Annotated in this window: 56 protein-coding genes and 1 riboswitch (1 of these 57 cut by a window edge); of the genes, 36 read left to right on the forward strand and 20 right to left on the reverse strand. The window is 59.2% G+C overall.

The window, feature by feature from the left end:
• Positions 1–721 precede the first annotated feature (721 nt).
• The 4 genes from JAO82_RS11430 to JAO82_RS11445 form a co-directional block, all read right to left on the reverse strand.
• Positions 722–1345 (reverse strand): transposase, encoded by a 624-nt coding sequence (locus JAO82_RS11430; protein ID WP_198686517.1) that lies wholly within the window; start codon positions 1343–1345, stop codon positions 722–724.
• 57 nt (positions 1346–1402) lie between these two features.
• On the reverse strand, positions 1403–1915 hold the full coding sequence (nusG, locus tag JAO82_RS11435; protein ID WP_198686518.1) for a transcription termination/antitermination protein NusG: 513 nt from the start codon (positions 1913–1915) through the stop codon (positions 1403–1405).
• A 194-nt stretch (positions 1916–2109) separates the two neighbouring features.
• Complete coding sequence (locus JAO82_RS11440) at positions 2110–3615, reverse strand: NCS1 family transporter (RefSeq protein ID WP_198686519.1); 1506 nt, start codon at positions 3613–3615, stop codon at positions 2110–2112.
• A 256-nt stretch (positions 3616–3871) separates the two neighbouring features.
• Positions 3872–5038: a M24 family metallopeptidase gene (locus JAO82_RS11445; protein WP_269812828.1), complete on the reverse strand. Its 1167-nt coding sequence runs from the start codon at positions 5036–5038 to the stop codon at positions 3872–3874.
• A gap of 1077 nt (positions 5039–6115) precedes the next feature.
• On the opposite strand from JAO82_RS11445, the gene JAO82_RS11450 reads away from it, so the two are divergent.
• Positions 6116–6844, forward strand: a complete 729-nt coding sequence (locus tag JAO82_RS11450; protein ID WP_198686521.1) for a GntR family transcriptional regulator — start codon at positions 6116–6118, stop codon at positions 6842–6844.
• A 211-nt stretch (positions 6845–7055) separates the two neighbouring features.
• Here JAO82_RS11450 and JAO82_RS11455 read toward each other — a convergent pair whose 3' ends face one another.
• Positions 7056–7502, reverse strand: a complete 447-nt coding sequence (locus JAO82_RS11455; protein WP_198686522.1) for a DMT family transporter — start codon at positions 7500–7502, stop codon at positions 7056–7058.
• Between the two features lie 276 nt (positions 7503–7778).
• On the opposite strand from JAO82_RS11455, the gene rpsA reads away from it, so the two are divergent.
• The 5 genes from rpsA to trpB all read left to right on the forward strand — a co-directional run bounded on the left by rpsA (position 7779) and on the right by trpB (position 12343).
• The gene (gene rpsA / locus JAO82_RS11460; protein WP_198686523.1) at positions 7779–9458 is read left to right on the forward strand and encodes a 30S ribosomal protein S1; all 1680 of its coding nucleotides are present in this window, start codon (positions 7779–7781) and stop codon (positions 9456–9458) included.
• A 282-nt stretch (positions 9459–9740) separates the two neighbouring features.
• Positions 9741–10022, forward strand: a complete 282-nt coding sequence (ihfB, locus tag JAO82_RS11465; protein ID WP_198686524.1) for an integration host factor subunit beta — start codon at positions 9741–9743, stop codon at positions 10020–10022.
• A 4-nt stretch (positions 10023–10026) separates the two neighbouring features.
• Entirely contained in the window at positions 10027–10398 is a 372-nt protein-coding gene (locus JAO82_RS11470) for a lipopolysaccharide assembly protein LapA domain-containing protein (RefSeq protein ID WP_198686525.1), read from the forward strand.
• Entirely contained in the window at positions 10382–11044 is a 663-nt protein-coding gene (locus JAO82_RS11475; RefSeq protein WP_198686526.1) for a phosphoribosylanthranilate isomerase, read from the forward strand. The genes JAO82_RS11470 and JAO82_RS11475 overlap by 17 nt, the downstream gene beginning before the upstream one ends.
• A gap of 66 nt (positions 11045–11110) precedes the next feature.
• The gene (gene trpB, locus JAO82_RS11480) at positions 11111–12343 is read left to right on the forward strand and encodes a tryptophan synthase subunit beta (RefSeq protein ID WP_198686527.1); all 1233 of its coding nucleotides are present in this window, start codon (positions 11111–11113) and stop codon (positions 12341–12343) included.
• 9 nt (positions 12344–12352) lie between these two features.
• Here the strand turns inward: trpB and JAO82_RS11485 are convergent, their stop codons facing one another.
• From JAO82_RS11485 to pth, 3 genes are all read right to left on the reverse strand, one after another.
• Positions 12353–12724, reverse strand: a complete 372-nt coding sequence (locus tag JAO82_RS11485) for a DUF2237 family protein (protein WP_198686528.1) — start codon at positions 12722–12724, stop codon at positions 12353–12355.
• A 22-nt stretch (positions 12725–12746) separates the two neighbouring features.
• Positions 12747–13910, reverse strand: coding sequence for a serine hydrolase domain-containing protein (locus JAO82_RS11490; protein WP_198686529.1), 1164 nt, complete (start codon positions 13908–13910; stop codon positions 12747–12749).
• 84 nt (positions 13911–13994) lie between these two features.
• Complete coding sequence (gene pth / locus JAO82_RS11495; RefSeq protein ID WP_198686530.1) at positions 13995–14678, reverse strand: aminoacyl-tRNA hydrolase; 684 nt, start codon at positions 14676–14678, stop codon at positions 13995–13997.
• A gap of 74 nt (positions 14679–14752) precedes the next feature.
• On the opposite strand from pth, the gene JAO82_RS11500 reads away from it, so the two are divergent.
• Complete coding sequence (locus tag JAO82_RS11500; RefSeq protein ID WP_198686531.1) at positions 14753–15064, forward strand: antibiotic biosynthesis monooxygenase family protein; 312 nt, start codon at positions 14753–14755, stop codon at positions 15062–15064.
• Between the two features lie 49 nt (positions 15065–15113).
• Here the strand turns inward: JAO82_RS11500 and JAO82_RS11505 are convergent, their stop codons facing one another.
• Together JAO82_RS11505 and JAO82_RS11510 are read right to left on the reverse strand one after the other, a co-directional pair.
• Complete coding sequence (locus tag JAO82_RS11505) at positions 15114–15767, reverse strand: 50S ribosomal protein L25/general stress protein Ctc (RefSeq protein ID WP_198686532.1); 654 nt, start codon at positions 15765–15767, stop codon at positions 15114–15116.
• 123 nt (positions 15768–15890) lie between these two features.
• On the reverse strand, positions 15891–17057 hold the full coding sequence (locus JAO82_RS11510) for an alpha-hydroxy acid oxidase (RefSeq protein WP_198686533.1): 1167 nt from the start codon (positions 17055–17057) through the stop codon (positions 15891–15893).
• Positions 17058–17263: 206 nt separating this feature from the next.
• Between JAO82_RS11510 and JAO82_RS11515 the strand changes: the two genes are divergently transcribed.
• Entirely contained in the window at positions 17264–17770 is a 507-nt protein-coding gene (locus JAO82_RS11515; protein ID WP_198686534.1) for a VanZ family protein, read from the forward strand.
• 104 nt (positions 17771–17874) lie between these two features.
• Here JAO82_RS11515 and trpA read toward each other — a convergent pair whose 3' ends face one another.
• On the reverse strand, positions 17875–18666 hold the full coding sequence (trpA, locus tag JAO82_RS11520) for a tryptophan synthase subunit alpha (protein WP_198686535.1): 792 nt from the start codon (positions 18664–18666) through the stop codon (positions 17875–17877).
• Between the two features lie 42 nt (positions 18667–18708).
• Positions 18709–19194, reverse strand: coding sequence for an acyloxyacyl hydrolase (locus JAO82_RS11525; protein ID WP_198686536.1), 486 nt, complete (start codon positions 19192–19194; stop codon positions 18709–18711).
• 141 nt (positions 19195–19335) lie between these two features.
• Here JAO82_RS11525 and ychF point away from each other — a divergent pair, with 141 nt between their 5' ends.
• From ychF to JAO82_RS11560, 7 genes are all read left to right on the forward strand, one after another.
• Entirely contained in the window at positions 19336–20433 is a 1098-nt protein-coding gene (gene ychF / locus JAO82_RS11530) for a redox-regulated ATPase YchF (RefSeq protein WP_198686537.1), read from the forward strand.
• Between the two features lie 306 nt (positions 20434–20739).
• Positions 20740–22392 (forward strand): cytochrome-c oxidase, cbb3-type subunit I, encoded by a 1653-nt coding sequence (gene ccoN, locus JAO82_RS11535; protein WP_198686538.1) that lies wholly within the window; start codon positions 20740–20742, stop codon positions 22390–22392.
• A gap of 4 nt (positions 22393–22396) precedes the next feature.
• Positions 22397–23182, forward strand: a complete 786-nt coding sequence (ccoO, locus tag JAO82_RS11540; protein WP_198686539.1) for a cytochrome-c oxidase, cbb3-type subunit II — start codon at positions 22397–22399, stop codon at positions 23180–23182.
• Positions 23179–23367, forward strand: a complete 189-nt coding sequence (locus JAO82_RS11545) for a cbb3-type cytochrome c oxidase subunit 3 (RefSeq protein ID WP_198686540.1) — start codon at positions 23179–23181, stop codon at positions 23365–23367. The genes ccoO and JAO82_RS11545 overlap by 4 nt, the downstream gene beginning before the upstream one ends.
• Entirely contained in the window at positions 23364–24239 is an 876-nt protein-coding gene (gene ccoP, locus JAO82_RS11550) for a cytochrome-c oxidase, cbb3-type subunit III (protein WP_198686541.1), read from the forward strand. Before JAO82_RS11545 ends, ccoP begins: the two co-directional genes overlap by 4 nt.
• Complete coding sequence (locus tag JAO82_RS11555; RefSeq protein ID WP_198686542.1) at positions 24236–24439, forward strand: hypothetical protein; 204 nt, start codon at positions 24236–24238, stop codon at positions 24437–24439. Before ccoP ends, JAO82_RS11555 begins: the two co-directional genes overlap by 4 nt.
• On the forward strand, positions 24433–25302 hold the full coding sequence (locus tag JAO82_RS11560) for a DUF2189 domain-containing protein (protein WP_198686543.1): 870 nt from the start codon (positions 24433–24435) through the stop codon (positions 25300–25302). The genes JAO82_RS11555 and JAO82_RS11560 overlap by 7 nt, the downstream gene beginning before the upstream one ends.
• A gap of 3 nt (positions 25303–25305) precedes the next feature.
• Here JAO82_RS11560 and JAO82_RS11565 read toward each other — a convergent pair whose 3' ends face one another.
• Positions 25306–25581, reverse strand: coding sequence for a hypothetical protein (locus JAO82_RS11565; RefSeq protein ID WP_198686544.1), 276 nt, complete (start codon positions 25579–25581; stop codon positions 25306–25308).
• Positions 25582–25658: 77 nt separating this feature from the next.
• Between JAO82_RS11565 and JAO82_RS11570 the strand changes: the two genes are divergently transcribed.
• Positions 25659–25982, forward strand: coding sequence for a 2Fe-2S iron-sulfur cluster-binding protein (locus JAO82_RS11570; RefSeq protein WP_198686545.1), 324 nt, complete (start codon positions 25659–25661; stop codon positions 25980–25982).
• 236 nt (positions 25983–26218) lie between these two features.
• Here the strand turns inward: JAO82_RS11570 and purD are convergent, their stop codons facing one another.
• A complete protein-coding gene (gene purD / locus JAO82_RS11575) occupies positions 26219–27481 on the reverse strand; it encodes a phosphoribosylamine--glycine ligase (protein WP_198686546.1) in 1263 nt (420 codons plus the stop codon).
• A 75-nt stretch (positions 27482–27556) separates the two neighbouring features.
• Here purD and xseA point away from each other — a divergent pair, with 75 nt between their 5' ends.
• The gene (gene xseA / locus JAO82_RS11580) at positions 27557–29107 is read left to right on the forward strand and encodes an exodeoxyribonuclease VII large subunit (protein ID WP_198686547.1); all 1551 of its coding nucleotides are present in this window, start codon (positions 27557–27559) and stop codon (positions 29105–29107) included.
• 257 nt (positions 29108–29364) lie between these two features.
• Here the strand turns inward: xseA and JAO82_RS11585 are convergent, their stop codons facing one another.
• Entirely contained in the window at positions 29365–29760 is a 396-nt protein-coding gene (locus JAO82_RS11585) for a hypothetical protein (RefSeq protein WP_198686548.1), read from the reverse strand.
• Between the two features lie 155 nt (positions 29761–29915).
• Here JAO82_RS11585 and JAO82_RS11590 point away from each other — a divergent pair, with 155 nt between their 5' ends.
• The 7 genes from JAO82_RS11590 (at position 29916) to JAO82_RS11620 (ending at position 38403) form a co-directional block, all read left to right on the forward strand.
• Positions 29916–31601: an NAD(P)H-dependent oxidoreductase subunit E gene (locus JAO82_RS11590; protein WP_198686549.1), complete on the forward strand. Its 1686-nt coding sequence runs from the start codon at positions 29916–29918 to the stop codon at positions 31599–31601.
• Between the two features lie 128 nt (positions 31602–31729).
• The gene (gene ftsY, locus JAO82_RS11595; protein ID WP_198686550.1) at positions 31730–33001 is read left to right on the forward strand and encodes a signal recognition particle-docking protein FtsY; all 1272 of its coding nucleotides are present in this window, start codon (positions 31730–31732) and stop codon (positions 32999–33001) included.
• 195 nt (positions 33002–33196) lie between these two features.
• Positions 33197–33826, forward strand: coding sequence for an inner membrane-spanning protein YciB (locus tag JAO82_RS11600; protein ID WP_198686551.1), 630 nt, complete (start codon positions 33197–33199; stop codon positions 33824–33826).
• Between the two features lie 100 nt (positions 33827–33926).
• A riboswitch (SAM riboswitch) is annotated at positions 33927–34003 on the forward strand.
• Between the two features lie 64 nt (positions 34004–34067).
• The gene (metZ, locus tag JAO82_RS11605) at positions 34068–35264 is read left to right on the forward strand and encodes an O-succinylhomoserine sulfhydrylase (RefSeq protein WP_198686607.1); all 1197 of its coding nucleotides are present in this window, start codon (positions 34068–34070) and stop codon (positions 35262–35264) included.
• Positions 35265–35359: 95 nt separating this feature from the next.
• A complete protein-coding gene (gene folE2, locus JAO82_RS11610) occupies positions 35360–36463 on the forward strand; it encodes a GTP cyclohydrolase FolE2 (RefSeq protein ID WP_198686552.1) in 1104 nt (367 codons plus the stop codon).
• Positions 36464–36577: 114 nt separating this feature from the next.
• Positions 36578–36889, forward strand: a complete 312-nt coding sequence (locus JAO82_RS11615; protein ID WP_198686553.1) for an antifreeze protein — start codon at positions 36578–36580, stop codon at positions 36887–36889.
• A gap of 65 nt (positions 36890–36954) precedes the next feature.
• Positions 36955–38403 carry a TrkH family potassium uptake protein gene (locus JAO82_RS11620; RefSeq protein WP_198686554.1) on the forward strand — a complete coding sequence of 483 codons (1449 nt, stop codon included), beginning with the start codon at positions 36955–36957 and terminating at the stop codon, positions 38401–38403.
• Between the two features lie 18 nt (positions 38404–38421).
• Here the strand turns inward: JAO82_RS11620 and JAO82_RS11625 are convergent, their stop codons facing one another.
• Entirely contained in the window at positions 38422–40152 is a 1731-nt protein-coding gene (locus JAO82_RS11625) for a trypsin-like peptidase domain-containing protein (protein WP_198686555.1), read from the reverse strand.
• 195 nt (positions 40153–40347) lie between these two features.
• Between JAO82_RS11625 and JAO82_RS11630 the strand changes: the two genes are divergently transcribed.
• The 8 genes from JAO82_RS11630 (at position 40348) to glmM (ending at position 50840) form a co-directional block, all read left to right on the forward strand.
• Positions 40348–41277: a glycine--tRNA ligase subunit alpha gene (locus JAO82_RS11630; RefSeq protein WP_198686556.1), complete on the forward strand. Its 930-nt coding sequence runs from the start codon at positions 40348–40350 to the stop codon at positions 41275–41277.
• A complete protein-coding gene (locus tag JAO82_RS11635) occupies positions 41274–41810 on the forward strand; it encodes a DUF6446 family protein (RefSeq protein ID WP_332872522.1) in 537 nt (178 codons plus the stop codon). The genes JAO82_RS11630 and JAO82_RS11635 overlap by 4 nt, the downstream gene beginning before the upstream one ends.
• A gap of 47 nt (positions 41811–41857) precedes the next feature.
• Entirely contained in the window at positions 41858–43918 is a 2061-nt protein-coding gene (glyS, locus tag JAO82_RS11640; protein WP_408635542.1) for a glycine--tRNA ligase subunit beta, read from the forward strand.
• A gap of 117 nt (positions 43919–44035) precedes the next feature.
• Entirely contained in the window at positions 44036–46579 is a 2544-nt protein-coding gene (locus tag JAO82_RS11645; RefSeq protein ID WP_332872523.1) for a putative PEP-binding protein, read from the forward strand.
• A 181-nt stretch (positions 46580–46760) separates the two neighbouring features.
• Positions 46761–47420 (forward strand): cell wall hydrolase, encoded by a 660-nt coding sequence (locus JAO82_RS11650; RefSeq protein ID WP_198686560.1) that lies wholly within the window; start codon positions 46761–46763, stop codon positions 47418–47420.
• A 135-nt stretch (positions 47421–47555) separates the two neighbouring features.
• A complete protein-coding gene (locus tag JAO82_RS11655; RefSeq protein ID WP_198686561.1) occupies positions 47556–48476 on the forward strand; it encodes a dihydroneopterin aldolase in 921 nt (306 codons plus the stop codon).
• Complete coding sequence (folP, locus tag JAO82_RS11660) at positions 48473–49501, forward strand: dihydropteroate synthase (RefSeq protein ID WP_198686562.1); 1029 nt, start codon at positions 48473–48475, stop codon at positions 49499–49501. The genes JAO82_RS11655 and folP overlap by 4 nt, the downstream gene beginning before the upstream one ends.
• On the forward strand, positions 49494–50840 hold the full coding sequence (glmM, locus tag JAO82_RS11665) for a phosphoglucosamine mutase (protein ID WP_198686563.1): 1347 nt from the start codon (positions 49494–49496) through the stop codon (positions 50838–50840). The genes folP and glmM overlap by 8 nt, the downstream gene beginning before the upstream one ends.
• A gap of 56 nt (positions 50841–50896) precedes the next feature.
• On the opposite strand, the gene ilvC is transcribed toward glmM, so the two are convergent.
• Entirely contained in the window at positions 50897–51919 is a 1023-nt protein-coding gene (gene ilvC, locus JAO82_RS11670) for a ketol-acid reductoisomerase (protein ID WP_198686564.1), read from the reverse strand.
• Between the two features lie 132 nt (positions 51920–52051).
• Here ilvC and JAO82_RS11675 point away from each other — a divergent pair, with 132 nt between their 5' ends.
• Genes JAO82_RS11675 through JAO82_RS11685 form a run of 3 tightly spaced genes read left to right on the forward strand, consistent with a single transcriptional unit; the run spans position 52052 to position 54144 of the window.
• A complete protein-coding gene (locus JAO82_RS11675; protein ID WP_198686565.1) occupies positions 52052–52507 on the forward strand; it encodes an Lrp/AsnC family transcriptional regulator in 456 nt (151 codons plus the stop codon).
• Entirely contained in the window at positions 52504–52962 is a 459-nt protein-coding gene (locus JAO82_RS11680) for an Lrp/AsnC family transcriptional regulator (protein ID WP_198686566.1), read from the forward strand. Before JAO82_RS11675 ends, JAO82_RS11680 begins: the two co-directional genes overlap by 4 nt.
• A gap of 57 nt (positions 52963–53019) precedes the next feature.
• Complete coding sequence (locus JAO82_RS11685) at positions 53020–54144, forward strand: aminotransferase class V-fold PLP-dependent enzyme (RefSeq protein WP_198686567.1); 1125 nt, start codon at positions 53020–53022, stop codon at positions 54142–54144.
• Positions 54145–54162: 18 nt separating this feature from the next.
• Here the strand turns inward: JAO82_RS11685 and JAO82_RS11690 are convergent, their stop codons facing one another.
• From JAO82_RS11690 to JAO82_RS11700, 3 genes are all read right to left on the reverse strand, one after another.
• The gene (locus tag JAO82_RS11690; protein WP_198686568.1) at positions 54163–55356 is read right to left on the reverse strand and encodes a UbiH/UbiF family hydroxylase; all 1194 of its coding nucleotides are present in this window, start codon (positions 55354–55356) and stop codon (positions 54163–54165) included.
• Positions 55357–55428: 72 nt separating this feature from the next.
• Entirely contained in the window at positions 55429–55665 is a 237-nt protein-coding gene (locus tag JAO82_RS11695; RefSeq protein WP_232897365.1) for a hypothetical protein, read from the reverse strand.
• Positions 55666–55749: 84 nt separating this feature from the next.
• A complete protein-coding gene (locus JAO82_RS11700) occupies positions 55750–56394 on the reverse strand; it encodes a pyrimidine 5'-nucleotidase (RefSeq protein ID WP_198686569.1) in 645 nt (214 codons plus the stop codon).
• Positions 56395–56500: 106 nt separating this feature from the next.
• On the opposite strand from JAO82_RS11700, the gene JAO82_RS11705 reads away from it, so the two are divergent.
• Positions 56501–56569, forward strand: partial view of a GntR family transcriptional regulator gene (locus JAO82_RS11705; protein ID WP_232897366.1) — the 5' portion only. The gene runs 585 nt beyond the window's last position; 69 of the gene's 654 nt are visible here — the first part of the coding sequence; the start codon lies at positions 56501–56503; its stop codon lies beyond the right edge, outside the window.

Below are 56569 nucleotides of genomic sequence, written 5' to 3' on the forward strand. Positions count from 1 at the left end.
AGCTGTGCTCTACTGGCAGCGAATTGAAACATCCAACCCCGATCAGCAGGTGCAAAGAGTAGCTTAAATTATGCCAAATACTGCCCAACAAATGGGGAGTAGCTCAGGCTGAAGAATTCTTCAGCACATCCAACTACCTGATAACATAAACTCTCAACGTTCAAACGCCCGATAACGTTTACCATCGGCGCCCGGACAGCAAACCTTGCAAAACGCCGCTCCGGGCGCAAGCCGAGGCGCTGGTGCAATCGGCTCAGCCCGTCTCGCGATGGCGTCGGCACCGTTTCCATCACCGCCGAACGCATCCAGCAATCCGGCCATCGCTGCCGTGAGCGCCGCGTCTTTGCACTATATGCGTCGTAAAAACCGCTGGGTCGGTGCGGCCTAGACCGCGACCCCGTTGGGGTCGGTGCGGCCTAGACCGCGACCCCGTTGGGGTCGAGGCATCGGCGTACCGACGCTTGCCTTGCGCCGCGCTGAATTGGCCGCGCTTGACCCAGCCATTTGCGATTGGCGGGTTGGTGATTGACTGCGTGGCGCCGCCGCTGCGTTAACCTTGGATTGCCCTGCAGCAAGCGCACGAGTCAAAATCACACGGCTTCTTGACGGCGGGCGCGGGCGGTGACCATCGCAGACCCGGGCAGGCTACCGCACAAGGACTGCCTGCGTGGCGCCTTGTTTAAAAGGGGTTAGATCTGAAGCCATCGCGTGCCATGATGGGTCAATCGGCACCGATAGCAAAAGCCACACGGAATGCAAACAGCGAAAAAATTCCCGACAGGAGAGAGTGGTCCAAGACAGCGCTGTCTTGGACGCAGGCCCGGCAGCCCTGGGCCAAAGTGATTTCGCGGGTGCCGCACGCTTGCTGGTCGCCACGCTGGGATTTGACGGGAGAGAGGCAATGTTGTGATTGCGGATTTACACGCAGGCAGCTCATGCGAATGTTAGATCTTCTGTGAAACTGCGTTTTGACCCGCGCTTCCTGAGCGGAGCAAGGACGATGACGATTTCCAAGGAGCTGCAGGACGAACTTCTGAAGGGCTGCGAGCGCCCTGAAGATCTGCTGGGCGATTCCGTGCGGGTGAAAGCGCCCAAGATCAAGCCGATGAACGAGATTGACCGGGTCTTCACCAGATACCCGTTCTTTGGCAGTCGCCAAATCGCAGCTTACCTGCCACAGGCCGGGGGCCTTGCTGGGCAGCATCGCCGCTTTCTTCCAGCCATCAATCACCATTGGATGGATAGCGTGTTTCTTGGCCAGTTCGGCCATCATCAATCCTGCACCGATGGCCTCAAGCGCAACATTAGCCTTGAACTCAGCCGAATTGCGGTTCCGCGTCGCCATAGCTTGGCAACTGGTCCGAAATCCTGCGACCCCTCTGCAATCGTGGCAAGACCTTCCCTAAGCAGGATGAAGGTTTACCGGATCCGCCGCGACCCGGGTCGTCCGGCCCATGAATTCGAGGAGCACCCAGACCCGCCTGTCCGGGGCGACGGCTTCGATCTCGGTCACAAAACCCGCGAAGGGGCCAGAGGAAAAGCGGGCCCGATCTCCCGGGGCCAAGTCTGCCGCCGTCCGGAGTTTTCCCTCCGCATCACAACGCTGCATCAATTGCGAAACCAGATCCTGGGGAACGGCGACCGGCGCGCCGCCGACGCTGACCAGCCGTGTCACGCCACTGGTTGCGTTAACAGATCGCCAGCCGCCTTGGGCAGTGTCAAAGGCAACGAAGATATATCCGGGAAACAGCGGCTCCGGCGTGGTGCTGAACTTGCCATGCCGCGTCCGGGTGCGGTCCTGCATCGGCAGAAAGGTCGTGAAACCCTGACGGCGAAGATTGCGCTCGGCTATGCGGTGGCTCTTGGGCTTCAGCTGCGCCAAAAACCAAGTTGCGCTGTCATTCACGATCGTCATGCTGTCACCGCTTATTCAAAACCATCCATCCGTATACTTGATCGTTGCGCAACTTCAACTGCGGCCAGTCGGTGTTCCTGTCTTTAAGGCGATGGGCTCTGACAAACTCACCGCGTTTCAGGGAACTTCATCGATCCAAAAAATGCCCGCATTCCGGTGAGGAATGCGAGCAAGTTTGGAGGGTTGGGGATAGGTCAGAGATCCTCGCGCCCGATCATTTCTCCGAGCGCTTCTTCAGGGTTCATCCGGCGGAACTGGCCGTGGCCGAGATAAACCCAGCTGACGCCTTCGCTGGTGGCCAGATAGTTGTTCGAGTATCCTGAGGTAATCTCGGCCTGCGGGTTGTCGGGCAGCACCATCAGCTTCATCAGGAGCAGATAGATCACGAAGCCCAGTGGGAACCCGATGAGAAAGGCGTATTGCGCATACCACGCCGCCACCGCTCCCGCGATCAGCCAGGCCAGAAGGCCCGCCGGATTGAATCCGCCCGTATAGCGGAATTGACCATTGGCGTCATAAAGATCGGGGACGTTTATGCGCCGTTTGCGAAGCACGTAGTAATCTGCGACCATTATGCCGCCGATTGCCGATAGGAACGCGCCGTAATAGCCGAGAAAGACGAACAGGTTGTCGAGGAGCTCCCACGGAAAACAGAGTGTGCCGACGATGCCGGCCAATGCAACCGCCATCTTGTAGTTGATGATCTGCGGCGCGAAGTTGACGAAAGTCAACGCCGCGGGGATAAGGTTGGCCGAGTTGTTGGTCGACCACTGCGCCAATACCACAAGTGCCAAAAGCACCACGAGCGACAGGCCTTCGCTTTGTCCTTGGATCACCTCAATTGGGTTCCAGTTTCCGGTCGCGATAAAGGAGACGCCGCCGATCCCGGCAATCATGGCTTGGGTGACCGGCAGAGCGATGAGCTGCGCCAGAAAGATGTTGCGGTTACGCGCTACAAACCCCTTGGCCCCGGCCTGTGTTTTCACGAACCGGGTCAGGTTCGGGATGTCGATCGCAAGCGTCGACCAGAATCCCAAGTTGGCAATGAAGAGCACCAGAAGCGTCATTTCCCCGGTTCCCTTGAAATTCCAGATGTTGATGCCATTGGTTGAGGCCAAGCCTTCCAACGTGAAAAACATCCAGATCGAGATGGCGATAATCGCCGGCGCCGCCAGTGAGGCAAGCCGTTCGACCGACTTGATGCCCATAGCGGTATTTGCCACCTGCAGGACGCCGAAGGCCACGTACCAGACAAACCAGTTGTTGAATCCCAGGAAATACTCTCCGATCCCGTTAAGCGCGAGTGCGCCCAGATAGGTCTGGACGCCAAACCACATCGCCGCGACGATCCCGCGGGAGATCGATGGCAGGTGTGTGCCGTGAATTCCGAACGGCGCGCGCAGATAGACCGCAAAAGACAAGCCGTGTTCGGTGCCGATGTCGGCGGTCAGGACCATCAAGGCCCCGATTCCGACATTGGCGAGAACGATGATCAGGATCACGGAGGCTAACGGCACACCGCCGCCTACGCCCGCCGCACCGAGCGAATAGGTCGCGATGATGACCGCGATCCCCACCCATATCCCGGCATAGCCGATGAGGCCGATCGGCCGTTGGCCGAGCAGCGTGGGAAGGATTGATTCCTCGATCAGCGCGCTGCGCTCGTGTTCAGCTTCGCGTATTTGGTTTGTTAAGCTCATATTTTTGTATTCCCTGTTGTCAGTTGAGTCTGGCCGACGCGCGGCTCTGAAGCGGCCGGTGTGATGTCGGTCAATACGCCGTCATGCTCGAAATAATGGGTCCGGTTGTGCAGCCCCGACTGAGGGCGGCTGCACGAAATATTTTCAATACCGGACGGTCTGCCATTTCCTCTAAGCAAGGTCGTTGTCATACCAGACTGCCAGTAGCCTCTGGATCAATTGACTTTGGCTGGAAGCATCGCTGATGCGCACGGCGTTATGGCGCTCCCAATTTTGCACAATACCCAAATTTGGTCAGCACTTCATGGCCTGTTTCGGTGACCAGCACCATTTCCTCATTGCGGATGGGGCCGAGTTTGGGGTCGAAAAAACCAGGTTCGAACGCAATCACCATGCCTTCCTCAAGGGTTCGCATTGGTCCCAACGTTGATCCGATTAGCGGTTGCTCAAATGGGCCGATGCTCGCGCCGACACCATGCCCGGTGATGTAATCCGCCCAATGCTCTTGGAGCCCCGCGCTCATTACAACCTCTTTGACGGCGTCATGCACGTCTGCGATGTCAACGCCGGGCTTGACAGCGCCGATTGCGGCGTCGAGGCATGCAATCTGCGTGTGAAAGGCGTGTTTCTGCTCAGCATTTGGCCCGCCCACGCTATAGGTGCGGGCAAAGTCACCGACATAGCCATTGTAGGAAATGTTGATGTCGAGCAAAACCACCTGACCATGGCGCAGTCGAGCGTCCGACGCCATCCGACGATTTGCATCGGTTGAAACCTGAGGGAACGTGGCAATGGAATCAGCCCCCGCCTCGATCATGGAGGCCACCATGCGCGCCGCAAGAACGCTTTCTTTTACACCTTCACCGATTGCATCGCGCGCCGCCGCCATTCCGACCTCAGCAATCTCAACGGCGCTGCGAATGACCTGAATTTCTTCGGGGCTCTTGCGTGCCCGCGCCACACCGAAAGTGGCAGTCCAGTCAATAAGCTGCAGGTCTGGAAATATCTTCTGCAAAGCAAAGAGGACAGTTGGTGAAGTTACGTCATCAAATGCCAATTGGCCGGAAGATACACCATTCTCGGACAGCGCGTCGGATACGTTCTTGATGATCTCGTCATTGTCATACGGCCAGACCCGTATCTCATCGAGCCACGGCATTTTTGCTTTGGCATGAGCAAGGTCACCTGCTTCTGTCAGCAAACATACGCGGCCGTCATCAAACAGGATCGCAGCATATCGAGGATGATAGATGAGACTGGTAAACGGTCGGATGCAGGTCAGATAACGGACGTTCTCGTACCGTTGGACGAGGAGCGCCTTAACCCCTTCTTTCCTCATCGCAGCTGCGATGTTCGCAGTGCGAAAGGCGCGCAGTTTGGGCCAATCGATACGACCCTCCCAGTCAACTCCAGTCTCACCCATTTTGGCTTTGTCCTTCTGTTGCGATGTAATCGTTCAGTACGAGGGGGGCATTTGCTCCTATTTCGGACATTTATTTCTCCTTCGGTTCATTGAAAAAAGCGGTTTCTGCCCGAGCGAACCGCGCCCGAGTGTGGTTAGTTGCTGTCGTGTGGGTCGCGTTCCGGACCGACGGGGGGAGGGGCTGCACTCGCCGCTACGCCACAGTCGTAAGGCTCTGCACCGCTATCTAAGGCCAGGAACAGTCAGTACGGTGCTGCCATCCATCTAACAGAGTTAGCAAAGACCTAAGTCCGCGGGTGGGTTGCACCCGTGTCTTAGCGCTCGGTCTGTGTCCGCCTATCTGTTCAGCTCGAAACGCCCAGCTGCGGCGCCTCTATGCGGCGGAGAGTGGAGCGGAGGAGGCAACCTAAGTATCTGGAATGATTATAATGTTTGCCAATTTGTTTCCTCTGTTGGTTGTTTGTAACTATTTTTCGCAAGTTTGCTTGCTCACTGGCAGTGAATATTCTGCTGGCGATTCTGTCAATTATTAACTTTCGATTATGTGAGTTATTTGCTGTCAGTTTGTGGAGTTTCCGGTATAGTGTCAGGGTGGTTGACCTAAACACCTTGGCCAAATGGCCCTTAGCGCACCGAATCGGTGTTAACAGCCGGTTCTGCAGGGCGATCGGGGCTTCGCAGAGGCGGTGCAGGCGATGATTGAAGCAGTCTTGCCCTTCGGCTATCGAACCTTTGCCCGGCTGCACTGGTTCATTAAGTTCACGTCCTGCGCGGTCATCTCCAGATCAAGGGCTGGCAGGTCCGCAAACGCGCCGCGGGCATCGCGTTCGAATGCATCCAGTACGCGACGCGTTGCATCGGCGACTGGATCAGCTTCTACAACAACCGCCGCCCAAATCAGGAGCTTGCAAAGCGCACGCCAACCGAGGCATTCAGATTAGCAACTTAATCTGAGCAGATTCAGCGGGGTCAATACAAATGGGCAATATTTCATCCGGTTAGCTCACTATTTAAGCGAGTATCCAAAATAGGGATTGGGTGGGGCCCAACCAAACTACAAGACGGAGTGCTTTATCTATGTCAAAGGTCACAGGCGAGCGGAAACCAAAATCCAGAGCCAATAGAGATGCCGAACAATTATATCACATACTGACCCAAGCCATAGTCGAGCAGGCATTAGCCCCTGAAACAAGACTTATCGAAAGGGATATCTGCGAGCAGTTCAATATCAGCCGCCATGCTGTCAGGACTGCGTTTCAGATGTTAGCGAGCGATGACCTGGTCGAAATTCGTCAAAACAAGGGCGTCACGATTGCCAAGCCGAGCATGGAGCATGGTGTGGACGTTCTTCGTATCCGCATGGAGCTTGAGGATATCGTTGTCCGTTACCTTTCGGGCAACTTGACCGAGGCACAAGTCAAGGAGTTGCGTGCATCGGTTGAACATGAGCATGAGTTTGTCCATAAGGATCATACATTATACATGCGACATGCCTGCGAGTTTCATAGGAAGCTTGCTAAGATGACGAAGAGCAAGGTTCTTGCAGGCTATCTGAACCCATTGTTCCCCCAGAGCTCGCTCATCCTGTACTTATATGGGCGACCGAACTGGAATCAATGCAATATCGAAGAACATCTCGCGATAATTAACGCACTCGAAGCAGATGAGAAAGCCAGAGCTCGCGAGCTAATGAGGACGCATCTTGAAGCAATGTTTCAGCGCGCCTTCACTGATTCGATAAGAGAAGAGACCATTTCCCTGACAGATGTGTTGGCCTCGTATGCAAAGTTGGGCGGCCCAGCTTGAGGGGCCGGCGCGTCCGGTCCAGACTGCAGCGAACCGCTCAGCTCGACATTATGCGGCGAAGCGACAGGGACCTACGGCGCGCACACCTTCACCGACATGTTCAACGCAATCGCCGAAATCTGCGACCTATACTCACCCGATAATTGTTAGAATTATTTCACCGCTGCCGGTTATGTCTCAAGTCAAAGGCGGGATGCTTTAGCGCGTATGGCTAAAAGCGCGATAGCACCAGACCAGCCGCGACCAGCCCCGCCGCCGCAAGGCGGGGCAGGCTGATCTCGCGTACCGGCAGGCCGATCAGGCCGAAATGATCGATGGCCAGCGCCGCAATCATTTGCCCCAGAATCAACATCGAAGCAGTGGTGAGCGCGCCCAGAATCGGGATGCTCCATAAGGCTGCCCAGACATAGAACGCACCTAGAGCGCCACCAACCAGCATCCAACGCGGCGTCGCGGCAAGGCGCATGAAGGCACCCGCTTCGCCGCGCAGGAATGAAAGCGCAAGCAGCAGCGAAAAGCCGACGAAGAAAGACACCGAGGCCGCGCCCAGTGTGCTGCCGAGATTGCGTCCGAGCGCCGCGTTAATCGGCGCTTGCAGGGTAATGGCGAACCCAGCGGTGGCCACCGCGATCAGGGCTGCCAGCGTGATGGATGACATAATGATGCAGTCCTTTCAGGAAGGTGGTGTGCAGCTTGTCCTGCACAGATTTTTAGACACGGCGCGCACCGCACGCGGGGACTTGTCTGTTCTGTCAAACCGCGCTATATGCGACAGCGTCGAAAAGGTGAATAATACCGCAAGGCAACATCGAGCAGGGTCGGTAAAATCCGGCCCTATTTGTTTTGCGGCTCCAGTGACCAACGAACCTCCGAAAGACCGGCGGAGACAACCGCGCGGCCAGAAAAAATGCAATGAATAGGAAACAACTTTTACATGTCAGCTAACGCATCCATGCAGGAGTTCGAAGCGCTCCTGAACGAAAGCTTCGAAATGGACACACCCGTCGAAGGGTCTGTCGTTAAGGGCAAGGTCATCGCTGTTGAAGCAGGCCAGGCCATCATCGATGTCGGTTACAAGATGGAAGGCCGCGTCGATCTTAAAGAATTCGCGAACCCCGGCGAAGCGCCCGAAATCGAAGTCGGCGACGAAGTCGAGGTTTACCTGCGCTCTGCCGAAAACGCACGCGGCGAAGCCGTGATCAGCCATGAAATGGCCCGCCGCGAGGCCGCATGGGACCGCCTTGAATCCGCTTATGCCGACGAAGACCGTGTCGAAGGCGCGATCTTTGGCCGCGTCAAGGGTGGCTTTACCGTCGATCTGGGCGGCGCCGTGGCGTTCCTGCCAGGCAGCCAGGTCGATGTACGCCCCGTGCGCGATGCCGGTCCGCTGATGGGTCTGAAACAGCCGTTCCAGATTCTCAAGATGGACCGCCGCCGTGGCAATATCGTGGTTTCGCGCCGCGCCATTCTCGAAGAGTCCCGTGCCGAACAGCGCGCCGAAGTCATCGCCAATCTGCACGAAGGGCAGGCGGTCGATGGTGTGGTCAAGAACATCACCGAATACGGTGCCTTCGTTGATCTGGGTGGTGTTGACGGTCTGTTGCACGTCACCGACATGGCGTGGCGTCGCGTCAATCACCCCAGTGAAATCCTGTCGATCGGCGAGACCGTCAAGGTTCAGGTCATCAAGATCAATAAGGAAACCCACCGCATTTCGCTGGGCATGAAGCAACTTCAGGAAGATCCATGGGATCTGGTCGGCGCGAAATATCCGCTGTCCAGCGTCCATACGGGCCGCGTCACCAATATCACCGATTACGGCGCGTTCGTCGAGCTGGAGCCGGGCGTCGAAGGTCTGGTGCACGTCTCGGAGATGTCCTGGACCAAGAAGAACATCCATCCCGGCAAGATCGTGTCCACCTCGCAAGAGGTTGAAGTCATGGTTCTGGAAATCGACCCGACCAAGCGTCGTGTGTCGCTGGGCCTCAAGCAGACCATGCGCAACCCGTGGGAGGTGTTCGCAGAAACCCACCCCGAAGGCACGCAGGTCGAGGGCGAGGTCAAGAACATCACCGAATTCGGTCTGTTTGTCGGACTGGAAGGCGATATCGACGGCATGGTTCACCTCTCAGACCTCAGCTGGGACCAGCGTGGCGAAGAGGCCATGCAGGAATACCGCAAGGGCGATATCGTTCAGGCGGTTGTCTCTGAGGTCGATATCGAAAAAGAGCGTATCTCCCTGTCGATCAAGGCGCTGGGCGGTGACAAGTTCTCGGAGGCCGTTGACGGCGTCAAACGTGGTTCGGTCGTGACGGTGGCCGTCACCGCGATCGAGGAAGGCGGGATCGAGGTCGAGTATGAGGGGATGAAAGCCTTCATCCGTCGCAGCGACCTGTCGCGCGACCGCTCGGAGCAACGTCCCGAACGCTTTAACGTGGGCGACAAGGTTGATGTCCGGGTAACCAACGTGGACGCCAAGACTCGCCGTCTCGGCATGTCGATCAAGGCCCGCGAGATTGCCGAAGAAAAAGAAGCTGTCCAGCAATATGGCAGCTCGGATTCCGGTGCCAGCCTTGGCGATATTCTTGGGGCAGCACTTAAAGGCGACGAGTGATCGCTGTCAGATGCTAATCTGAAATTCAGACGGCCCCGCGCACAGGCGTGGGGCCGTTTCTTTTGCGCGAATCGGCTCTGCTATCTAAGCCTGATAAAAGCGGTCGACAGGGGTCCATGCACCGTTTTCGCGGTTAAATCGGACCACATATGGGGCGTTTTCTCCCGTCAATTTGAAAATATCGTGTAAACTCCAATAGTTCCGGTTTCGGTTTGAGAAATTTCTACTTATAGTTACCGCAAAGGAACGCGCCAACCTTGCTGCCCCTGGGAGACATTCACAATGATCCGGTCAGAGCTGATTCAGAAGATTGCCGATGAAAACCCGCACCTGTATCAGCGGGATGTCGAAAGGATCGTAAGTACGATCTTCGAAGAGGTCACTAATGCGATGGCGCGTGGCGACCGGGTTGAGTTGCGCGGGTTTGGTGCGTTTTCGGTGAAAAAGCGCGATGCGCGGATCGGCCGCAATCCCAGAACCGGCGAGACGGTGCATGTTGAGGAAAAGCATGTTCCGTTCTTTAAGACCGGCAAGCTGTTGCGGGATCGTTTAAACGGAAATTAAATCAATGCGTTACATCCGCTATGCCCTGCTGGCTCTTCTGGCCATCGTCCTCGTATCTATGGCCTTGGCGAATCGCGCCGTTGTCACAGTCAAATTGATGCCAGACGCGCTGGCCGGGCTGCTTGGGTTCAACCTGTCACTGGGCTTGCCGCTGTTTTTGGTGATTCTCGGAGGGATCATCGTCGGGCTGGTTATCGGCTTTGTCTGGGAGTGGCTGCGCGAATACAAACATCGCCGAAAAGCAGCGGTGAAAGACCGTGAGGTGCGCAAGCTTGAGCGCGAGGTTGACCACCTGAAGGAGCAGAAGCACCAGGGCAAGGACCAGGTTCTGGCGATTCTCGATGATGCGGTGCCGACCCATGCCGAGCGACGTTAAGGTCAAGATCTGCGGTCTGACCCAGAGTTCGGACGTTCCCGCCGCCATACTGGCCGGAGCGCATTATGTCGGCTTCGTGTTCTATCCTCGCTCACCGCGAAATGTGACCTTGCCAGACGCTGCTTTCATGGCTCAATCCGTGCCGGCCGGCATCTGTCGGGTCGCGCTGACCGTCGATGCGACGGACGCGGAACTGGACCGGCTGGTCGCGACCGTTCCGCTTGATATGTTGCAGCTTCACGGGCGCGAAAGCCCGGACCGCGTGGCCGCCATCCGTGCCCGTTTCGGCTTGCCTGTAATGAAAGCGGTCGGGGTAGCGGATGAGGGCGATCTGGCCGCGCTTAGCGATTATAGTCAGGTGGCCGACCAATTGCTGATAGATGCCAAGCCAACACAGCCCGATGATCTGCCGGGGGGCAATGGGCTGGCCTTTGACTGGCGGCTGATCGCCAATCGGCGCTGGTCGGTACCGTGGATGTTGGCCGGGGGGCTGAATGCGCGCAACGTGGCACAGGCCGTGCGCATGACCGGCGCGCAACAGGTCGATGTCTCCTCGGGGGTGGAAAGCGCGCCCGGCGAAAAGGATGGTCCCCTGATGCGGGCGTTCGTGCAGGCGGCACGGGCGACAGAACAAGCGCAAGGTTGAGTACGCCGCTTTACGCCGCTTACACAATGGCTATAAACGCCTTCTGACCCGAAGGCGGAGGACGCAATGGCGAACGAGTTTTTCAATTCCTTCATGACTGGCCCCGATGAAAAGGGCCGGTTCGGAGATTTCGGCGGGCGGTTCGTTTCCGAAACCTTGATGCCGCTGATCCTACGCCTTGAAAAGGAATACGAAAAGGCCAAGGACGATGACAGCTTCTGGGCCGAGATGCAGGATCTCTGGACCCATTACGTCGGTCGTCCCAGCCCGCTGTATCATGCGGAGCGGCTGAGTCAGCATCTGGGCGGCGCAAAAATCTACCTCAAGCGGGATGAGCTGAACCATACCGGGGCGCACAAGATCAATAACGTGCTGGGCCAAATCATTCTGGCACGCCGTATGGGCAAGACCCGCATCATCGCCGAAACAGGGGCCGGCCAGCACGGGGTCGCCACCGCCACCGTCTGCGCCAAATTTGGGCTGAAATGTGTTGTCTATATGGGGGCACACGACGTCAAGCGGCAGGCCCCCAATGTGTTCCGGATGCGCTTGTTAGGGGCCGAGGTCGTGCCTGTAACGTCGGGCCGTGGCACGCTCAAGGACGCGATGAACGACGCCCTGCGCGATTGGGTGACCAATGTGAACGACACATTCTATTGCATTGGTACGGTGGCCGGACCGCATCCTTATCCGGCGATGGTGCGTGATTTTCAGAGCATCATCGGCAAGGAAGTGCGCGAACAGATGCAGGCGGCCGAAGGGCGTCTGCCCGATACATTGATCGCCGCTGTCGGCGGGGGATCGAACGCGATGGGGCTGTTTTATCCGTTCCTCGACGACAAATCGGTGAACATCATCGGGGTTGAGGCCGGCGGCAAGGGCGTCGACGAGAAGATGGAGCATTGCTCGAGCCTGACCGGCGGACGGCCCGGTGTGCTGCACGGCAACCGTACCTATCTATTGCAGGATGATGACGGGCAGATTCTCGAAGGCTATTCGATTTCGGCCGGGCTGGATTATCCCGGTATCGGGCCGGAACATTCGTGGCTGCATGAAATCGGGCGCGCAAAATATGTCGCGATCACCGATGTGGAGGCGCTGGAAGCGTTCCAGTTGAGCTGTAGCATGGAGGGTATCATCCCCGCGCTGGAGCCCAGCCATGCGCTCGCCCATGTGATGAAGATTGCCCCCAAGCTGCCGTCGGACCATATAATCTGCATGAACATGTGCGGCCGCGGCGACAAGGATATCTTCACCGTCGCACGCGCACTGGGTTTCGATATGAGCGACGCCATCTAGGCGCCTATCTCAGTCGATGGCGTGGCTTTCCAGCACGTCCAGCGGCACGATGTCCAGAGCCCGGGCATGGGTTGCGCTCAGCCGCACACGCGGCGCGCAGTCTTCTTGATAGGCTTGTAAAAAACGCGCCGCGCACAGGCACCACTGATCGCCTGCCTTCAAACCGGGAAACTGAAATTCTGGGCGCGGCGTCGAAAGATCATTGCCGAGATATTTTGAGAACGCCAGAAACTCGTCGGTCATCACCGCGCACACGGTATGGCTGCCGCGATCCTCGGCGCAGGTGTTGCAATGGCCATCGCGAAAGAACCCAGTCACTGGGGTATGCGAGCAGGGGGCAAGTGCATCGCCAAGAACATTGATACTATCGTCTGGGGTCATGATCATACCTCATTATAGGCCATTATAGGCTGGCTGCGATCTTGCGCAGCATTGCGATGTTTTCTTCATGTGTGCCGGGGGATTGAAACTGCCGGTCGGAGCCGGTGACAACGATCACCACATCCCGTTCCTGATCTATATAGAGATACTGACCATAAATGCCCCGCGCGAAAAACTCACCTTTTTCGGCTCGGACCGGCACCCACCACTGATACCCATATTGCATTTCCCCCGGTGGCGTCGGCGCACTGGAGGCCGTCGCGGCGGCGATCCAGTCGGCAGGCACGATCTGCTGGCCATTGAAATGACCGTTCTGTTCGATCATCAGCCCGAAACGGGCGTGATCCCGAGTGGTCAGGTTTAGCCCGCCCAACACGAATGCGGCGCCAGAACCGTCGGTGATGTAATAGCCGTCCTGTTCCTGCCCCAGCGGTGCGATGATCTTTTCCGACAACAGGGCGGCGATCGATCGCCCGGTCGCGCCCCGGATGACCATGCCGATCACATGGGTGTCGATCGAGACATAGGCCCATTCTTCACCCGGCTCAGCGGAGCGATCGACAAATGAGGCGGTGAAGTCGTCCAGCGTGCCACCCAGCGCGACGATCCGGCCCATTCGGTTGATGTCCGATCCAAATTTCAGATAATCCTCATCAAACCGCACGCCGCTCGACATGTTCAGCACGTTTCGGATGCTCACCCCGTCATAGGCGCTGCCCGCCAGCTCTGGCGCGTATTTTGTTACCGGGTCATCGATGGAATCAATCGCCCCCTCGTCCAGCATCACGCCGAACAGGGCCGACAAATAGCTCTTGGCAAGGGACCAAGAAATACGAAGGTCATCAGGGCCGGTGCCAAGGAAATATTCCTCGTACCTGATTTCGCCGTCCTTAAGCACCAGCAGCGATGTCACGCTGCGCTGTGCAATCCAATTCTGCGCGCCATCGGGTAGGTTGGTTTCCGGGCCATAAAACAGTTCACTGGTCGCCCCGTGACCCCGGTCCAGAGGCACCGTAGGGAACACTTGATTCATATGGCTGAAATTCTGGACAATCTTGCCTTGGTCAAACAGCGCGTTCACCGTCAGCAGGCGCGAAATATCGTCCCGGTTCCAGAATCCCACGGTGGCCACCGCCAGTATCAGCATCAGCAAGATACGACCCAGCCATTTCCCGAATCTGCGCATGTCGTGTTCCCTGTTCAATCCGGGTTCCAAAGGGCGCAGGGCGCTATCAGACCCGGCGATCACATAGGCAAAGCAAAAGCCGCGTCAGCGGAACCGATCCACCAGCTTTTGCAGGGGATTGCGCGGGTCCGGTTCGGCCTCCGGGGCAGGGGCCGCCGATGGATTTTCCGATGGTTTTTCGGGGCGGTTCGAGGAGCGCGGCGGAGCTGTGCGCAGGGCTACGGCATTCATAAACCGTCCGCTGTCGCCTGTTGCCAGATGCGGGGCCCCATCGGAAATGCCGCGCAACAAGTCGTCGAGCCACTCCTCGTCGGAGCGGGCGAAATCATGCAGCACATATGCCGCTACCCGATCCTTGTGGCCGGGATGCCCGATGCCGAGACGGACACGGGCGTAAGTTTCGCCGATGTGGGCATGCAGCGAGCGCAACCCATTATGCCCGGCATGACCGCCGCCCTGTTTTACCCGCATTTTGCCGGGAGCAAGGTCGAGTTCGTCATGAAAGACGGTCACGTCACCGGGCTCAAGCTTGTAAAACCGCATCGCCTCGCCCACGGATTGCCCCGAGCGGTTCATAAAGGTGGTGGGTTTCAGAAGCAGCACTTTTGCGCCGTCAAGCATTCCCTCGCTGATCTGGCCCTGAAACTTGGATTTCCAAGGTCCGAAGCCATGATCCGAGGCGATTCGATCGACCACCATAAAGCCGATATTGTGGCGGTTGCGCGCGTATTTGCCGCCCGGATTGCCAAGCCCGACAAAGAGCTGCATGGCACACCTCGTCAGTTAACCGATTTTCGTCTACATGCCCTGAAAGTAGAGAGAATGAAAGCCAGGAGCGCACAATGTATCTGACGATGAACCGGTTCAAGGTCAAAGCGGACAAGGTGGAAGCCTTTGAGGAGCTTTGGATGAAGCGCGACAGTCATTTGGACACGGTGCCGGGCTTCACCTCGTTCCGCCTGATGCGCGGCTCCGAAGGCGTCGATCACGTACTTTATGTCAGCCACACCACATGGGAAAGTCGTGCGGCGTTTGAGGGCTGGTCCCGCTCCGAGGCATTTCGGGAGGCGCACAAGAATGTCGGGGAAAGCCGTGATCTGTATCTTGAACCACCGCATCTGGAAGTCTTTGAAACGGTGCAAGAAGCGAAATGAAAACAGGGCCCGTTAAGGGGCCCTGTTCCAGTGTTCAGATACGCAATAATTACGCGTCGTCAGAGGCATCCATCTCGGTGGTCGGAACCTCACCCGCTTCGGGCTGATCCTCGTCATCGTCTTCGGCGCGCAGACCGGAAGGAGCCGAGAGCGTCGCGATTACGAAATCACGGTCAATGGTCGGTTTTGCACCCTGTGGCAGCTTGACGTCAGAGATCGTGATACTGTCGCCGATCTGCAGTTCCGACACATCAATGTTGATCTGTTCTGGAATGTCGCCGGCAGTCACCAGCAATTCGACCTCGGGGCGGATCAGGGTCAGCACCCCGCCCTTTTTCAGGCCCGGCGATTCTTCTTCGCCTTCGACATTCACGTGGATGAACAGGTTGATCTTGGTCGCGCGGCGCAGACGCATCAGGTCAAGATGCGTTGGCAAGTCCTTGACCACATCGCGCTGCACATCACGACAGATCACCCGCACATCGTCATGGCCGTCGATCTTGAGAGTGAAGAGGGTGGATCTGAACCGCCCTGCCTTCAGCCGCTTAATCAGTTCGTTGAAGGGGATGTTGATGGGCAACGGGTCAACGTCGCCACCGAATACGATCCCCGGAACCATGCCATTGCGGCGTGCCTGACGAGCGGCGCCCTTGCCCGTCCCCGTCCGTTCCTGGGCGTGAAGAACTGCGTTCTCTCCGGCCATGATAATTCTCCAATATATAAGGGCGGGGTTCCTCCAAGGCTGTAACCCCGCGTGAAGCCGCGCGTATAGACCAGCTTGACGGCCTTGAAAAGAGGGTTTGCGGCTTCGAAAGCACGCTTTTGATCAGGCTTTCCAGCGACCTTCGAAATCTTCCGGGATCAAAAGATTTTGGCGGCCCAGATCGGCCAGTTCACGCTGCCCGCACAACGCCATGGTCACATCCAGTTCGCGCTGAATCACCTCAAGCGCGCGGGTCACGCCTTGCTGCCCCATTGCGCCCAGTCCATAGATATAGGCGCGTCCGATAAAGGTGCCCTTAGCCCCCATCGCCACCGCCTTGAGCACGTCTTGCCCCGAGCGGATGCCGCCATCCATATGGACCTCGACCCGGTCGCCCACCGCATCCAGAATCGAGGGCAGCATTCGAAGGGCGCTGAGCGCACCATCCAGTTGCCGCCCACCGTGATTTGAAACGACAATCGCATCGGCCCCCAGATCGGCGGCCATTTTCGCGTCCTCGGCGTCAAGAATACCCTTGAGGATCACCTTACCGTCCCACAACTCCATCAGTTTTGCGATCTTGTTCCAGTCTAGTGTCAGGTCGAATTGTTCGCTGGTCCAAGCGATCAGTTGCGACGCGTCCGCCACGCCCGACACGTGTCCGACGACATTGCCGAAATTGCGCCGTTTCGCGCCCAGCATGCCGATCCCCCAACGCCATTTCGTCGCCAGATTGGCAATGGTTTTCGGAGTCAGTTTCGGCGGGGCCGACAGCCCGTTCTTCAGGTCCTTGTGGCGTTGGCCCAGCAGTTGTAGATCCAGCGTGATGACCAGCGCCGAACACCCTGCGTCCTTGGCCCGCTGGATCAGGCGGCGCACGTAATCCTGATCTTTCATGACATAAAGTTGAAACCAGAACGGTTTGGTCGTGACTTCGGCGACCTCTTCGATCGAGTTGATCGACATGGTCGAAAGTGTAAAGGGGACGCCGAACTCTTCGGCTGCCTTGGCCGCCTTGCGCTCGCCGTCGGCGTGCTGCATCCCGGTCATTCCGACCGGAGCCAGAGCCACAGGCATCGCGACCTCCTGTCCGATCATGGTGCTGGCAGTGGTGCGATTGCTCATGTCCACGGCCACCCGCTGACGCAGGCGGATCAGGTCGAAATCACTGCTGTTTTCGCGGAAGGTCTGTTCGGTCCAACTGCCGCTTTCGGCGTAATCATAGAACATCTTTGGCACACGGCGACGATAGATGCGCTTGAGATCCTCGATTTCGGTGATGACGGGCATGGCGCGGCCTTTTCGTGCTGGGACATCACCTGATTAGCAATCTAACTCACTGCGATCAATTGCGTACAACGTTCCGTATCACATTGCGGGAGTTAGGCTGAGATCAGCCTTGCTCCGACTCTTGAGTGATGTCGCGCAAATGTGAGGCGTGATATTGCCGATATCATCCAAATGGAGAGCGAAAGCCCAAGCGTGCTGCTACTGATATGCTTGCAACCACCGCGAAAAACAGCAACACATTTTCCATGACCATCCTCCGGCATAACGGCAATCAATTGAAACGTCGCAGAGCGTCGGCTTTTGCGCTGACGGTCATTGTTGCTGTCACGATTGGTATTTTAACCTTGGTCCCAGAGGGGCCTAAGTCCGGCGTGCCGGGCAGCGATAAGGTGCATCACTTTCTGGCTTTCGCGGCACTGATTTTGCCTTGTGCTGCCCTATACCCTCAGGCCCTTTTTAAGGGAGTATTGGCTGCGACATTCTATGGTGGCCTTATCGAAATCATCCAGCCCTATTTCGGGCGCTCTGGTGAGCTTGCCGATTTCGTCGCGGATGTGAGTGGTATCGGCGCCGGAGCGGCGCTGGGGCTCATTGTGCACTCGGTTCTGAATAGGGCCCTCCCAGAATCCGGCCAACGAAGAACGCACCACATGGTGAAGTCCTACGCGAATGGAAGGCCGGAAAATCTGCCCGTAGCCAATAGCGACCCGTAAGCACGGCCGCGCGTCAGGCACCAACGGAGCCGGGGCTTTCAACAGATTGGCCTGCAGCCGTTTGCCGAGCGCTGGTTCCCAACCCCTGTGGTGCGAGCATGATATCAGGCCGAATGGGCCCCTTCGGCCAATCCGCGTACGAATTCCAGCACGTCACTGACCGACGCTCCTTCGGCGATCTGTGAAACGATAGCCGAGCCGACAACCGCGCCATCCGCAACCCCGGCGATGGCGCGGGCGGTTTCGGGTGATCTGATGCCAAAGCCCACAACAACCGGTAGATCGGTCTTGGCCTTGATGCGCGCCACTTCGGGGGCAACATCCTTTGCCTGTGCCTGAGCTGCACCGGTAATACCGGTGATTGAGACATAATAAACAAAGCCCGATGTGTTTTGCAGCACTTTGGGCAGGCGTTCGTCATCGGTGGTGGGCGTTGCCAGACGGATGAAGTTCAACCCCGCCGCCTGCGCTGGGATGCAAAGTTCATCGTCCTCTTCCGGGGGCAAATCGACGACAATCAACCCGTCGATTCCGGCCTCTTTCGCGTCTTCCAGAAATTTATCCACGCCGCGGCTGTAGATCGGATTGTAATAGCCCATCAGCACAAGCGGTGTTGTGTCGTCCTGTTCGCGAAACGCGCGCGCCATGTCCAAAGTGCGCTGCAAGCTCATGCCTTTGGCAAGAGCGCGCTGGCCGGCCGCCTGAATCGTGGGGCCATCGGCCATCGGGTCAGTAAAGGGCAGGCCTAATTCGATGATGTCGACCCCCGCCGCCGGCAGGCCGCGCACGATCTCGAGCGAGCGATCGTAGTCGGGATCGCCCGCCATAATATAGGACACGAATGCTTTTTTTCCGCGGGATTTCAGGTCGGCGAATTTGGCGTCGATACGGGACATGGGCAATGGCCTTCGTTGTTTGTCAGGGCAGGATGTAAAGGATCAGAGCTTTTTATGCCAGCGCAGGGTCAGCGCGTTGACGCCCGGATTTTTATCTCCGGTCGATGCGTTGGATTTATGGCTGATCGCCAGCGACAGGCTGCTGCTGTCACTCAGTTCATATCCTATGCCCAACAGGCTGCGGATTTGGAAGGTACTGCCTAGATCGTTGCTGAGCCTTGCGCTGAAATACGCGCCTGGCATGACGCTGGCGTTCACGAACCAGCGCTCGGCAAAGCCGTACCGCGCGACCAGACCAAGCCCAGCAAAGGCGTCAGCCTCGGCGTCGATCTCGAGTGCGCCGCCAAGGCCGAGATCGAAGCGACCGTTCGAAAGAAACGGTCTGTGGTGGTAATCCAGACTGATCACCGCTGTGTCCTGTGCTTCATCAGCGGAAAAGTCGGTAAAACCCGCGCCCAAAATCACTTCTTGCGCCGGTGCGGCAAGGGGGGCGGCGATCATCGCGGCACAAAGCGGGATGTGTTTCATATCATGGTCCTGCGCAAGGGGTTCTACCCACTTTCATAGCCTCGGCATATCGTGGCGGCAATGCGAACGTGCGCCGGCTGTGTCTTGCGACTGGGTCCGTGGCCCTTTAGAAGCAGCCGCGACATCACAGCGGAGATCGAGATGGGTTTTAAAATGGGAATCGTGGGCATGCCGAATGTCGGTAAGTCCACGCTGTTCAACGCACTGACCCGGACTGCCTCCGCGCAGGCGGCAAATTTTCCGTTTTGCACCATCGAGCCTAATGTGGGCGAGGTCGCGGTGCCCGACAGCCGCCTTGATAAACTGGCTGCAATCGCGGGCAGTAAGCAGATCATCCCGACCCGCATGACCTTTGTGGACATTGCCGGATTGGTTAAAGGGGCCAGCAAGGGCGAGGGGTTGGGCAACCAGTTTCTGGCCAATATCCGCGAGGTCGACGCCATTGCCCATGTGCTGCGCTGTTTCGAAGATGGCGACATCACCCATGTCGATGGTCGTATCGATCCCGTGGCCGACGCCGAAACCATCGAAACCGAACTGATGCTGGCTGATCTCGAATCCATTGAACGACGCCGCACCAATCTGGTGCGTAAGTTGAAAGGCAATGATAAGGAGGCCCAGCAACAGGATCGTTTGTTGGCCGCCGCGCAACAGGCGCTTGAACAGGGTCAGCCCGCCCGCACGGTTCAAGTCGCCGACGACGACAGCAAGGCTTGGAAAATGCTGCAATTGCTGACCACCAAGCCGGTGCTGTATGTGTGCAACGTCGCCGAAGAGGACGCCGCCGAGGGCAACGAGCTTTCGGCTCGAGTGGCTCAGATGGCGACGGCGCAGGGCAATGCCCATGTCGTGATCAGTGCCCGGATCGAAGAAGAGATCAGCCAGCTGGATGAAGATGAAGCCAACATGTTCCTGGAGGAAATGGGTCTGCATGAGGCCGGGTTAGACCGACTCATTCGCGCCGGGTACGATTTGCTGCACTTGGAAACCTATTTCACCATCGGCCCGAAAGAGGCGCGCGCCTGGACGGTTCCCGCAGGCACCTTGGCGCCACAGGCCGCCGGGGTCATCCATGGGGATTTCGAAAAGGGGTTCATCCGCGCCGAAACCATTGCCTATGATGACTTCGTGTCGCTGGGCGGCGAACAGCCCGCCAAAGAGGCGGGCAAGATGCGCGCTGAGGGCAAGAATTATGTCGTCAAAGATGGCGACGTCCTGCATTTCCTGTTCAATAAATAGCGAAAGCGCGCGCCTGAATGCCCCTGCACCTGAGGCAGGGTAGGGGCGCGCAGGTACGACCTTAATGTCGCATTTACAATACCACTAAGGTGGCCTAAGTAAGAACTGCTTTGCGATAATTGTAGCGAAAGCAGGGGGTTGCGTTTTTTATGCAACCCAGGATGCGGTTGGCGCACGGACAGGGCCGCGATCGAATGTGGTCGATGCCGGGCGAGATGGGCATCAGAAAATGTCTTAGGGCGGGGATCCTGTGCTATGATCCGCAATTGATCGATGTCGAATCGCAATCGGGGGTCTGTTAGAACCATGGTAGCAAAACTGACATTCGTCGAGCGGCAGATCGCGCTGCTGATCCTTGGAATAATCACGATACTTGGGCTGGTCATGGCGTCGCTAGGGGCGGGCGACGCTTTGGGCGTGCATGGCTTTATCGTTCTGTTTGCCGGACTGGGATTGATCTTTGCTGTTGGTGGGTCGCTCTATGCGCCCGAGCCGATTGAGGACCGCAGCCGCGAATATTACGACGATCCGATCAAGATCGGGATCGTGCTGGCGATGATCTGGGCAATGATTGGCATGGGCGTGGGCGATTGGGTGGCATGGATGCTGGCCTTTCCGGATCTGCGCTTTGATGCGGCCTGGTCCAGTTTCGGCCGGCTCCGTCCGGTACATACCACCGGAATCATCTTCGGATTCGGCGGTAACGCGCTGATCGCCACCTCGATGCATGTGATGCAGCGTACCAGCCGCGCGCGGCTCGCAGGGCAGATCTCGCCGTGGTTTGTGCTTCTTGGCTACAACCTGTTCGTGATCTTGGCAACGACGGGATACGTGATGGGCGTCACCCAGTCCAAGGAATATGCCGAAGCCGAATGGTATGCTGACATTTGGCTGGTCGTCGTCTGGGTGGTCTATTTCGTGCTGTATATCCGCACTCTGGCGCGCCGGAACGAGCCGCATATCTATGTCGCCAATTGGTATTATCTGGCCTTCATTCTGGTTGTCGCGATGTTGCATATTGTCAACAATCTTGCGGTCCCGGCCTCGTTCACGGCGGCAAAAAGTTACTCGCTGTTTTCTGGCGTGCAGGATGCGATGACGCAATGGTGGTACGGCCACAACGCGGTGGCATTTTTCCTGACAGCCGGTTTTTTGGGCATGCTCTATTACTATCTACCGAAACGGGCGCAGCGACCGATCTATTCCTATCGCCTTTCGATCCTGTCGTTTTGGGGGATCGTGTTCTTTTACATCTGGGTCGGTTCGCACCATCTGCATTACACGGCGCTGCCGCATTGGGTGCAGACCTTGGGGGTGACGTTCTCGGTGATGCTTCTGGTGCCTAGTTGGGCGTCGGCAGGCAATGCGCTGATGACGCTTAACGGGGCGTGGCACAAGGTGCGCGACGATGCGACGCTGCGCTTCATGTTCGTGGCGGCGGTATTCTATGGCCTTTCCACCTTTGAGGGGTCTTTCATGGCCATAAGGCCTGTTAACTCGCTATCGCATTACACGGACTGGACCGTGGGCCATGTTCACGCAGGGTCGATGGGCTGGGTGGCGCTGATCACCTTTGGCGCGATCTACGCGGCGGTGCCGCTTATTTGGCGGCGCGACGACATGTATTCTTGGCGGTTGGTTGAGTGGCATTTCTGGCTCGCACTCGCGGGGACGGTAATCTACATTTTTGCAATGTGGAATTCGGGCATCGTGCAGGGCCTGATGTGGCGGACTTATAACGATGTCGGCACGTTGCAATATTCCTTTATGGATACGGTCGTCGCGATGCATCCCTATTATATCGCGCGTGCGATCGGCGGGCTGTTATTCCTGATCGGAGCCGTGATCGGGTTCTACAACATATTGATGACCATCCGCGCGGCGCGTTCCGAGGATCGCCTGCTTGACCATCCAACCGACTCTGAAGCGTGCGAGCCCGCGGTTCCAGTGGCGGAGTGATGGCATGATCCGGTGGCTGAAAAAACTCTATTATCCGATCCAGGCCGGGCATTACCGTCTGGAAAGGCATTCGATGGGCTTGGCACTGGGCATTGTCGCCGCGGCGTCGGTCGGAGGGTTGGTCGAGATTGCCCCGCTGTTCACCATCGATGAGACGGTCGAAAGCGCCCCGGAGATGCGGGTTTATACGCCGCTGGAACAGGCTGGGCGCGACATCTATGTGCGCGAAGGATGCTACCTGTGCCACAGCCAGATGATCCGCACATTGGCCGACGAGGTGGATCGTTACGGGCCCTATTCGCTGGCGGTGGAATCGCAATACGACCACCCGATGCTCTGGGGATCAAAGCGCACCGGGCCGGATCTGGCCCGGCTTGGCGGCAAATATTCCGACGACTGGCATGTGGCTCATCTTATTGACCCGCGCGCAGTGGTGCCAGACTCGGTGATGCCGCATTATGCGTTCTTGGCCGACGCACAGCTTGAAATTGCGAGCCTGCCCGCCCGACTGGCCGCCCTGCGTAAGGTCGGCGTGCCCTATACGGACGCGATGATTGAGGCGGCCGAGCAGGATGCATTGGGGCAGGCGCGCCCGGACACCGACCGCGCCGATGCGGTGATGGAGCGTTACGGCGAGGACACTCAGGTGCGTAATTTTGACGGCGATTCCGGTCGGTTGACCGAGATGGATGCGCTGGTGGCTTATCTGCAAATCCTCGGCAGGCTGACCGATGTCGCGCATGCGACTGACCCCGCTACGATAAAGGCGGGGTTGGAGGCCGCGCAATGATGGGATTGTCGCATGATATGGTGGTCGGCATCGCCAAGTCATTCGGGCTGTTTTACCTGATCGCGCTGTCAATCGGGATCTGTCTCTACGCGTTCTGGCCGCGCAACCGCAGCCGGTTCAACCGGGCCAAATATTCGATCCTTGATGACGAAAATGGCCCGCTGACCGGGGAGGAGCCGCGATGACCGTGAATAAGCGCGATCCATTGACCGGCCACCATACCACTGGCCACGAGTGGGACGGGATAACCGAGTTGAACACGCGGGTGCCCCTTACGATCTGGTGGTTCATTCTGGTCAGCCATCTCTATGCTTTGATTGCTTGGGTATTGTTGCCCGCATGGCCGGGTATCACCGATTACACCAAGGGGATTCTAGGGGTCGATCAGCGCCAGCAGGTAGAGCGGCAGGTCGCGATGATGCGCGAGTTGCGTGCTGACTGGCGCGATCAGATGGTTGCTCTGCCGGTCGATGAAATTCGCGCCAATCCGGCACTGGCTGCCATCATCGCCGGGACCGGGCCGGCATTATACGGCGATAATTGCGCTGCCTGCCATGGCCCCAGCGGGCAGGGCGGGCCGGGCTATCCCAGCCTGGTGGATGAGGCCTGGCTCTGGGGCGGAGACCCCGACGCCATCATGGAGACGCTGCGGGTCGGGATCAATGCCGACCATCCTGAGACGCGTTTTGCCCAGATGCCGGCGTTTGACGGAGTGCTGGAGCGAAACCAAATCAGGACCGTTGCGCTTTATGTCCAGTCGCTAAGCGGAATTGAAACCAATCCCGATCCGGACCAGCTTGCCGCTGGCAAGGAACTGTTCATGGACAATTGCGCCAGCTGCCACGGCGAGGATGCCACCGGCAACACCGATTTGGGCGCGCCGAATTTAACAGACGATAGCTGGATTTACGGGGGTGACAGCAGCAGTTTATTCGCCACGATCCTGCACGGGCGCGCGGGTTGGATGCCATCATGGGAGGCCCGTCTGGACGAGGCTGACCGCAAGATTTTGACCGTCTACCTGATGGACCTGAAAGACAGGGAGTCAGTGCAATGACCCGCCCGGTAAGCCCCCGCTTCTGGACCAGGGGCCGGCTGATCGGAATCGGGCTGGCGCTGACGGTTGTCGCCGTGTTTGCCGCAGCGAATGCACACCTGATCTCAGTCGCGTTCAGCAGCCAGCCCGATTGTGTGCCACATCTGAAAACCGCAACCGAAGGCGCCGCGAGCTATCGCGCGGCGAAACCGTCATGTTGAGCGATACCCCAGCACCGCCTGACCCACTGCCCAATGCACCCGAAGGGCTGCCAAAAATCGTGCCGCCAGCGCCGCGTGACAGCCCGCGCCGGCGCAATCTGCCGCCGGGCGCGGCGCTTGGCTGGCTGTGGGCGGGCTGGCGCGATCTTTGGACCAACCCGCTGCCCAGCCTGCTTTACGGCCTCGTGATAACGCTGATTTCATTGACCATTGTGCTGGGCCTGTCTCAGACCGATCTTGACCACTTCATATTCCCGGCGCTGGCGGGGTTCATGGTGGTGGGGCCCTTCTTTGCCTCCGGACTTTACGTCAAGAGCAGTCGCCTGGAACGCGGCGAGCACACAGGCTATCTGGATATGATCTTTCCACGCCCCCGCTCGGGATATCAGGGGTTGTTTCTCGGGGTGCTGTTGTTGTCGCTGTTCATGTTGTGGATTCGGTCTGCAGTGCTGATCTATGCGCTGTTTTTCGGGGTGAACCCGTTTCCGGGCTTGGATGATCTGGTGCCGATGCTGCTGTTTTCGCCGACTGGCTGGGCACTCCTTCTGGTTGGCACGGTTGTCGGAGCGCTATTCGCTGCCTTCGCTTTCGCGGTCAGTGTGTTCGCCGTGCCTATGCTGTTGAAAGAGGAAACCGACGCCTTGTCAGCTATGGGCATCAGCATCGCACTGACTTGGGACAACCTGCGCGTCATGCTGGTCTGGGGCACCATCGTCGCGGGGTTGATCACCGTGTCGGTCCTGACCGGATTTCTGGCGCTAATCGTGATCTTCCCGTTACTCGGCCACGGGACATGGCATGTCTATCGCGCGATTCGTGTGCCGCCGGAAGGATTAGAGCGGGTGTTTGTGCAACCGGCCTGACACTTATGTCTCTGGCGGATAAATCAACAACCCGTCGCCGGAATCGGTAGCAGCGGGAGTTGGTGCGCCCTGAAACGGCACGCATAGCGCGTAATCGGCGTAACTGTGAAAGCTCGAGTTCTGCGACCATGCATTGCGTGGGTCGCGAACCCGGCCATGGTTGTCTCCTGTTTCCACATCTCTGGAGGCAGCAGTCGAAATGCCCGACAGTTCCATTTTGGACATTTGCCAGATGGCACTCAGCCGGACGAGCGCGACGCGTAGATACGGCTTGGCCAAGCTGAACACCAAGAATCGGGTGGCACCTTTGTTCCAGCTTGGCTAGAGAGTCGGGCAGCATCAGTAAGGGGGCCGCAATGGCAAAGATCACCTATATCGAACATAACGGCACCGAACATGTGGTCGATGTCCCCACCGGTCTGACCGTGATGGAAGGTGCGCGTGACAACAGCATTCCGGGCATCGAGGCCGATTGTGGCGGAGCCTGTGCCTGTTCGACCTGCCACGTCTATGTTGATGCGGCCTGGGTCGACAAGTTGCCGCCCAAGGATGACATGGAAGAAGACATGCTGGATTTCGCGTTCGAGCCCGACCCAGCGCGCTCGCGCCTGACCTGCCAGCTCAAGGTTTCGGATGCGCTGGACGGCCTGATCGTCACGATGCCCGAAAAACAGATCTGATCTTCACTTAACAGGATATCCCAGGCTCCGGCGGCGGCAAAGGTTGCTGCTCCGGGTCGGCTGCCATCTTGATCAGGACGCGGCGACACAGGCGATCCAGTGGCAGCCAACTGGTCGTCGCCGCGCAAATAATAGATTGTCAAACTGCGCTAGAGCGTGTTGCGATGGATAGCATTCAGCCGGCGCTGCGAACGCGATTGCCGCACAAGTTCTGCCTCACGGTATCCAAGGGGTGGTTATAGCGCCCGCCAGCCGATGTCGCGGCGGTAGAAGCCTTCCGGCCAATTCACGGCTTCAGCCATCTCGTAGGCGCGCGCGTGCGCTTGCTCTAGGGTTGAGCCACGCGCGGTCAGGTTAAGGACCCGCCCGCCATTGGCCTCGAACTTGCCGTCGCGCCGCAGGGTTCCGGCGTGAAAGCACATCTGATCACCGGTTTCGGGCAAATCTTCCAATCCATTGATCACGCTGCCTTTAACATAGTCACCGGGATAGCCATTTGCCGCCATCACCACCGTCAACGCGTGATCGTCGGCCCAGTTCACCCGCATATCCGCCAGACGTCCCTCGGCGGCGGCATGTATCAAGTCCAGCGCCTGCGCCCCGAGCCGCATCATCAACACCTGTGCCTCTGGGTCGCCGAAGCGAGCATTGTATTCCACCAGGCGCGGTTCTCCATCCTTGATCATCAGCCCGACGTACAAAACCCCTTGATAAGGAGTGCCGCGCCGCGCCATTTCGACCACGGTTGGCTTTACGATCCGTTCCAGCACACGCTGTTCGATTGCCGATGTAAATACCGGCGCGGGCGAATAGGCACCCATGCCGCCGGTATTCGGGCCGGTATCGCCTTCGCCGACGCGTTTATGATCTTGCGCGCTTCCGATTGGCAGCACAGTTTCCCCGTCGCAAAGCACGAAGAACGAAGCCTCTTCGCCCTCCATGAATTCTTCGATCACCACATCGGCGCCAGCGGCACCGAATTCGCCGGTGAACATATCGTCAATAGCGGCAAGCGCCTGCGCCTCATTCATGGCTACGATCACGCCTTTTCCCGCCGCCAGCCCGTCGGCCTTGATCACGATGGGCGCGCCCTCGGTGCGGATGTGCGCCTTGGCAGCATCGGCGTCAGTGAAATGTGCGTAACCTGCGGTGGGCGCGCCGCATGCGTCACAAATCTCCTTGGTGAAGCGCTTTGACGCCTCAAGCTGCGCCGCCGCCGCCGAAGGTCCGAAAACCGCGATGCCCGCTGCGCGCAACCGGTCGGCAACCCCCGCAGCAAGCGGTGCCTCGGGGCCGATGATAACAAGATCAATGGCGTTTTGCTCGGCGAAGACCACCACGGCACCGCCGTCCTCGATATCGAGTTGGGCACAGGTGGCGATCTGGGCGATTCCGGCATTGCCGGGCGCAACGATCAGACGGTCGCATTTTGGGTTCTGCATCACTGCCCAGGCCAGCGCATGTTCGCGCCCGCCGCTGCCAAGGATGAGGATATTCATAGGTTGCGCTCCGATCTGCTTGGCCTCGCCTGCGCAGCGTTCTAGGCTGGCGGGAAAAGCAAGACAAGGTGCCTCATGTCCGACCTGATCGATGATCCCGCGCCGGGCCAGAACATGCCCGAATATACCGTCTCCGAGATTTCCGGGGCGGTGAAGCGCACGCTTGAGGGCGAATTCGGCCGCATCCGCGTACGTGGCGAGGTTGGGCGCGTGTTCCGCGCGCGTTCGGGGCATCTATATTACGACGTCAAAGATGACCGTAACGTTTTGGCCTGCACCACTTGGAAGGGCCAGATTGCGCGGCTGTCGGTCGAGCCCGAAGAGGGGCTAGAGGTCGTGGTGACCGGTCGCTTGACCGCTTTCGGCGCACAGTCGAAATACAACATGAATGTGGAGGAAGTCGCCGTCGCGGGTCAGGGCGCGCTGATGGCGTTGCTGGAAAAGCGCAAAAAGGCGCTGGCCGCTGAAGGCTTGTTCGACAAAGAGCGCAAGCGACCACTGCCGTTCCTGCCCGAGGTGATCGGCGTCGTCACGTCGCCTTCGGGCGCGGTGATTCGCGACATTTTGCATCGGTTGCGCGAACGTTTCCCGCGCAAGGTATTGATCTGGCCGGTCGCCGTACAGGGCACCGCCTGCGCCCCCGAGGTCGCCCGCGCGATCAACGGCTTCAACGCCCTGACTCCCGGCGGCGCGCTGCCCCGGCCCGATCTGCTGATCGTGGCGCGCGGCGGCGGCTCGGTCGAGGATCTGTGGGGGTTCAACGAGGAAATTGTCGCCCGCGCCGCCGCTGCCAGTGCGATCCCGCTGATCTCGGCGGTGGGGCACGAGACCGACACAACGTTGATCGATTTTACATCGGATCACCGAGCACCGACACCAACCGCTGCCGCTGAATTGGCCGTGCCGGTGCGCCTTGATCTGCTGACACAGATCGAATCACAAGGTGGGCGCATTCGCACCGCAGCGCGCAATGGGATTGCGCGGCGGCAACAACGTCTGGCCGATCTGGCGCGCGGTTTGCCGCGGCATGACACGCTGCTTTCGGGCCCGCGTCAGCGGCTCGACATCGCCAGCGATCGCCTGCCTGCGGCGCTGATTCGCGGGGTCCAGCATCGCCGCCTACGTCTGTCAGAGCTTTCGGGCAGCTTGCGTCCGGTCACATTGGCGCGTTTGCTGGCGGCTAACCGGACCGAGTTGCAGCGACTCTCGCTGCGGCTGTCCCCTGCGCTTGAACGCGGCTTGCGCACCCGCCGGGAACTGTATGAAAACCAGTCCGCGCGCCTGCTGCCACGGACGCTGGAGGCGCAAATTACCCGCGAACGTGTCCGGCTCGATACGCTGTCCCGGCGCCTATCGCGCTGTGGCACTACTTGGATTGAAGCGCTGCGCGGGCGTATCGAAGCGCATGATCGCCTTCTTGCCACGCTGGGATACGAGGCCACTTTGCGCCGAGGCTATGTGGTTGTGCGCGAACGCGGTAATCTGGTTACAACATGTACCGCCGCCGCACAGGCCGCGCTTTTGGAAATACAATTCGCCGACGGACGTCTTAACGTCGGGCCCCAGTCCTCACCCGCGCCCAGACCGCGTAAGACGCCGTCCCCAGAGCAGGGTTCGCTTTTTTGATCAGCCGGTTTTGACTGAACGCCAGCAGAGCCGATTGAATCAGGAGCCTACTAGTATCCGACACCTTTGCCCCGCGCCATTCTGATCTGGGCAATGACCTCAACCTCAGCGTCGAAATATAGCCCAGGCGCATTGAGAGTTTGTTTCACGCGCGTGTGAATTGGCCAATTGATCACACTTTCAACGATAATCACCGATTACGACACTATATTCTATGTTAGGGAGGGGTGACGCGGATTTGACTACAGTCATCGGCTTCAGACCCCCACCTTAGGCCCATGACATAGCATTTCCTGTCCGGTATCCTCGGCTTCATAAAGCTCAAGATCGGTCGGGTCGTTCTTGAACCGCGCGATCAGTCCGCTGGAGCCTTTTGAGAAGGTCCAGCATTGAGGCGTGGGACGGTCTTCATAAACAAAACAGATTTGGCCGTTTTCCGCATACCAGAACCCTTCCTTGCAGTCGCCATCTAGGAAGGACCAGATCACCCGCTGCCCGTCCAGATAACGTTCGGCACCATAGTTCGTGCCGTGGAGCCCGTAAAAAAGCGTTTTTCCGCGGGTGTAGCTGTCGAAGCTCTCGGCGCTCATCGCGGTTTGCGCCGCCGCGGGGGCCGCGAGGAGGAAAAGTGGAATCAGGGCGACTTTCAACATGTACCGATCCTTGCAGAATAAGGCCTCACGAGCCATAGAGCCGAGGGGGGTGGGCTGAAATAGAGGAGACAATTCCAGAAATCCTTCGTTTTCAGCCTGACGCCGCCGTTTATTGAAGCTATAAGCCGAGGCGAAGCAAATAAGGGGGCAACCAAATGGGTGCGCTGACAGAGCAAGGGGTTTGGAAATCTGGTCGCGGGAAAGGGCGGCATACGCCAAAGGGGAGGCAGCTTGAAGATGCGGCACTGAGCGAGGTTCGCACGCTTTTAGGCGATGCGCCACGGCGCCGCGATCTGCTGATCGAGTATCTGCATTTAATTCAGGACAAGTATAATCATTTGTCGGCTGCGCATATGCGTGCGCTGGCGGAAGAAATGCGCCTTCCGATGGTCGAGGTCTGGGAAGTCGCCAGTTTCTACGCCCATTTCGACCTGGTGAAAGAGGATGAAACGCCGCCGCCCGCATTGACCATTCGGGTCTGCGATTCGCTGGCTTGCGAACTGGCGGGTGCGCAGGAATTGCAAGCGGCGCTGGAGCAAGGGCTGGATGCGGATCAGGTCCGGGTGCTGCGCGCGCCCTGCATGGGCCGCTGCGATACCGCGCCGGTATTGGAATTGGGCCACAACCACATTGACTATGCGACGCCGGAAAAGGTGCGCGAAGCGATCGCGGCGAACGACACGCATGCAGATATTCCCGATTACGAGACACTGGAGGCCTACAGGGCTGAAGGTGGCTACGAGGCGCTGAAGCGCCTGCGTAAAGATGGCGATTGGGAGCAGGTGCAGCAGTCGATGCTGGATGCAGGCTTGCGCGGCCTTGGCGGCGCCGGCTTCCCTTCGGGGCGGAAATGGGGCTTCGTGCGCGCCGAAGAAGGCCCACGCTATCTGGCCGTGAATGGAGATGAGGGCGAACCGGGCACGTTCAAGGATCGTTACTATCTTGAGCGGACGCCGCATCTGTTCCTCGAAGGTATGCTGATTGCTGCTTGGGCGGTCGAAGCCGAGACCTGTTTCATCTACATGCGCGACGAATATCCGGCGGTGCTGGAAATCCTGCGCCGCGAAATTGCCGGGCTGGAAGCCGCCGGAATCGTCGAGCCCGGATATATCGACATGCGCCGGGGCGCCGGTGCCTATATCTGCGGCGAAGAAAGCGCGATGATCGAAAGCATCGAAGGCAAGCGCGGTCTGCCGCGTCACCGCCCGCCCTATGTTGCCCAGGTCGGTGTGTTCGACCGGCCAACGCTGGTACACAATATCGAGACGCTGCATTGGGTTGCGCGTATTTGCCGCGAAGGTCCCGAGATTCTGAGCTCGGTCGAAAAGAACGGGCGCAAGGGGCTGCGCAGCTTCTCGGTGTCTGGCCGGGTGGCTAAGCCGGGCGTCTATCTGTTGCCTGCAGGCAGCACGATGAACGACATCATCGAGGCCGCCGGCGGCATGCTCGAAGGCCACGCGTTCAAGGCGTATCAGCCGGGCGGTCCCTCGGCCGGTCTTCTGCCTGCGTCGATGGGCGACATCCCGATGGACTTCGACGTGCTTCAAGAACATGGCTCGTTTATCGGATCTGCGGCCATCGTGGTGTTGTCGGATAAAGACAGCGCGCGCGACGCTGCCCTTAACATGCTGCGGTTCTTCGAGGACGAAAGCTGCGGCCAGTGCACACCCTGTCGGGTTGGCTGCGAAAAGGCGGTCAAGCTGATGCAGGCGGACCGGTGGGACGAGACCCTTCTGGAAGAGATGTGCCAGGTTATGGTCGATGCCAGCATCTGCGGTCTGGGTCAGGCCGCCCCCAACCCGATCCGGTTGGTGATGAAGCACTTCCCTGAAGAAGTTTAAGCATCGTCGATGCGTTCTCTGCGTCCGCCTTTACCGGCGGGCGCAGGGCAATCAGTGCAATAGCGGCCCGGCTCTTCCAAAACTGGCCGTTCCGCACTAGGTCATGAGGAGCAATTGCGAGGATCCACATGACGTTTTTCAGTAAACTCAAGGATAGGCTGTTCAAATCTTCTTCCCGTCTGGAAGAGGGGCTGGACGCCATCGTGCAGGAAGGCGCGCAGGACGAGCCGCAAGAGGTGCCGCCAGGTCCGGACACGGCGCCGCAGCCCGAACCGATACCGCTTCCTGAAACGCCGCAAGAGGTGCCGTCACCGGAGCCGACACCGTTGCCGGATCCCGAGCCGATGCCGCAACCGGTGCCCGACCCCGATCCTCTGCCCGATCCCGAGACAATACCCGCGCCCGGTCCCGATCATATGCCGGCACCCGAACCGGAGCAGGTGCCTGATCCGGACCTTCCCGGGTCTAGCCCCGAACCTCTGCCGATTCCGCCCGGACCATCCGAAGTCCCGCAACCGGGCGGGCTGCTCAATCGTCTGCTGCGCCGCGGCGCCAAGCCGGTTGCACGCCGGACATTAGACGACGCGATGCTGGAACAGCTGGAGGAGTTGCTGATCACAGCGGATATGGGGGTTGATACGGCGCTGCGCGTTACCGCCAATATGGCCGAAGGGCGGCTGGGCAACAAGCTGTCGACCGATGAGATCAAAACCCTCTTGGCCGACGAGATCACCCGTATCATGGAGCCTGTGGCCCGCCCCATGCCGCTTTATCCCAAGCGACCGCAGGTCGTTCTGGTGGTCGGGGTGAACGGCTCGGGCAAGACCACGACCATCGGCAAGCTGGCCAGCCAGTTCAAGGCAGCCGGCAAATCGGTGGTGATCGCGGCCGGCGACACATTCCGGGCAGCGGCGGTCGAGCAGCTACAGGTGTGGGGAGACCGCGCCGGCGTGCCGGTGCTGACCGCGCCCGAAGGATCGGACCCGGCCAGCCTTGCCTTTGACGCGATGGCAAAGGCCGAGGCGGACGGGGCCGACCTGCTGATGATCGACACCGCGGGCCGGTTGCAAAATCGCGCCGACCTGATGGAAGAACTGGCCAAGATCGTGCGTGTGATCCGCAAGAAGGACGAGACCGCACCCCATAACACGTTGCTGGTGCTGGATGCCACAACCGGGCAAAATGCGTTGAACCAGGTGGAGATCTTCCGCAAGATTTCCGATGTTTCGGGTTTGGTCATGACCAAGCTGGACGGGACCGCCCGCGGTGGAGTCCTTGTGGCGCTTGCCGACAAGTTCGGCCTGCCGATTCATGCCATCGGTGTGGGCGAGCAGATCGACGATCTGGCCCCTTTCGAGCCCGCCGAATTCGCCGCCGCCCTGACCGGAAAAGAGCCATAGTGCTTTCTTATAATCATTTAGCCCTTCGCTGTGGCCTGAGGGGCTTGCCGGCGGACCCAAGCGCCGCCGTCGAAAGCTCGGCGGCCTTTACAGCGTTGATCTACTGGCCGACACTCAAGGAAATCGCCAAATTGCGGCGATGGCCGTGATCGCCGCAGTGGCGATGATAGTGAAACTGGGCGAATAGGAGCATCAATGACACAACAAGACAGCCCCACTCCCGAGCGGCGCAAGGTCAACCCGATCTTGAAACAGCTTCTGGAACTGGGCCCACCGCTGGTTTTCTTTCTGATCTATCTCACGATTCGTGACGAGACTTATACCCTGTGGGGCAGGGATTATTCCGGCTTTATCGTGGCTACGGTGGCCTTCATTCCGATTCTGCTGGGGGCGATGGTGATATTGTGGGCGCTGACGGGGCGGCTGAGCCGGATGCAGATCCTGACTGCGTTTTTGGTGATCTTTTTCGGAGGGTTGACCGCCTGGTTCAACGACGAGCGGTTCTTCAAAATGAAAACCACCATCGTTTATGGGCTGTTCGCTGGTGTATTGGGGCTGGGATTGCTGCGCCGGCAATCGTGGCTGGCCTATGTCATGGACGAGATGATGCCGATGCAGCACGAGGGCTGGATGATCCTGACGCGGCGGTTGTGTCTGGGCTTTGCGCTGCTCGCTGTCGGGAATGAGTTGGTGTGGCGGACCATGTCCACGGACCTTTGGGTGAAGGTCGAAACTTTCGGCTTTCCGGTGGCGCTGTTTGCCTTCCTGTGGTGGCAGATCATCGCTTTGCAGCCTTATATGATCGAGCCAAACGACGATTTGTGAGGCCAAGAGCGGTGGCCAGCCCCCGTACCCCCGGGGTACTTCCTACCAGAAAGAAGCAGGGGCGTGGCGCTTGACCGGCGCGCACCATGTGCGGTAAAAAGCACAGCATCGTGGCGATTTGTTACCGGATTGCGGGCCACGTAAAACGAACCGCTAAAAGGTCAGGATGAAAGACCCCTTTCGCTTGGCCGCGTTCGGGGTTTTTTTGTTGCGCCGGTGCAGTCCGGTGCGGAGGATCATGATGAATGACGACTGGAAGGCCCGCACACGGGCGGTGCATGGCGGTATTCGCCGCAGCCAATATGGCGAGCTGAGCGAGGCGATCTTTCTCACGCAGGGATTTGCCTATGACAGCGCCGAAGCCGCCGAAGCGCGGTTCATTTCGGCAGGCGAAGATGAATTCATTTATGCCCGTTACGGTAACCCCACCGTGCGCGTATTCGAGGACCGGATTGCGGCGATCGAGGGGGCTGAAGATGCCTTTGCCACAGCCAGCGGCATGGCTGCGGTCAGCGGTGCGCTGCTGGCTATGCTGAAAACCGGCGATCACGTGGTGGCTTCACGGGCGTTGTTCGGCTCTTGTCTTTATGTGCTGGAGGAAGTGCTTGCCCGTTACGGCGTCGAAGTCACTTTTGTCGATGGCACCGATCTGGCGCAATGGCGCGCGGCGCTGCGCCCGGAGACCGCGGCTGTGTTTTTCGAATCGGTTTCGAATCCGACATTAGAGGTGATCGATATTGCCGCCGTATCCGATTTGGCGCATGCGGTTGGTGCCACGGTGGTGGTGGATAATGTCTTTGCCACGCCGGTATTTTCCAATGCTATCGCGCTGGGGGCGGATGTGGTGATCTATTCCGCCACCAAACATATCGATGGCCAAGGACGTACGCTGGGTGGTGTCGTTCTGGGGCAGCGCGATTTCATCCGAAAGACCGTTGAACCCTTTATGAAGCACACGGGTGGTGCGATGAGCCCGTTTACCGCATGGGTCATGCTCAAGGGGTTGGAAACAATGGATCTACGGGTGCGGGCACAGGCGGCCAGTGCGCTGGCCATCGCCGAAGCCCTTCAGGGCAAGGCGGGGCTGGCGCGGATAATCTATCCGGGTCTCGCGGACCATGCCCAGTACGGGCTATGCATGGCCCAGATGGGGCAGGGCGGCACCGTGCTGGCACTGGATCTTGAAGGGGGCAGGCAAGCGGCATTCGCCTTTATCAACGCGCTACAAATTCCGACGATCTCGAATAACCTGGGTGATGCCAAGTCCATCATTACGCATCCCGCGACTACCACGCATCAGCGCCTTTCCGACGCTGACAAGCAGCATCTCGGGATCACTCCGGGCCTCGTGCGCCTATCGGTCGGGATCGAAGATCTGGCGGATCTAATGGCGGATATAAGTCAAGCGCTTGAAGTTGCCCGGGACAGTGTTTCGTGAGCCAGCAGAGGCTTGACAGCTGATGAAAGGAAAGTCGTGGCAATATGCGCCGCGATTTACTACATAGCGTGTTAAATACGACAAGGGGATTTTCGATGAACGTCCATAATCCAGTTTTGGACCGCACGCCGGCCCAGGATGAAGCCGAAGAAGCACTGCATCTGCTGCGCACATGGGCAAAGACTGCGACGCCGGAAGATATCACCGGACTTGATCCAGCGCTCGCGCGCCTGATTCAGGATGACAACAAGATCGGCTACCCGTCGTTTTCGCGGGATTATCCGGCCGATTTTACCGTCGATCCCGATTATCGCCGGGGGTTGCCTGATTTGCAAAACGGCCCGTCCAGCCTGATTCTTGGGGCGCGCCAGCAGATCCAGCACGTGGGGATTTCCAATTTTCGCCTGCCAATCCGGTTTCACCGGCGCGATAGCGATGACCTGACGCTGGAAACTTCGGTAACCGGCACCGTCAGCCTAGAGGCTGAAAAGAAGGGCATCAATATGTCCCGTATTATGCGCAGCTTCTATGTGCATAGCGAACGCACCTTCAGCTTTGAAGTGATTGAGGCGGTGCTAGACGACTACAAGGCCGATCTTGAAAGTCTGGATGCCCGTATTCAGATGCGGTTTTCGTTCCCGGTGAAGCTGGACAGCCTTCGCTCGGGGCTGTCGGGTTATCAGTACTATGATATCGCGCTGGAACTGATCGAAAGTGGCGGTGTCCGGCAGAAAATCATGCATTTGGATTACGTCTATTCCTCGACCTGTCCATGTTCACTGGAGTTGTCGGAACATGCCCGTGAAACGCGGGGCCAGTTGGCTACGCCGCATTCGCAGCGATCAGTTGCGCGGGTCTCCGTCGCGCTGGAGCCGGGGGGAACTTGCCTTTGGTTCGAGGATTTGATCGAAGCCTGCCGCCGGGCGGTGCCCACCGAAACACAGGTGATGGTCAAACGAGAGGACGAGCAGGCCTTCGCCGAACTGAATGCCGCCCATCCGATCTTTGTCGAGGATGCAGCGCGCCTGTTTTGTGAACAGTTGCAGAAAGACCCCCGTATTGGCGATTTTCGCATCATCGCCAGCCATCAGGAAAGCCTGCATAGCCATGACGCGGTCAGCATGCTGGTCCATGGCGAGACCTTCGATTCTGGGAGTATCGATCCCAAGCTGTTCTCGACATTATTCCACGTCGGCTAGCGCGTCAGCCAAGGCCGGTAACAAAAGGTGATGCTGCGGCGCAGCATTGTTCTGGCGATGTCATAGTTCCGTGCTAAGATATAGGAAACCGGATGGCCCGGCAGGAACTAGATGATGTTTGATATGGTCGCACGGTCGCATGATATGATCCGTCTGTGTTGGAACATGACATTGTTGGCGCAGGATGCCCAATATGTCATGAGCATGCGTATTATGGGCCTGTCGGGAGGCTGGTCGGTGCCGCGCAGTGAAAACCGCAAGATGGTGGAGGAAAAACTGCCCGCCTTTACCGAAGGCATGATCGCCGGCACGGTTGCGACGATGACTGGAACCGGACCGGAAAAGGCGCTGCAAGCGGCGATCGCGCCCATGTCGAAAAAGGCCCGCGCGAACCGCAAACGTCTGGCCAAACGCGGACCCCGCTGACCGAGGGTGCGTTTCGCGTGGCTCTGTCTTGACACAGGCGCGTGGGCGCGCCAACGCTGCGCCTTATGCTGGATCTGCGCCCTGTAGGATATGTCATCGGCCTGTTGGTCGCCATGTTGGGAGCGACCATGGTGCTGCCCCTGCTGGTTGATCTGGCGCAGGGGCAGGGCCATTGGCGCATCTTTTTGCAAAGCGGTGTGATTACGGTGCTGAGCGGCGGGCTGGTCGCGCTGTCTTGCTCGAACGGGGTCAAGGAGGGGCTGACGATTCAGCAGACCTTTCTTCTGACCACCGGTGTCTGGCTGGCCTTGCCTCTGTTTGGCGCCTTGCCGCTGATGATGGGCGCGACCGAGTTGCGCTTTGTCGATGCGTTTTTCGAGGCGATGTCGGGGCTGACCACCACTGGATCGACGGTGATTACCGGGCTTGACGAATTGCCGCGCGGGATCCTGCTGTGGCGGGGCATCCTGCAATGGCTGGGTGGCATCGGTATCGTGGTTGTTGCGATGGTGTTTCTGCCCGAGCTGCGCGTCGGCGGCATGCAAATCTTCCGCGCCGAAGCCTTTGACACGATGGGCAAGATCCTGCCGCGCGCGACGCAGATCGCCGCGCAGATCTCCGTCATCTACGTATTCTTTACCTTTGCCTGCGTGTTGTCTTACCTAGCTGTCGGTATGTCGTTTTTTGATGCATCAGTGCATGCTTTCACCACCGTATCGACCGGCGGCTTTGCCAATTATGATGCCTCGTTCGCTACCTTTACCGGGCCTGCGGAATATATCGCTTCGTTTTTCATGATTCTGGCCGTGCTGCCTTTTGTTCTTTATGTGCAGTTGTTAAACGGGCGCTACAAGCCGCTGTTGCGCGACAGTCAGGTGCGCGTGTTCCTGTCAGTCGTTGCGGTTCTGGTGGGTATCGTCGCGGTTGCCTTGACGCGGATGTTTCCCCATCACTGGGAGCAGGCCCTGCGCGAAGCTCTGTTCAACATCACCTCGATCATCACCGGCACGGGCTATGCCAGCGTGGATTACATGCTGTGGGGGCCGTTCCTGATTTCACTGTTTTTCTTTATCGGGCTGATCGGAGGCTGTGCCGGCTCGACCACCTGCTCGATCAAGATTTTCCGCTATCAGTTGCTGTTCTCCTCGATTCGGGTCCAGTTGCAGCGCATCCGTTCGCCGCATGGCATCTTCACGCCGCGTTACAACGGCAAGCAGGTCGGCCCGGATGTGCTGAATTCGGTGATGGTGTTCTTCGTGTTTTTCATCGTTTCGCTGGGGCTGTTCGCGGTGGCGCTGGCGCTGACCGGACTGGATTTCACGACATCCCTGTCAGGCGCGGCGACGGCTATGGGGAATATCGGCCCCGGCTTGGGCGAGATCATCGGACCGGCGGGAAATTTCTCGTCGTTGAACGATCCCGCCAAGTGGATCCTGTCGTTGGCTATGCTGGTCGGGCGGCTGGAGTTGATGGCGGTCTATGTCATGCTGACGGCGCAATTCTGGCGGGCCTGAGACAGTGTGCCGCTCCCGTCAGTCCCAGCAATTGACGAGCACCGTCATCCCCCGCGCCAGATGATGCAGATCTGCTGGTTTCAGCGTCGCGGTGTCGCTGCCCGTGCGGGTTGTGATCCCGGCCAGTTCCAGAACATTGCGGATCGCAGTCGCATTGGCGATCAGGCTGACATCGCGGGGCAGTTTTCGCCCTGGTTGCGCTGCGGGCAGAAGCATGCCGACCACTTGACCGGCAGCGTCGAGAACCGGCCCGCCGGCGTCGCCCGACGTCGTTGCCATGTTTAGACGCGACAACTCCGCCTCTCCGTGCAGCCCCTTTACATCGGCCAGCGTGCCATAGGTCAGTGTGGGTGCGCCCAGCACCCCGTCATAAGAATATCCGATAAGTGTCACTTCCGATTGCAGGCGCGGCGCATTTGGGCGGAACTGTGCAACGGCCATCGGCGCAAGCGGCTGCAACGGCCGCAGCACGGCGACTCGCAGTGCGTTGTCGCTGAACGCGATTTCGGCATCATTGCCATCAATCGAGATCCGAGCGCAGCTTTCCACGGCATCCGCGGTGGTGGCAACCGTGCCTTGGGCATCGACATAAAACCCGGATCGCGCGACACGCGGTTTGCGCACCAATAGTCCCGAGACCAGATCGATATCCTGCTCCACTTCTTCGCTCACGGCCGGTTGCAATATGCCGGGGATCGGTCTGAAGCTGGACCGCATCCGGGCCAGAATACGCTGGCGGCGCGCTTCATCGCCGGTCGGCCAGACCAGCGTAAAGCCCTTGATCTGACCGTCGATTAGCGTCGCCTGCGTATAGGTGGCAATTTCCTGATTGCGCCCCTCGATGGTAAAGCGGTCGCGTGTGCGATTGCGGGGTCCTTCAGGCGGCACGATGCTTAGCGTTTGCATGACGTCATATAGTCCTGACAGGGCGTCCGGGTTTCCGGGCTGGCTGATCAACAGCACGCGCGCGCCCAGATCGGTGCTGGACTCGTAATGAGCAAACGGCGCTTCGTGGCTTTTAAAGCCGACAACCGCGGTCGGTATCTCGATCTGGATTCCCGCCTTTTCATCGCGTATCCGCTCCATGCCGACACTGGTCAGCGGCGCGTTATATTGCTCCATCAGCGCTGTGCGCTGCGCGGTGGTAAGAACGCCAGTGGCTTCATAGCCGTTGGAAATCTGCCAATCGGACATCGCGCGGCGGGTACCGGCCCCGAACGCACCGTCAACAGTGCTATGGTAAAACCCCGCCTCGTGTAGAGCGGTCTGCAAATCGCGCCGCTCGTCGCCGGTCAGCAATTGCTCACCGCGCCGGGCCTCGGCCGCGGTTTCGTCTGAAGCCTGAGTCTGGGCCGGCGGCAGAGGCGTATCCGCTATGGGAATCGAGGGGTCGATGGTGTCGCGATTTAGCAGATTGGCCCCAACCGGCCAGAACTGCTGGTCCAAGTTGCTGGACAGGGCAATAAAGCTGTCGCTCGGGATCTGCCCTTCGGCGCGATAGACTTGCAAGACCCGTTCGGCATCGCTGCGCATATAGGGGCCAAGCAGGATCGCATACCAGCCATTGCCCAGCGAAAAACCGTTCACATCGGCCAGAATCCCAGCATAGACCTGCGCACGGGCCTGCGCCTCGCGCAGGCTGGGCCGTGCTTCGATCTGGACCCAAGCAGAATTGCGCTGGTCTTGAGCATGGGCTGGATATGATAACATCGAAAATGCAATGACAAAGAAAGCGACCATTGTTTTCATCAGAGCTATCTCGCCTTTCGAACTGCCCAGGGTTTCGCGCAGATAAACAGGAAATCTCCGCGATTGCCATGCCATAGATGCACAACATCGACCGCTTATGTGCCGTTGACCCCGTCGGCTGCCTTGCATAGGTAAAACCCGCGTTTGCCGGACGGGTCCGGCCTGCGCCGCAGCACCGAAAAGAGGTTTCCGATCATGGCCGACAGCATTGGCGCCCCGCGTTCCTTTCAGGACATCCTGATGCGGCTACAAGCCTATTGGGCAGCACAGGGCTGCGCCATCCTGCAGCCCTATGACATGGAGGTGGGGGCGGGCACATTCCACCCCGCCACGACGCTGCGCAGTCTGGGCAGCACACCGTGGGCCGCGGCCTATGTCCAGCCCTCGCGCCGGCCGACTGATGGGCGCTATGGCGAGAACCCGAACCGGATGCAGCACTATTACCAGTTTCAAGTGCTGATCAAGCCCAGCCCGCCGAACCTGCAGGACCTATATCTGGGCAGTCTTTCGGCGATTGGCATCGATATGGATCTGCACGATATCCGCTTTGTCGAAGATGACTGGGAAAGCCCGACGCTGGGGGCTTGGGGCCTGGGCTGGGAGGTTTGGTGCGATGGTATGGAAGTGTCGCAATTCACCTATTTCCAGCAGGTCGGCGGCCATGATTGTTCGCCGGTCTCGGGCGAGTTGACCTATGGGCTTGAGCGATTGGCGATGTATGTGCTGGGCGTCGAACATGTGATGGACATGCCGTTCAACGATCCCGATGCGCCGATCCCGTTGAGCTATGGCGATGTGTTCCGCCAGACCGAAGAAGAGTATGCGCGCTGGAACTTTGATGTGGCCGACACCGCCATGCTGCTCCGCCACTTTGAGGAGGCCGAGGCCGAATGCGCCGCGATCCTCGCGCAGCCTGCGCAAGACCCAAAAACCGGCAAACGTATCATCATGGCGCATCCGGCCTATGATCAGTGCATCAAGGCGTCACATATCTTCAATCTGCTGGACGCGCGCGGGGTGATTTCGGTGACCGAGCGTCAGGCCTATATCGGGCGGGTGCGAGCGCTGGCCAGAAAATGCGCGGACGCGTTTGTGCAGACGCGCGCCGGCGGATTTCAGGCGTGACCGGGAAGTCCCTCGCTTTGATCTTGGCGCTCTGTGCGGCAATCGCTGGCGGGGCCATGTATTACCTGCAGGTCTATGGATTTTACTACCCGGTGGATGACGCACCTGAGCAGGGCGTGACACTGGCCTTGCGCGACTCGGACACTGCAACAACGATCGACTTTGAGGATTTCGAGGCGATTGATGCCGACAGTTCGCCGATCCGCTATCGTGCCTGTTTCACCACCGCCGCGGACCCGGTTGAACTGGCGCAGACCCACGTGACGCTAACCGACATGGTGCCGCGCAACGCGCCGGGCTGGTTTGATTGTTTCGATGCTGCGGCGCTCACGCGCGAGATCGAGGCCGGAACCGCCACCGTGTTCTTGGGCACCAAGAACATCGCATATGGTGTTGATCGCGTCATTGCTATTACCGACCAAGGTCGCGGCTATATCTGGCACGACCTGAACAATTGCGGCAATAAAACCTATGACGGGACCGTGATAGGCGAAGAGTGCCCGCCCCGCCCTGATACGCAAAGGACCAACTGATGCCCGATCTGCTGATTGAACTCTTTTCCGAGGAAATCCCCGCCCGGATGCAGGTGCGCGCGGCGAAAGATCTGAAGCAGCGCATAACCGACGGCTTGGTCGAGGCGGGCCTGACCTATGCCGGGGCCGAAGCCTTTGCGACCCCGCGCCGTCTGACGTTGGCGATCGAGGGGTTGACCGCCGAGTCCCCCACCGTGCGCGAGGAGCGCAGAGGTCCGCGTGTTGATGCGCCTGAAAAGGCAGTGCAGGGTTTTTTGCGTGGCGCGGGGCTGACGCTGGATCAATTGGAAAAGCGCGATACGCCCAAAGGGGAGGTGTATTTCGCGTTGATCGAGAAGCCGGGCAGGCAAGCCGCCGAGATCGTGGCCGAGGTTCTGGAAGCGGTGGTGCGCAACTTTCCTTGGCCCAAATCCATGCGCTGGGGCCATGGCAGCTTGCGCTGGGTGCGTCCGCTACATTCGATCCTGTGCATCCTGACAGATGAGGACGGCGCGCAGGTGGTGCCGCTGGCCATCGACGGGATCGCGGCGGGGAACAGCACCGAAGGTCACCGCTTCATGTCGCAGGGGCGGTTTTCGGTCAGCTCGTTCGAGGATTACGAAGCCAAGCTGAAACGCGCGCATGTGATGTTGTCAGCGTCCGAACGGGTCGAGCATATCTGGCACGACGCCACCAATATGGCTTTCGCCTCTGGTCTTGAGCTGGTCGAGGACCGCGCCTTGCTGGACGAGGTCGCCGGGCTGGTCGAATGGCCGGTAGTTTTGATGGGCGAGATCGACCCCGAGTATCTGGAACTGCCGCCCGAAGTGTTGCAGACGTCGATGCGCGAACATCAGAAGTTCTTTTCGGTGCGTGATTCCAAAAGCGGCAAAATCGTGCGCTTTGTGACCGTGGCGAACCGCGAAACCGCCGATAACGGCGCGATCATCCTTGCCGGAAACCGCAAGGTGCTGGGCGCGCGACTGGCTGATGCGCAGTTCTTTTGGCACAATGATTTGCGCATTGCGCAGGCCGAAATCGGCAATTGGACCCAAGCGCTGGATAACGTGACCTTCCACAATAAGCTGGGCAGTCAGGGCACGCGCATCGCGCGCATCGCCGCGCTGGCGCGCGAGATTGCACCGGTGACGGGGGCCGATCCCGATGCCGCCGAACAGGCCGCGCTGCTGGCGAAGGCCGATCTGTCGAGCGAGATGGTCGGCGAATTCCCCGAGCTTCAGGGGGTGATGGGGCGCTATTATATCGCCGCTGCCGGGTATGATGCGGCTGTGGCACAGGCGGCGCAGGAACATTACTCGCCCCTCGGCCCATCCGACACGGTGCCCTCCGCTCCGGTGTCGGTTGCCGTGGCGCTGGCCGACAAGATCGACACGCTGACCGGGTTCTGGGCGATCGACGAAAAGCCGACCGGCTCGAAAGACCCCTTCGCGTTGCGGCGGGCGGCGTTGGGGGTGATCCGGTTGGTGCTGGAGAACGATCTGGTGCTGGATTTGAACCTTATATTGACGACTGCATTTGTCGCACATGGGGTGCTTGGTCCTGACCCGACGAATAGCGCCGATTGCAAGGGAGTGGCTGATAGAACAAACCTCCTCGCTTTCCTCCACGACCGCCTCAAGGTCCATCTGCGCGAGCAGGGCATCCGGCATGACATTATCGACGCCTGCATCGCCATGCCGAACAGCGATGATCTGACCCTTCTGGTCAAGCGGGCGCAGGCGCTGGATGCCGAGTTGAAAACCGAAGAGGGCGAGAACCTGCTGCAAGGGTTCAAACGCGCCAACAATATTTTAAGCCAGGCCGAGGAAAAGGACGGCGTCGAATACTCCTTCGGGGCCGATCCGAAATTCGCCGAAGATCCGAGCGAAACCGCGCTGTTCGCGGCGCTGGAACAGGCCGAACCGCAGATCGAATCAGCATTGGCGCAAGAGGATTTTCCCGCCGCGATGGCGACAATGGCCGGTTTGCGCGGGCCGATCGATGCGTTTTTCGAGGCAGTGCAGATCAATACCGAAAACCAGACCCTGCGCCGCAACCGGTTGAACCTGCTGCACCAGATCCGCGCCACCTGTATGAAAGTCGCGGATTTGACGCGGATCGAGGGGTGACGCGCGCAAGGTATTCGTGCCGTCTGGTCAGAAAAACACAACGCGTACAATAAGCCAATCGCCTCTTTGCACTGCTGTGTCCGGGTCTTATGTTGCGGCAACACGAAAGGTGCTGCAGTGCAGAACAATCCTGACATAACGCTGATAACCGCAGGTGCTCCGATAACCGCCTCTAAGCATGGCGGCCGGGCGAAATGTCTGCAAAGGTTGGTGCGGCTGGATCTGCCGGTGCCGCGCACCGTGGCGCTGTCCTTTGGCACGGTAAACCGCATCACGTCTGGCGATTTGCCTGACATGGCGAAGATACTCGAACAGTTTGCCCCGGACAGTCTGCTTTGTGTGCGCCCATCCTCGGAAGACCCCGATTGGGGCGGGCCGGGCGCGGTGCTGAATATTGGGATGAATGAGGCGCGTTGCGCAGAACTGGGCGAAACGTTGGGGCCCGAGGCGGCTGTGCAGCTTTATCAACGATTTGTACAAGCCTATGCAGTGCATGTTGCAGAGCTGGATCCCGATCTGTTCGACGATATCACTGACACGGGGCAGCCGGGGCTGGCCGCGACCTTGCGCGTCTATGAAGAGGAAACCGACGAGCCGTTCCCCCAGGAGCCGGGCGCACAGTTAGCGGGTGTGTTGCGGTCTATGGCGCGGGCCTGGGGCAGCACTTCGGCGCGGTTGTTACGGCAAGCCAAGGGCGCGCCGGTCGAAGCTGGTCTGGGCCTTGTGGTGCAGCAGATGATTCCGCTTGTCGGGCAGGCGGAATGCGGTGCCGGGGTTATGCAGCTGGTCGATGTGGTCACCGGCCAGCTACAAATCACGGGCCGTTATCGCAGCCGCAACCGTGAGCGCGCGGCGCTTGGAGCCACGACGACGCTTTATCTGCAGCGCGACAAGCGCGGCCCGGCGCTGGAAGATGTCGCCCCCGAGGCGTTCGCTGCGTTGACAGCCTATGCCGCATTGATGCGCGAGAAATTGCGCGAAGAGATGCAGGTCGAATTTGTCATCGAAAATGGCGCTGTCCATATTCTTGACGGGGTGCGTGCGCCGCGCAGTAGTCGTGCTGCAGTGCGGATTGCGGTGCGGCTTGCGCAGGATGGCATCATTACACCGCAAGAAGCGGTGATGCGCGTCGACCCGCACAGTCTGAATGCGCTGTTGCACCCTCAGGTTGCGCCGGGCGCCAAGCGCGATATTCTGGTCACGGGCATTGCCGCCAGTCCGGGGGCTGCGACCGGGCGTATCGTGTTCACCTCGGCGGCGGCGCAGGCCAGCGCGGCGCGGCGTGAACCGTGTGTTTTGGTGCGGCGCGAAACGTCGCCCGAGGACATAAGGGGCATGCACGCATCGGTTGCCGTGCTGACCGAACGTGGCGGTATGTCAAGCCATGCGGCAGTGATCGGGCGCGGTTTCGGGTTGCCTTGCATTGTTGGCGCATCGAGTTTGCGGTTCCAAACCAGCAAGGGGCCGATCACAACGGCGGATGGCCGGGTGCTGAAAGCCGGGGATATGATTACGATCGACGGCACGACAGGGCAGGTGCTCGCGGGCGAACCCGAGATGCTTGGGGCGGCGCTGGATGATGCATTTCAGACGCTGATGCAATGGGTCGACGCGGCGCGCGACATCGAGGTACGTGCCAATGCCGACACCCCTGAGGATGCGCAGACAGCGCGCAACTTCAAGGCCCAGGGGATCGGTTTGTGCCGCACCGAGCACATGTTTTCCCAACCCGGTCGGCTGACCGTCATGCGCGAGATGATATTTGCCGACACTGGCGCGGAACGTGCAGCGGTTCTTGAACGCCTGCTGCCGATGCAGCGCGATGATTTTGCCCAGTTGTTCCGCATAATGCAGGGGTTGCCGGTCTGCGTCCGCCTGTTTGACCCGCCGCTGCATGAGTTCCTGCCGACCTCGCGGACGGGCCAGCGCGAACTGGCGAAGGCGCTGGGTCTGCCAGTTTCCGATGTCTCGCGCCGAGTCGAAACAATGTTTGAATACAACCCGATGCTCGGCCTGCGCGGGGTGCGGTTGGGCGTCATCCTGCCGGAAATTTACGACATGCAGGTGCGCGCGATATTCGAAGCCACGCTGCTCGCCATTGATGCAGGCGCACCCTTGGTGCCCGATGTCATGATTCCGCTGGTCAGCGCCGCACCCGAGGTCGAATTGGTCAGCGCCCGTATCAAGGCAGTGGCGGCTGCCGTGCGCGCCGAAAAGGGGCGCGATTTTAATTACCGTCTCGGGGTGATGGTCGAAACGCCGCGCGCCTGCCTGCAGGCAGGTGAGATCGCGCCATATGTCGAATTCCTGAGCTTTGGCACCAATGATCTGACCCAGATGGCCTATGGTCTGTCGCGTGACGATGCCGGACGGTTCATGTCGAACTATGTGCAAAAGGGCATTTACCCCGAAGATCCGTTCCATGTGCTTGATGTCGATGGCGTGGGCGAATTGCTTAGCCTTGGGGCTGACCGCGGCCGTGCGGCCAGTCCGGAAATAACACTGTCGATCTGCGGCGAACATGGCGGCAATCCAGAATCCATCGCGTTTTGTCGCGACGCCGGTTTCGACTATGTGTCTTGTTCACCATATCGGGTGCCAGTGGCGCGGTTGGCGGCAGCTCAATATGCGATTCGCCATAAAATCGGTCTGGACGACTGACGGGGTAACTTACACCTCGCCGGCGCTGTTAATTTGCAACTATTAGCGAATTTTCGGCGGTTTTTCTCCGTTTTTAGCAGGTAATTTCGCTCAAACTGGACCTTTGGTTGACTCCCGGCTATGGCCGCGCGGCATCTGCTGCAATGAGTCCGCCTTTTGGGGCTGATCTCAAGGGGGTTACATGACAAGATTTCTTGTCGCGGTGGCAATCGCCACCGCAGCTGTTGGTTTGGTGTTTGCGGTTCCGCTCAAGGTCGAAGCGGAACATGGCAGCGCCATGGCGCAGGATCGCGCGCGTGTGGCACCGCCTCGAACCGGAGGCGTGAGGGGTCTGCTGACATCACTCCGCCCGCCCGCGAAGACGCCAAAGAAGCCGCGCCAAGTCGAATTCAGCCGCACCTGGGTTGATAGTCAGCCCAGTCCCAGTGGGGGAGCGGACTGGCAATGCCTGTCCGAGGCGCTGTATTTCGAGGCGCGCGGAGAGACCGTCAGGGGCCAGTTTGCGGTCGCCGAAGTTATCCTTAACCGCACGAAAAGCCCACAATACCCCCAGACGGTTTGCGGTGTGATTCGGCAAGGGACGGGGCGCAAGCATCAGTGCCAATTTTCCTATACCTGCGACGGCAACAAGGAAGTGATTGCTGAACCCCGCGCATTCGAACGTGTGTCCAAAGTCGCCCGTGCCGTTCTGGATGGGGCGCGGGTCAATCTGACAGATGGGGCGACCCATTACCACACCGTGAATGTCAGTCCGTCTTGGTCACGGGTTTTCACCCGGACCGCAGCCATCGGCGTACATTTATTTTATCGCGACAATTACAGGACTGCTCAGGCGCATTGATGCGGAACCGCAACCTGTCAATTATCTTGGCATAGTGCGAAAACATGGTTCAGATCAGCGCCGAACCACGCTAGAACGCTCGCGCATGGCCCGCTGGGCTGCTTTTCTTTCGCAATCCAAAAGGGCTTCACCAATATGAGCAGTGAAATCCGCAACGCCTTTGCGCATCCGTCCGAGCGGGCCGAGGCCAGCAATCCCAACGGACCGCTCGACCGCATTTCCCTACGCGATTACATCGTCGCGGTTGAAATCGGCGCGTTTCAAGCGGAACGTGGCACCATTCAGCGCGTGCGGTTCAATATTGTGGTCGAGGTACAACCTCTGACTGACGCGATTGATGACGATGTGGACCGTATCCTGTCATACGACCGCGTGACCGAAGCGATTGCCGATTCGCTGGCCGAAGAGCGGCTGAACCTGCTGGAAACACTGGCGGAACGCGTCGCCGGGCGGATCTTGCTGGAACCGCAGGCCGTGCGCGTGTTCGTACGGATTGAAAAGCTTGATCGCGGCCCTGGTGCGCTGGGCGTCGAAATTGTTCGCGCGCGCGACGCGCAGCCCGGTGAGGCCGGCGCACAGGAACGGCCCCAACCCAGACTGATGTTTTTGTCCAATGCAGCTATTGCCTCGCCCAACCTTTCGAGGTGGATTGACCAGCTCCGCGCCGATGGCCGCCCGCTGATCCTGTGTGTCGGAGCGCCTGACTTGGCTGCACCGCAGACCGGCCACCGAATGACCCAGCGTCGGATTGATCTGCTGGCGTTGGAGCAGAACGCCTGGATTCTGGCGGCGCGGGACGAGCGCTGCAAGGTTGTTGCGACCCGAACCGAACTGGACTGGGCGATAAAGAACGATCAGATCAGTATCTGGGCGCCGTCGAAAATCGTGCTCGATGCGGTTGATGGCCCCTCGGCGCATCGTGCCGATGCAGTGGCGCTCGCAGCGTGGTTTGCCACGACTTTCGAGGCAGAGGAAATCATCGTGATCGGGGCGGACGTGCCGGAGTTCCCGGGCCTGACTCTGCGCGCCGTGCCGGTCGATCAGGCGAAACTATGAGCGCGGCACGTTTTCGCCCGCTGGTTCAATTTGGCACGACCCGTCCGGACGGCGCATTGTCAGTGGCGGGCGGCCCGTTGTGGTTTACCCAGGTCGAACGTCTGGCCCGCGATGAGGCACCCCGTATCCTTCCCGCAACTCAGACCCCCGCGCCGGTGCGAAAGGCGCTGACCGCGCCCCGGTCCCCCATTGCCGGGCTGGAACTGGACACGCCTCGCATCATGGGCATTCTGAACGTCACACCCGACAGTTTTTCGGACGGTGGCCGCCACGCCGATCTGCAAAGCGCGCAGGCAGCGGCGCAGGCGATGTTGAAAGCCGGTGCCGACCTGATCGATATCGGCGGTGAATCCACGCGCCCGGGCTCGACCACGATCGCGGGTGCCGAAGAGATTACGCGAACCGTGCCGGTCATTGCCGCACTGCAGGCTGAAACCCGAGTTCCGATTTCCATCGATACGCGCAAGGCCGCAGTTGCGCAGGCGGCGCTTGATGCGGGGGCGGCTTTGGTCAATGACGTGTCGGCCTTTACCCATGACGATAAATTGGCCCCGCTTTGTGCGGCGCGCGGCGTGCCGGTCTGTGTGATGCACAGCCAGGGCGACCCGGCAACAATGCAGGACGATCCGCGCTATGACGATGTGCTGTTGGATGTTTATGACGCGCTGGAAGAGCGCATCAGCGCGTTGGAGGCCGTGGGCATCGCCCGCAGCAATATCATTGCCGATCCGGGAATTGGATTTGGAAAGACCCTTGCGCACAATCTGACGCTATTGCGCAATATTGCTGTATTTCACGGCCTTGGCTGTGCCTTGCTACTTGGTGTCTCGCGCAAAGGATTCATCGGTCATGTGGGGCAAGAACCGCGCGCGGATGCGCGCGCGCCGGGGTCCATCGCGGTAGGCCTGGCGGCCTTGGCGCAAGGTGTGCAATTTTTGCGGGTCCATGATGTAGCGGAAACGGTGCAGGCGGTCCGGTTGTGGCAGGCCGTGCATGAGGGCGGATATGAGGATCTAGATGCGTAAACTGTTTGGAACCGACGGCGTGCGTGGCGCCGCCAATACCCACCCAATGACCGCCGACATGGCGTTGCGCATCGGTGCTGCTGTCGGGCGCTATTTTCGGCGTGATAATGGCGGCGTGCATCGCGTCGTGATCGGCAAGGATACGCGCCTGTCGGGCTATATGTTCGAAAACGCGCTGACCGCAGGGCTGACCAGCACCGGCATGAATGTGTTGCTGCTGGGGCCGGTGCCAACGCCGGCTGTCGGCCTGATGACCAAATCGATGCGGGCGGATCTCGGGGTGATGATATCAGCCAGCCACAATCCGGCGCATGATAACGGGATCAAGTTTTTCGGCCCCGATGGGTTCAAACTGTCGGATCAGGTCGAAATCGAAATTGAAGCGCTGGTCGAATCCGGTGTCGAGCCGACCGCCGCCGACAGCATCGGCCGCGCCAAGCGGATCGACGATGCGCGGTTTCGTTATGGCGAACGGGTCAAATCCTCGCTGCCGCGTGACCTGATGCTGGAGGGCCTGAAAGTGGTCGTCGACTGCGCCAACGGCGCTGCTTATCGTGCCGCACCGGAAATCCTGTGGGAGTTGGGCGCCACCGTTATCCCAGTCGGAACCCAACCCGATGGCTTTAATATCAACCGTAATTGCGGCTCGACCAGCCCCGATGTGGCGGCACAAACCGTGGTTGCTCATGGGGCCGATGTGGGGGTCTGCCTTGATGGTGACGCTGACCGGGTGATCATCATCGATGAAACCGGTGAGATCGCCGATGGCGACCAGTTTATGGCGCTTCTGGCGACCCATTGGGCCGCCGAGGGCCGGCTTGCGGGCAATTCCTTGGTGACCACGGTGATGTCAAATCTTGGGCTGGAGCGGCACTTGGGCGAGCACGGGATTGCGCTTGAGCGCACCGCTGTCGGGGATCGCTATGTCGTTGAGCGTATGCGCCAAGGCGGGTTCAATCTGGGAGGCGAGCAATCGGGCCATATCGTGATGACCGATTTCGCGACAACCGGCGATGGGCTGATGGCTGGGCTACATTTTCTGGCCGAGATGTTGCGCTCGGGGCAGGTCGCCAGCACTTTAGCGCGCCAGTTCGAACCGGTGCCGCAATTGCTAAAAAACGTGCGCTATACGGCTGGCGAAGCGCCGCTTGATGCGCCAGGCGTCCAGACCGCGATTGCCGAAGCCGAATCCGCCCTTTCCGGACGCGGGCGGCTTTTGATCCGCAAATCCGGCACCGAGCCCTTGATCCGCGTCATGGCTGAATCCGAGGACGAGGCGCTGATGAATAACGCCGTGGACGGTGTCGTCGCGGCTGTTGAAAGCGTCAGCATCGGCTGAATAAAAAAACCCCGGCGAAACCGCCGGGGTTTGGGTTACTCAGGGCTTCTAAACCCTTAGTTCTTTTCCTTGTCGACCATCTTGCCGGCAGAGATCCAGGGCATCATGCCACGCAGGGTCTCGCCGACCTCTTCGATCTGGTGTGCGTCGTTCAAGCGGCGTGTGCCCTTGAAGAACGGCTGGCCGACGGCGTTTTCCATCATGAAGTCGCGCACGAACTTGCCCGACTGGATGTCGGCCAGGATACCTTTCATGCGGGCCTTGGTCTCGTCGTAAGGCAGGACACGGGGGCCGCTCACATATTCGCCATATTCGGCAGTGTTCGAGATCGAGTAGTTCATGTTGGCGATGCCGCCCTCATAAATCAGATCAACGATCAGTTTGACTTCGTGCAGACACTCGAAATAAGCCATTTCCGGCGCGTATCCGGCTTCGACCAGAGTTTCGAACCCGGCGCGGATCAGTTCGACCAGACCACCGCACAGAACCGCCTGCTCGCCGAACAGGTCGGTTTCGCATTCTTCGCGGAAGGTGGTTTCGATGATCCCCGAGCGGCCACCGCCGATGGCCGAGCAATAGGACAGGCCGATTTCCAGCGCCTTGCCGGTCGCGTCCCGGTCCACTGCCACCAGGCACGGCACGCCGCCGCCTTTGACATATTCGCCGCGCACCGTGTGACCGGGACCCTTAGGTGCCATCATGATCACGTCGATGCCTTCTTTCGGCTCGATCAATCCGAAATGCACGTTCAGGCCGTGGGCAAAGGCAATGGCGGCGCCTTCGCGGATGTTGTCATGGACGTATTTTTTGTATGTCTCGGCCTGCAATTCGTCGGGCATGGTGAACATGATCAGGTCGGCCCAAGCGGCGGCCTCGGCGATTCCCATGACCTGGAGACCCTCGGCTTCGGCTTTGGCGGCACTTGCCGAGCCGTCGCGCAAGGCAACGGCCACGTTCTTTGCACCCGAATCGCGCAGGTTCAAGGCGTGGGCATGGCCCTGGCTGCCATAGCCCAGAATCGCCACCTTCTTGTCTTTGATCAGGTTGATATCGCAATCGCGGTCATAATAAACGCGCATGTCAGGTATCCTTTCCTCTTGGTTCCGTAAACCTCTTACCGGATAGGGCGCGTGTTTGCGATTGCTTGACGGGTGATTTACGTCCTAAATGGCAAAAATCCATTCGCCCAAGTGGCATAACCCGAGAAAATCATGCTTGATGATCTGGATCGACGCATCCTGCGCCAGTTACAGGCCGACCCGACCCTGTCCACCGCCGATCTGGCCGCGCGCTGTCGCATCACCGCCGCGACCTGTTGGCGGCGATTGGAGCGCATGCAATCCAGCGGAATCGTCCGGGGGCAGGAGGCAGTGATCGACTGGGCGGCACTGGGTTATGCGGTCGAGGTGTCGCTGCGGGTGACGCTGGACAAGACCCAGCCGCGCGGGTTTGACGAGTTGATTGCCGCCGCGCGCGAGGTGCCCGAGGTGCTGGAGATCCAGACCTTTCTGGGCCGCGTCGATTTGCGTCTGTCAGTGATCGCGCGCGATATGGCGCATTACCAGCAAGTCTATCGCGACCGTATCCTGACCCTGCCGCATATCGCAGATATCGAGGCGTTGATGTTGATTTCCCGCGTGAAAAGTGACGAGGCGCTACCGATATGATCGAATTGGATGAGATCGATCGCCAATTGCTGCGGGCGCTTGCTCAGGATGTCACCCAAAGTGCGGGGGCATTGGGGCGGCGGTTCGGTCTGTCACAACCGGCCACTTGGCGGCGAATCCGGCGGCTGCAAGACAGCGGCGCGATCAGCGGGCGGCGCTTGCGGTTGGACAAGGCTGCGCTGGGCTTTGGCGTCACGGTTTTCCTTGGTATCAAGTTGGCCCGTAAGGGTCATGTCAGCCTCGAGGACTTCGAGCGCGCAGTCAGCGCCATCCCCGAAGTGCAGCTAGTCGAACACGTGCTGGGCCTTTATGATTACCGCCTGCGCATCGTCGCGCGCGATCTTTCTGATTTCGAACGTGTCTTGCGCCACCGCATTATGACACTGCCCGGCGCCGGCGAAGTCGAGGCCAATGTGGTTCTCAGCGAGGAGCGCCGCCCCGGACCCTTGGGATAGGCTTTGCAAATGATATGTCATGCAGGATATGCAGGGCAAAACTTTACGGAGAATAAAATGGCATTACTTGAAACTATTGACCCAGAGGGGCTTGAAGAATTTTCGGTCGTTTTTACCGACCGTTCGCTGAACCATATGTCGCAAACCTTTCAGCAGGTGATGCGTGATATTTCCGGCATGCTGAAAGAGGTCTATAAAGCCGATGCGGTGGCGCTGGTACCCGGTGGCGGCACCTATGCGATGGAATCCGTCGTGCGCCAGTTTGCACAGGACACCGACGTTTTGGTAGTGCGCAACGGCTGGTTCTCATATCGATGGAGTCAGATTTTCGAAACCTGCGGGCTGGGCCGCGACAGCCGTGTGCTGAAGGCCCGCCAGACCGGTAACGACCGTCCGGCGCCTTTCGCTCCGGCCCCGATCGAACAGGTTGTGCAGGAAATCCACGACATGCGCCCCGGCGTGGTGTTTGCCGCGCATGTGGAAACAGCCGCAGGGGTGATCCTGCCCGATGATTACATCACCGCAATGGCTGAAGCCGCGCATGAGGTCGGCGCATTGATGGTTCTGGATTGCATCGCTTCCGGCTGTGCCTGGGTCGATATGCAAAAAACCGGCGTGGATGTTCTGATTTCGGCCCCGCAAAAAGGTTGGAGTGCATCGCCTTCGGCCGGGCTGGTAATGCTGTCGCCGCTGGGACAGGAACGCCTTGAGCAGACCCAGTCGAACAGTTTCTCGCTGGATTTGAAAAGATGGCGCGAGGTCATGGCCACCTATGAATCCGGCGGACATACCTATCACACGACCATGCCGACAGATGCGCTGCGCGCGTTCCGCGACACCATGATCGAAACCCGTGATTACGGATTTGACCGGCTGGAAAAGGCGCAGTGGAAGCTTGGCAATGATGTGCGGGCGATGCTGCGCGAACGTGGCATCGTATCGGTGGCCGCCGAAGGCTTCGGGGCTCCGGGCGTGGTGGTGAGCTATACCGAAGATTCGGGTGTGCATAATGGCTCGAAATTCGCCGCAGAAGGCATGCAGATCGCCGCTGGCGTGCCGCTGGCCTGTGACGAGCCCGAGGATTTCCGCACGTTCCGTCTGGGTCTGTTTGGTTTGGACAAGCTCTATGATGTGGACGCCACCGTGGCGCGTCTGGAAAAAGTACTCGACAAGGTGTTGTGAGAATAAGGGCGCGCGGGATCAGCGTGCGCCCAATCCCATCTGCATCAGCATCCGCCGTATTGCAGGCAATGCATAAAGCGCGTTCAGGCTCAATGCGCGCGCATCGCGCATGGGTCGCGCGCCCGCCATTGATACGCGGTTCAGCAGGTCGATCCCCTGCACCCGTAGCTTGATATTATTCATCCGGGCACGGTGGTACGCATCCAGCATCTGCTGATCGCCCAACCCATCGCGCCGTGCCTCGGCAAGGTCCAGCAGGCAGCGCAGATCGGCCAGCGACATATTCAGTCCCTGCGCGCCGATCGGGGGCACCACATGTGCGGCCTCGGCCATCAGTGCCAGACGCTCGCCGCTCATGGTTTCGGCCCTTTGGCTGATGATTGGCCAGATCGTGCGCCGCGACGCCAAGGTCAGCGGGCCAAGCAGATGGCACGAGCGTTCAGCCATCGCGGCCTCGAAGGCGTTGGTTTCCATCTCAAACAGATCGCGGGCACGGGGGCCGCGCTCCATCCAGATCACGGCAGACGAGGGCTTCCCCTGATAGTCGGGCAAGGGCACGAAGGTGAAGGGGCCACCGCTGCGGTGGATTTCGGTCGAAATATTTTCATGCGGTTTGGGATGGGTCACGGCAAAGGCCAGCGCCTTTTGCCCATATCGCGTGGTATGCACCCTGATTCCTGCCGCCTGCCGCATCGGGGAATCGCGCCCATCGGCAGCGATGACCAGCCGGGCGCGGACACGGGCGCCATCGCTCAGCGTTATCCGGGCGCTTTCGGTTCGGGTGAAAAGCTGCGCTGTGCCGATACTGGGGCGAAATTCCACATTGGCCAGATCGGCCAGTCGCGCCAGAAGTTCGCGCCGTAACAGCCAGTTGGGCAGGTTCCAGCCAAACTGGTCGTCAGAAAGATCAGCGGAGCTGAACTCACGGGTGACCCGTGGTTCGGGCTGGGTGCCGCCGGCATCGATAATTCGCATGATCCGCAGGGGTGTGGCATAGGGTTTCAGCCGCTCCCATAATCCGCAGCGATCCAGCAGGGCGTGCGCCGGTTGCAAAAGGGCGGTGGTGCGCAGGTCCGATCCTTCGGTGTCGCGTTCGGTTATGGGCGCGGTGGGATCGACGCAAATCACGTCGAATCCGGCACTTCCGAATGCCGCCGCTGCGGTCAGCCCGGCGATTCCGCCACCGGAAATCAGGATGTCAGTGTCACGCATGGCGGCCCTTTAGTGTGATGACCGCAAGATAGCTTTGTCCGGTTTCCGGTACCAGTGGCTTATCGGTTGCGATTAACCCCGTGTGATCAGCAATAGCATGACATAGACCACCGGAACCAGCCCAACGGCAGGAAGGTAAAGCCCCGGAAGACCCCAAGTGACGACGCTTGCCCCCCAAGCGAGGAGAAATGCAAAGACGCCCACCATGATCCGGACAGCAGTGGCGGTATCGCGCTGTTCCTGCGTCTTTTGACTGTTGGTTTCGTGGCCACTGTCCACAGCGCCTTCAAGAGGATCTGCAAATGTCATGTCGATAATCTTTCGAAAGTTTTGGTTCGCAATCCTGCACATAACCATCTTGCGCGTGGATTGCGGTAGTGCGTTTTGTCGCAGTCAGACCAATTTGGACAGGAACATCGTCAGGTCGTCGGTATGGTGATGAACATGATCGCCCGGATCACGTTCGGGGGCGACATGCACGGTGCGCATTCCCATAGCGTGCGGCGCAGAGAGGTTGCGGGCGTCGTCCTCGAACATGGCCGCCTTATCTGATTGCAATCCGTCAAGGGCGAAAACGGTCTCGAAAGCCTCGCGTTCAGGTTTGGGGCGGAAATCGGCGTGTTCGACACCGTAAATTGCATCGAACAGCCCTGACAACCCCCGCGCCGCGAGTACCTGTTCTGCATAGGGCGCGCTGCCATTTGTATAAATAATGCGCCGGCCCGGCAGGTCAGCAATATGTCCAGCCAGCACCGCATCCGGTTCCAGATGATCAAATGAGATGTCGTGCACATGCGCCAGATAAGGCACCGGGTCGATTCCGTGCTCGCGCATCAGCCCCGCCAGTGTGGTGCCGTAGGTACGCCAGTAACGATAGCGCAGCCGATCGGCTTCGCTCTGGGTCAGGTTCAGGGTGTCCATGATATATTGCGCCATGCGCGCCCGGACCTGATCGAACAATCGTGCATGGGGCGGATAGAGAGTGTCGTCGAGATCAAACACCCAATAGGCGACATGCGAAAAATCAGATTTGACCATAGTCGAGGATTTAGGCCGCCGGCTCAAACAATGCAATGGCAAGGGTTGATCGTCTGCGATAGTGCCATGTAAGACAGGTCTGATTGCGAAAAGGGGTGATACCGTCATGGATAATTCTCGATCACAGCCCGTCGATGTATATGACATGATTCTCGATGCGATTGACGCTGGCATT

It is taken from the genome of Pontibaca salina (assembly GCF_016307205.1).
In the GTDB taxonomy this organism is placed as follows: Bacteria; Pseudomonadota; Alphaproteobacteria; order Rhodobacterales; family Rhodobacteraceae; genus Pontibaca; species Pontibaca salina.

Coding starts and splice junctions, on each gene's coding strand:
- ccoN (WP_198686538.1), top strand. CDS start 20,740: ATGGTAGCAAAACTGACATTCGTCGAGCGGCAGATCGCGCTGCTGATC.
- ychF (WP_198686537.1), top strand. CDS start 19,336: ATGGGTTTTAAAATGGGAATCGTGGGCATGCCGAATGTCGGTAAGTCC.
- JAO82_RS11475 (WP_198686526.1), top strand. CDS start 10,382: ATGCCGAGCGACGTTAAGGTCAAGATCTGCGGTCTGACCCAGAGTTCG.
- glyS (WP_408635542.1), top strand. CDS start 41,858: ATGCAGGTGCGCGCGGCGAAAGATCTGAAGCAGCGCATAACCGACGGC.
- JAO82_RS11655 (WP_198686561.1), top strand. CDS start 47,556: ATGAGCAGTGAAATCCGCAACGCCTTTGCGCATCCGTCCGAGCGGGCC.
- JAO82_RS11525 (WP_198686536.1), bottom strand. CDS start 19,194: ATGAAACACATCCCGCTTTGTGCCGCGATGATCGCCGCCCCCCTTGCC.
- JAO82_RS11470 (WP_198686525.1), top strand. CDS start 10,027: ATGCGTTACATCCGCTATGCCCTGCTGGCTCTTCTGGCCATCGTCCTC.
- JAO82_RS11700 (WP_198686569.1), bottom strand. CDS start 56,394: ATGGTCAAATCTGATTTTTCGCATGTCGCCTATTGGGTGTTTGATCTC.
- xseA (WP_198686547.1), top strand. CDS start 27,557: ATGTCCGACCTGATCGATGATCCCGCGCCGGGCCAGAACATGCCCGAA.
- pth (WP_198686530.1), bottom strand. CDS start 14,678: ATGCAGCTCTTTGTCGGGCTTGGCAATCCGGGCGGCAAATACGCGCGC.
- purD (WP_198686546.1), bottom strand. CDS start 27,481: ATGAATATCCTCATCCTTGGCAGCGGCGGGCGCGAACATGCGCTGGCC.
- metZ (WP_198686607.1), top strand. CDS start 34,068: ATGAATGACGACTGGAAGGCCCGCACACGGGCGGTGCATGGCGGTATT.
- JAO82_RS11430 (WP_198686517.1), bottom strand. CDS start 1,345: ATGGCGACGCGGAACCGCAATTCGGCTGAGTTCAAGGCTAATGTTGCG.
- JAO82_RS11585 (WP_198686548.1), bottom strand. CDS start 29,760: ATGTTGAAAGTCGCCCTGATTCCACTTTTCCTCCTCGCGGCCCCCGCG.
- JAO82_RS11680 (WP_198686566.1), top strand. CDS start 52,504: ATGATCGAATTGGATGAGATCGATCGCCAATTGCTGCGGGCGCTTGCT.
- JAO82_RS11560 (WP_198686543.1), top strand. CDS start 24,433: ATGTTGAGCGATACCCCAGCACCGCCTGACCCACTGCCCAATGCACCC.
- JAO82_RS11510 (WP_198686533.1), bottom strand. CDS start 17,057: ATGCCCGTCATCACCGAAATCGAGGATCTCAAGCGCATCTATCGTCGC.
- JAO82_RS11650 (WP_198686560.1), top strand. CDS start 46,761: ATGACAAGATTTCTTGTCGCGGTGGCAATCGCCACCGCAGCTGTTGGT.
- trpB (WP_198686527.1), top strand. CDS start 11,111: ATGGCGAACGAGTTTTTCAATTCCTTCATGACTGGCCCCGATGAAAAG.
- rpsA (WP_198686523.1), top strand. CDS start 7,779: ATGTCAGCTAACGCATCCATGCAGGAGTTCGAAGCGCTCCTGAACGAA.
- JAO82_RS11625 (WP_198686555.1), bottom strand. CDS start 40,152: ATGAAAACAATGGTCGCTTTCTTTGTCATTGCATTTTCGATGTTATCA.
- JAO82_RS11555 (WP_198686542.1), top strand. CDS start 24,236: ATGACCCGCCCGGTAAGCCCCCGCTTCTGGACCAGGGGCCGGCTGATC.
- JAO82_RS11675 (WP_198686565.1), top strand. CDS start 52,052: ATGCTTGATGATCTGGATCGACGCATCCTGCGCCAGTTACAGGCCGAC.
- glmM (WP_198686563.1), top strand. CDS start 49,494: ATGCGTAAACTGTTTGGAACCGACGGCGTGCGTGGCGCCGCCAATACC.
- JAO82_RS11505 (WP_198686532.1), bottom strand. CDS start 15,767: ATGGCCGGAGAGAACGCAGTTCTTCACGCCCAGGAACGGACGGGGACG.
- trpA (WP_198686535.1), bottom strand. CDS start 18,666: ATGTCCCGTATCGACGCCAAATTCGCCGACCTGAAATCCCGCGGAAAA.
- JAO82_RS11515 (WP_198686534.1), top strand. CDS start 17,264: ATGCTTGCAACCACCGCGAAAAACAGCAACACATTTTCCATGACCATC.
- ftsY (WP_198686550.1), top strand. CDS start 31,730: ATGACGTTTTTCAGTAAACTCAAGGATAGGCTGTTCAAATCTTCTTCC.
- JAO82_RS11620 (WP_198686554.1), top strand. CDS start 36,955: ATGCTGGATCTGCGCCCTGTAGGATATGTCATCGGCCTGTTGGTCGCC.
- JAO82_RS11440 (WP_198686519.1), bottom strand. CDS start 3,615: ATGAGCTTAACAAACCAAATACGCGAAGCTGAACACGAGCGCAGCGCG.
- JAO82_RS11630 (WP_198686556.1), top strand. CDS start 40,348: ATGGCCGACAGCATTGGCGCCCCGCGTTCCTTTCAGGACATCCTGATG.
- JAO82_RS11445 (WP_269812828.1), bottom strand. CDS start 5,038: ATGGGTGAGACTGGAGTTGACTGGGAGGGTCGTATCGATTGGCCCAAA.
- ccoP (WP_198686541.1), top strand. CDS start 23,364: ATGACCGTGAATAAGCGCGATCCATTGACCGGCCACCATACCACTGGC.
- JAO82_RS11485 (WP_198686528.1), bottom strand. CDS start 12,724: ATGACCCCAGACGATAGTATCAATGTTCTTGGCGATGCACTTGCCCCC.
- JAO82_RS11455 (WP_198686522.1), bottom strand. CDS start 7,502: ATGTCATCCATCACGCTGGCAGCCCTGATCGCGGTGGCCACCGCTGGG.
- JAO82_RS11600 (WP_198686551.1), top strand. CDS start 33,197: ATGACACAACAAGACAGCCCCACTCCCGAGCGGCGCAAGGTCAACCCG.
- folE2 (WP_198686552.1), top strand. CDS start 35,360: ATGAACGTCCATAATCCAGTTTTGGACCGCACGCCGGCCCAGGATGAA.
- JAO82_RS11690 (WP_198686568.1), bottom strand. CDS start 55,356: ATGCGTGACACTGACATCCTGATTTCCGGTGGCGGAATCGCCGGGCTG.
- JAO82_RS11545 (WP_198686540.1), top strand. CDS start 23,179: ATGATGGGATTGTCGCATGATATGGTGGTCGGCATCGCCAAGTCATTC.
- JAO82_RS11615 (WP_198686553.1), top strand. CDS start 36,578: ATGTTTGATATGGTCGCACGGTCGCATGATATGATCCGTCTGTGTTGG.
- JAO82_RS11695 (WP_232897365.1), bottom strand. CDS start 55,665: ATGACATTTGCAGATCCTCTTGAAGGCGCTGTGGACAGTGGCCACGAA.
- ihfB (WP_198686524.1), top strand. CDS start 9,741: ATGATCCGGTCAGAGCTGATTCAGAAGATTGCCGATGAAAACCCGCAC.
- JAO82_RS11570 (WP_198686545.1), top strand. CDS start 25,659: ATGGCAAAGATCACCTATATCGAACATAACGGCACCGAACATGTGGTC.
- JAO82_RS11490 (WP_198686529.1), bottom strand. CDS start 13,910: ATGCGCAGATTCGGGAAATGGCTGGGTCGTATCTTGCTGATGCTGATA.
- JAO82_RS11450 (WP_198686521.1), top strand. CDS start 6,116: ATGTCAAAGGTCACAGGCGAGCGGAAACCAAAATCCAGAGCCAATAGA.
- folP (WP_198686562.1), top strand. CDS start 48,473: ATGAGCGCGGCACGTTTTCGCCCGCTGGTTCAATTTGGCACGACCCGT.
- JAO82_RS11685 (WP_198686567.1), top strand. CDS start 53,020: ATGGCATTACTTGAAACTATTGACCCAGAGGGGCTTGAAGAATTTTCG.
- JAO82_RS11500 (WP_198686531.1), top strand. CDS start 14,753: ATGTATCTGACGATGAACCGGTTCAAGGTCAAAGCGGACAAGGTGGAA.
- JAO82_RS11590 (WP_198686549.1), top strand. CDS start 29,916: ATGGGTGCGCTGACAGAGCAAGGGGTTTGGAAATCTGGTCGCGGGAAA.
- ccoO (WP_198686539.1), top strand. CDS start 22,397: ATGATCCGGTGGCTGAAAAAACTCTATTATCCGATCCAGGCCGGGCAT.
- ilvC (WP_198686564.1), bottom strand. CDS start 51,919: ATGCGCGTTTATTATGACCGCGATTGCGATATCAACCTGATCAAAGAC.
- nusG (WP_198686518.1), bottom strand. CDS start 1,915: ATGACGATCGTGAATGACAGCGCAACTTGGTTTTTGGCGCAGCTGAAG.